The 57,671-nt window shown below is 65.9% G+C and carries 50 protein-coding genes and 4 pseudogenes (2 of these 54 running past the window's edge); 35 read left to right on the plus strand and 19 right to left on the minus strand.

Features of this window, described 5'->3' with window-relative positions:
* The 3 genes in view from BLU62_RS26860 to BLU62_RS26870 are tightly spaced (at most 25 nt apart) and all read right to left on the minus strand, a layout consistent with a single transcriptional unit that may run on beyond the window.
* Positions 1-550: the beginning of an NAD(P)/FAD-dependent oxidoreductase gene (locus BLU62_RS26860; RefSeq protein WP_005195132.1), read on the minus strand. The gene continues 650 nt to the left of window position 1, outside the view; only the first 550 of its 1,200 coding nucleotides appear in the window; it begins with the start codon at positions 548-550; its stop codon lies off the left edge, out of view.
* Positions 547-1,938: a cytochrome P450 gene (locus BLU62_RS26865; protein WP_005195133.1), complete on the minus strand. Its 1,392-nt coding sequence runs from the start codon at positions 1,936-1,938 to the stop codon at positions 547-549. Before BLU62_RS26865 ends, BLU62_RS26860 begins: the two co-directional genes overlap by 4 nt.
* 25 nt (positions 1,939-1,963) lie before the next feature.
* Positions 1,964-2,284 carry a 2Fe-2S iron-sulfur cluster-binding protein gene (locus BLU62_RS26870; protein ID WP_005195134.1) on the minus strand — a complete coding sequence of 107 codons (321 nt, stop codon included), beginning with the start codon at positions 2,282-2,284 and terminating at the stop codon, positions 1,964-1,966.
* Between the two features lie 100 nt (positions 2,285-2,384).
* Here BLU62_RS26870 and BLU62_RS26875 point away from each other — a divergent pair, with 100 nt between their 5' ends.
* A complete protein-coding gene (locus BLU62_RS26875) occupies positions 2,385-3,401 on the plus strand; it encodes a helix-turn-helix domain-containing protein (protein ID WP_005195135.1) in 1,017 nt (338 codons plus the stop codon).
* 543 nt (positions 3,402-3,944) lie between these two features.
* On the opposite strand, the gene BLU62_RS26880 is transcribed toward BLU62_RS26875, so the two are convergent.
* Positions 3,945-4,553: a TetR/AcrR family transcriptional regulator gene (locus BLU62_RS26880; protein WP_005201328.1), complete on the minus strand. Its 609-nt coding sequence runs from the start codon at positions 4,551-4,553 to the stop codon at positions 3,945-3,947.
* 249 nt (positions 4,554-4,802) lie between these two features.
* Between BLU62_RS26880 and BLU62_RS26885 the strand changes: the two are divergent.
* From BLU62_RS26885 to BLU62_RS26940, 12 genes and pseudogenes are all read left to right on the plus strand, one after another.
* Positions 4,803-6,574: pseudogene (locus BLU62_RS26885) on the plus strand (GMC oxidoreductase).
* Positions 6,571-7,386, plus strand: a complete 816-nt coding sequence (locus BLU62_RS26890; protein ID WP_005201333.1) for an MlaE family ABC transporter permease — start codon at positions 6,571-6,573, stop codon at positions 7,384-7,386. The pseudogene BLU62_RS26885 and the gene BLU62_RS26890 overlap by 4 nt, the downstream one beginning before the upstream one ends.
* A gap of 57 nt (positions 7,387-7,443) precedes the next feature.
* The gene (locus BLU62_RS26895; protein ID WP_039881281.1) at positions 7,444-8,295 is read left to right on the plus strand and encodes an MlaE family ABC transporter permease; all 852 of its coding nucleotides are present in this window, start codon (positions 7,444-7,446) and stop codon (positions 8,293-8,295) included.
* Positions 8,292-9,458, plus strand: a complete 1,167-nt coding sequence (locus BLU62_RS26900) for an MCE family protein (protein ID WP_005201337.1) — start codon at positions 8,292-8,294, stop codon at positions 9,456-9,458. The genes BLU62_RS26895 and BLU62_RS26900 overlap by 4 nt, the downstream gene beginning before the upstream one ends.
* The gene (locus BLU62_RS26905; RefSeq protein WP_005201339.1) at positions 9,455-10,495 is read left to right on the plus strand and encodes an MCE family protein; all 1,041 of its coding nucleotides are present in this window, start codon (positions 9,455-9,457) and stop codon (positions 10,493-10,495) included. Before BLU62_RS26900 ends, BLU62_RS26905 begins: the two co-directional genes overlap by 4 nt.
* Before the next feature lie 29 nt (positions 10,496-10,524).
* Positions 10,525-11,514, plus strand: coding sequence for an MCE family protein (locus BLU62_RS26910; protein ID WP_005201341.1), 990 nt, complete (start codon positions 10,525-10,527; stop codon positions 11,512-11,514).
* Entirely contained in the window at positions 11,511-12,629 is a 1,119-nt protein-coding gene (locus BLU62_RS26915) for an MCE family protein (protein ID WP_005201342.1), read from the plus strand. Before BLU62_RS26910 ends, BLU62_RS26915 begins: the two co-directional genes overlap by 4 nt.
* Positions 12,629-13,786 (plus strand): MCE family protein, encoded by a 1,158-nt coding sequence (locus BLU62_RS26920; protein ID WP_005201344.1) that lies wholly within the window; start codon positions 12,629-12,631, stop codon positions 13,784-13,786. Before BLU62_RS26915 ends, BLU62_RS26920 begins: the two co-directional genes overlap by 1 nt.
* Positions 13,783-14,931 carry an MCE family protein gene (locus BLU62_RS26925; RefSeq protein WP_244278412.1) on the plus strand — a complete coding sequence of 383 codons (1,149 nt, stop codon included), beginning with the start codon at positions 13,783-13,785 and terminating at the stop codon, positions 14,929-14,931. Before BLU62_RS26920 ends, BLU62_RS26925 begins: the two co-directional genes overlap by 4 nt.
* A 244-nt stretch (positions 14,932-15,175) precedes the next feature.
* Positions 15,176-15,754 (plus strand): hypothetical protein, encoded by a 579-nt coding sequence (locus BLU62_RS26930; protein WP_005201349.1) that lies wholly within the window; start codon positions 15,176-15,178, stop codon positions 15,752-15,754.
* A 64-nt stretch (positions 15,755-15,818) separates the two neighbouring features.
* Positions 15,819-16,478: a hypothetical protein gene (locus BLU62_RS26935; RefSeq protein WP_005201351.1), complete on the plus strand. Its 660-nt coding sequence runs from the start codon at positions 15,819-15,821 to the stop codon at positions 16,476-16,478.
* A 46-nt stretch (positions 16,479-16,524) separates the two neighbouring features.
* Positions 16,525-18,237, plus strand: a complete 1,713-nt coding sequence (locus BLU62_RS26940; protein ID WP_005201353.1) for an aldehyde dehydrogenase family protein — start codon at positions 16,525-16,527, stop codon at positions 18,235-18,237.
* A 58-nt stretch (positions 18,238-18,295) separates the two neighbouring features.
* Here BLU62_RS26940 and BLU62_RS26945 read toward each other — a convergent pair whose 3' ends face one another.
* Positions 18,296-18,556 carry a hypothetical protein gene (locus BLU62_RS26945; RefSeq protein WP_010844852.1) on the minus strand — a complete coding sequence of 87 codons (261 nt, stop codon included), beginning with the start codon at positions 18,554-18,556 and terminating at the stop codon, positions 18,296-18,298.
* A 450-nt stretch (positions 18,557-19,006) separates the two neighbouring features.
* On the opposite strand from BLU62_RS26945, the gene BLU62_RS26950 reads away from it, so the two are divergent.
* Genes BLU62_RS26950 through BLU62_RS26960 form a run of 3 tightly spaced genes read left to right on the plus strand, consistent with a single transcriptional unit; the run spans position 19,007 to position 20,801 of the window.
* On the plus strand, positions 19,007-19,552 hold the full coding sequence (locus BLU62_RS26950) for a cytochrome ubiquinol oxidase subunit I (protein WP_005201356.1): 546 nt from the start codon (positions 19,007-19,009) through the stop codon (positions 19,550-19,552).
* A gap of 23 nt (positions 19,553-19,575) precedes the next feature.
* Positions 19,576-19,866 (plus strand): transposase, encoded by a 291-nt coding sequence (locus tag BLU62_RS26955; RefSeq protein ID WP_005195137.1) that lies wholly within the window; start codon positions 19,576-19,578, stop codon positions 19,864-19,866.
* Positions 19,863-20,801, plus strand: coding sequence for an IS3 family transposase (locus BLU62_RS26960; RefSeq protein WP_020169777.1), 939 nt, complete (start codon positions 19,863-19,865; stop codon positions 20,799-20,801). The genes BLU62_RS26955 and BLU62_RS26960 overlap by 4 nt, the downstream gene beginning before the upstream one ends.
* Here BLU62_RS26960 and BLU62_RS26965 read toward each other — a convergent pair.
* Positions 20,779-22,026, minus strand: coding sequence for a hypothetical protein (locus tag BLU62_RS26965; protein WP_244278413.1), 1,248 nt, complete (start codon positions 22,024-22,026; stop codon positions 20,779-20,781). The genes BLU62_RS26960 and BLU62_RS26965 overlap by 23 nt on opposite strands.
* Positions 22,027-22,356: 330 nt before the next feature.
* Positions 22,357-23,082, minus strand: a complete 726-nt coding sequence (locus BLU62_RS26970; RefSeq protein WP_006369927.1) for a TnsA-like heteromeric transposase endonuclease subunit — start codon at positions 23,080-23,082, stop codon at positions 22,357-22,359.
* A 174-nt stretch (positions 23,083-23,256) separates the two neighbouring features.
* Between BLU62_RS26970 and lon the strand changes: the two genes are divergently transcribed.
* The gene (gene lon / locus BLU62_RS26975; RefSeq protein WP_074853418.1) at positions 23,257-25,584 is read left to right on the plus strand and encodes an endopeptidase La; all 2,328 of its coding nucleotides are present in this window, start codon (positions 23,257-23,259) and stop codon (positions 25,582-25,584) included.
* A gap of 57 nt (positions 25,585-25,641) precedes the next feature.
* On the opposite strand, the gene BLU62_RS26980 is transcribed toward lon, so the two are convergent.
* The 5 genes from BLU62_RS26980 to BLU62_RS34100 all read right to left on the minus strand — a co-directional run bounded on the left by BLU62_RS26980 (position 25,642) and on the right by BLU62_RS34100 (position 30,111).
* Positions 25,642-26,460, minus strand: a complete 819-nt coding sequence (locus BLU62_RS26980; RefSeq protein ID WP_074853420.1) for a DUF1353 domain-containing protein — start codon at positions 26,458-26,460, stop codon at positions 25,642-25,644.
* Positions 26,461-26,577: 117 nt separating this feature from the next.
* Positions 26,578-27,843: a sulfotransferase gene (locus BLU62_RS26985; protein ID WP_074853422.1), complete on the minus strand. Its 1,266-nt coding sequence runs from the start codon at positions 27,841-27,843 to the stop codon at positions 26,578-26,580.
* Positions 27,843-28,928: a DUF1214 domain-containing protein gene (locus BLU62_RS26990; RefSeq protein ID WP_074853424.1), complete on the minus strand. Its 1,086-nt coding sequence runs from the start codon at positions 28,926-28,928 to the stop codon at positions 27,843-27,845. The genes BLU62_RS26985 and BLU62_RS26990 overlap by 1 nt, the downstream gene beginning before the upstream one ends.
* Positions 28,925-29,695, minus strand: coding sequence for a hypothetical protein (locus BLU62_RS26995; protein WP_244278414.1), 771 nt, complete (start codon positions 29,693-29,695; stop codon positions 28,925-28,927). The genes BLU62_RS26990 and BLU62_RS26995 overlap by 4 nt, the downstream gene beginning before the upstream one ends.
* Positions 29,611-30,111: a hypothetical protein gene (locus BLU62_RS34100; protein WP_244278415.1), complete on the minus strand. Its 501-nt coding sequence runs from the start codon at positions 30,109-30,111 to the stop codon at positions 29,611-29,613. Before BLU62_RS34100 ends, BLU62_RS26995 begins: the two co-directional genes overlap by 85 nt.
* 380 nt (positions 30,112-30,491) lie before the next feature.
* Between BLU62_RS34100 and dnaK the strand changes: the two genes are divergently transcribed.
* The 7 genes from dnaK to BLU62_RS27030 all read left to right on the plus strand — a co-directional run bounded on the left by dnaK (position 30,492) and on the right by BLU62_RS27030 (position 37,628).
* Entirely contained in the window at positions 30,492-32,333 is a 1,842-nt protein-coding gene (gene dnaK / locus BLU62_RS27000; RefSeq protein WP_074853425.1) for a molecular chaperone DnaK, read from the plus strand.
* Entirely contained in the window at positions 32,330-32,953 is a 624-nt protein-coding gene (gene grpE / locus BLU62_RS27005) for a nucleotide exchange factor GrpE (protein ID WP_074853427.1), read from the plus strand. The genes dnaK and grpE overlap by 4 nt, the downstream gene beginning before the upstream one ends.
* A 182-nt stretch (positions 32,954-33,135) precedes the next feature.
* On the plus strand, positions 33,136-34,335 hold the full coding sequence (dnaJ, locus tag BLU62_RS27010) for a molecular chaperone DnaJ (protein ID WP_074853429.1): 1,200 nt from the start codon (positions 33,136-33,138) through the stop codon (positions 34,333-34,335).
* Between the two features lie 3 nt (positions 34,336-34,338).
* Positions 34,339-34,737, plus strand: coding sequence for a heat shock protein transcriptional repressor HspR (locus BLU62_RS27015; protein WP_074854272.1), 399 nt, complete (start codon positions 34,339-34,341; stop codon positions 34,735-34,737).
* Between the two features lie 54 nt (positions 34,738-34,791).
* Positions 34,792-35,259, plus strand: coding sequence for an SRPBCC family protein (locus BLU62_RS27020; protein WP_074853431.1), 468 nt, complete (start codon positions 34,792-34,794; stop codon positions 35,257-35,259).
* Between the two features lie 109 nt (positions 35,260-35,368).
* A complete protein-coding gene (locus tag BLU62_RS27025) occupies positions 35,369-36,463 on the plus strand; it encodes a hypothetical protein (RefSeq protein ID WP_074853433.1) in 1,095 nt (364 codons plus the stop codon).
* A gap of 82 nt (positions 36,464-36,545) precedes the next feature.
* Positions 36,546-37,628, plus strand: coding sequence for a hypothetical protein (locus tag BLU62_RS27030; RefSeq protein WP_074854273.1), 1,083 nt, complete (start codon positions 36,546-36,548; stop codon positions 37,626-37,628).
* A gap of 26 nt (positions 37,629-37,654) precedes the next feature.
* Here the strand turns inward: BLU62_RS27030 and BLU62_RS27035 are convergent, their stop codons facing one another.
* Positions 37,655-38,803, minus strand: a complete 1,149-nt coding sequence (locus BLU62_RS27035) for an FAD-binding oxidoreductase (protein WP_074853435.1) — start codon at positions 38,801-38,803, stop codon at positions 37,655-37,657.
* A 133-nt stretch (positions 38,804-38,936) separates the two neighbouring features.
* On the opposite strand from BLU62_RS27035, the pseudogene BLU62_RS27040 reads away from it, so the two are divergent.
* A pseudogene (locus BLU62_RS27040) lies at positions 38,937-40,063 on the plus strand (amidohydrolase family protein).
* A gap of 15 nt (positions 40,064-40,078) precedes the next feature.
* Here BLU62_RS27040 and BLU62_RS27045 read toward each other — a convergent pair.
* Positions 40,079-41,016, minus strand: a pseudogene (locus BLU62_RS27045) (serine/threonine-protein kinase).
* A gap of 75 nt (positions 41,017-41,091) precedes the next feature.
* The gene (locus tag BLU62_RS27050; RefSeq protein WP_074853436.1) at positions 41,092-41,517 is read right to left on the minus strand and encodes a nitroreductase/quinone reductase family protein; all 426 of its coding nucleotides are present in this window, start codon (positions 41,515-41,517) and stop codon (positions 41,092-41,094) included.
* An 87-nt stretch (positions 41,518-41,604) separates the two neighbouring features.
* Here BLU62_RS27050 and BLU62_RS27055 point away from each other — a divergent pair, with 87 nt between their 5' ends.
* Entirely contained in the window at positions 41,605-42,969 is a 1,365-nt protein-coding gene (locus tag BLU62_RS27055; RefSeq protein ID WP_074853437.1) for an FAD-binding oxidoreductase, read from the plus strand.
* 9 nt (positions 42,970-42,978) lie between these two features.
* On the opposite strand, the gene BLU62_RS34105 is transcribed toward BLU62_RS27055, so the two are convergent.
* Positions 42,979-43,347: a GGDEF domain-containing protein gene (locus BLU62_RS34105; protein ID WP_244278416.1), complete on the minus strand. Its 369-nt coding sequence runs from the start codon at positions 43,345-43,347 to the stop codon at positions 42,979-42,981.
* A gap of 1,038 nt (positions 43,348-44,385) precedes the next feature.
* Between BLU62_RS34105 and BLU62_RS27065 the strand changes: the two genes are divergently transcribed.
* Positions 44,386-45,297 carry a LysR family transcriptional regulator gene (locus BLU62_RS27065; RefSeq protein ID WP_074853439.1) on the plus strand — a complete coding sequence of 304 codons (912 nt, stop codon included), beginning with the start codon at positions 44,386-44,388 and terminating at the stop codon, positions 45,295-45,297.
* Between the two features lie 18 nt (positions 45,298-45,315).
* Here the strand turns inward: BLU62_RS27065 and BLU62_RS27070 are convergent, their stop codons facing one another.
* The 3 genes and pseudogenes from BLU62_RS27070 to BLU62_RS27080 all read right to left on the minus strand — a co-directional run bounded on the left by BLU62_RS27070 (position 45,316) and on the right by BLU62_RS27080 (position 49,533).
* Entirely contained in the window at positions 45,316-46,998 is a 1,683-nt protein-coding gene (locus tag BLU62_RS27070) for an acyl-CoA dehydrogenase family protein (protein WP_074853441.1), read from the minus strand.
* Entirely contained in the window at positions 46,998-47,639 is a 642-nt protein-coding gene (locus tag BLU62_RS27075; RefSeq protein ID WP_074853443.1) for a TetR/AcrR family transcriptional regulator C-terminal domain-containing protein, read from the minus strand. Before BLU62_RS27075 ends, BLU62_RS27070 begins: the two co-directional genes overlap by 1 nt.
* Before the next feature lie 641 nt (positions 47,640-48,280).
* A pseudogene (locus BLU62_RS27080) lies at positions 48,281-49,533 on the minus strand (IS256 family transposase).
* Positions 49,534-50,182: 649 nt separating this feature from the next.
* Between BLU62_RS27080 and BLU62_RS27085 the strand changes: the two are divergent.
* The 8 genes in view from BLU62_RS27085 to BLU62_RS27120 are tightly spaced (each overlapping or abutting the next) and all read left to right on the plus strand, a layout consistent with a single transcriptional unit that may run on beyond the window.
* A complete protein-coding gene (locus tag BLU62_RS27085; RefSeq protein WP_074853445.1) occupies positions 50,183-51,361 on the plus strand; it encodes a thiolase family protein in 1,179 nt (392 codons plus the stop codon).
* Positions 51,361-52,107 (plus strand): SDR family oxidoreductase, encoded by a 747-nt coding sequence (locus BLU62_RS27090; protein WP_074853448.1) that lies wholly within the window; start codon positions 51,361-51,363, stop codon positions 52,105-52,107. The genes BLU62_RS27085 and BLU62_RS27090 overlap by 1 nt, the downstream gene beginning before the upstream one ends.
* On the plus strand, positions 52,104-53,234 hold the full coding sequence (locus tag BLU62_RS27095; RefSeq protein WP_074853450.1) for a beta-ketoacyl-[acyl-carrier-protein] synthase family protein: 1,131 nt from the start codon (positions 52,104-52,106) through the stop codon (positions 53,232-53,234). The genes BLU62_RS27090 and BLU62_RS27095 overlap by 4 nt, the downstream gene beginning before the upstream one ends.
* Positions 53,234-54,412, plus strand: coding sequence for a thiolase family protein (locus BLU62_RS27100; RefSeq protein ID WP_074853452.1), 1,179 nt, complete (start codon positions 53,234-53,236; stop codon positions 54,410-54,412). The genes BLU62_RS27095 and BLU62_RS27100 overlap by 1 nt, the downstream gene beginning before the upstream one ends.
* A complete protein-coding gene (locus BLU62_RS27105; RefSeq protein ID WP_074853453.1) occupies positions 54,409-54,882 on the plus strand; it encodes a Zn-ribbon domain-containing OB-fold protein in 474 nt (157 codons plus the stop codon). The genes BLU62_RS27100 and BLU62_RS27105 overlap by 4 nt, the downstream gene beginning before the upstream one ends.
* A complete protein-coding gene (locus BLU62_RS27110) occupies positions 54,879-56,054 on the plus strand; it encodes an acyl-CoA dehydrogenase family protein (RefSeq protein ID WP_074853455.1) in 1,176 nt (391 codons plus the stop codon). Before BLU62_RS27105 ends, BLU62_RS27110 begins: the two co-directional genes overlap by 4 nt.
* Positions 56,051-57,169, plus strand: coding sequence for an acyl-CoA dehydrogenase family protein (locus tag BLU62_RS27115; RefSeq protein ID WP_074853457.1), 1,119 nt, complete (start codon positions 56,051-56,053; stop codon positions 57,167-57,169). Before BLU62_RS27110 ends, BLU62_RS27115 begins: the two co-directional genes overlap by 4 nt.
* Positions 57,169-57,671, plus strand: the 5' portion of a protein-coding gene (locus BLU62_RS27120; RefSeq protein WP_074853459.1) for an SDR family NAD(P)-dependent oxidoreductase. Its footprint extends 256 nt past the window's final position; the window shows 503 of its 759 coding nt (coding positions 1-503); it begins with the start codon at positions 57,169-57,171; its stop codon lies off the right edge, out of view. Before BLU62_RS27115 ends, BLU62_RS27120 begins: the two co-directional genes overlap by 1 nt.

Below are 57,671 nucleotides of genomic sequence, written 5' to 3' on the forward strand. Positions count from 1 at the left end.
TCACCCGCTCGAGCACGCGTTCCGCAGCCTCGAGAACAGTGACGTCCACACCCTGAGCTCGAAGTGAGGCGGCCGTCTCCAGGCCGATATAGCCGCCGCCGACGATGACGGCCCGGCAACCTGGCACCACCGCGGCACGGATGGCCTCGACGTCGGTGGCGGTGCGCAAGTAGTGGACGCCCGTCAACTCGGCGCCCGGAACGGTCAGCGCGCGGGCGCGCGCGCCGGTGCACAGTGCCAGCGTGGCGTAAGACACCACGTCTCCACTGTTGAGGGTGACGGTGTGCGCGGAACGGTTGATCGCCGTCGCCGTTCCGTCCACGAGCTCGATCCGCTGCTTGTCGTAGAACTGACGTCCGCGGATCGCGCAGTCATCAAGCTGTGATGCACCTGCCAGGTATGCCTTGGACAGCGGTGGACGCTGGTAGGGGAGCCTGCCCTCGTCGCCGATCAGCAAGACATCCCCGGCCCATTTCTCCTTTCGGAGAGCGCCCGCGAGTTGGACGCCGGCGTGGCTCGCGCCGAGGATGACGACCTGATCAGCCGTCACATTTCCCCCTTGGGGGTCAGGCGAACCATCATCTTGCTGATCCCACGGACAAAGTTCGATTGCACGTACTCCGGCTCACCCACCACCTCGATGTTGTCGAAGCGAGGGAGGAGCTCCTCCCACAGGATGCGTAGCTGGAGCTCGGCGAGCCGGTTGCCCATGCAGCGGTGTACACCGAAACCGAACGCGATGTGGTTGCGGGCGTTGGCCCGGTCGATGATGAGCTCGTCTGGACGCTCGAAGACGCGCTCGTCTCGGTTGCCCGAGGCGTACCACATCACCACCTTGTCACCCTTGCGGATGAACTGGCCGCCGAGCATGACGTCCTTCTTGGCGACCCTGCGCATGTAAGCAAGAGGGGTCTGCCAGCGGATGATCTCCGACACCGCGTTGGGGATGAGGTCGGGGTTGGCCTTGAGCTTCTCGAACTGCTCGGGGTATTCGTTGAGGGCCAGCACTCCGCCGCTCATGGAGTTGCGGGTCGTGTCATTGCCGCCGACGATCAGCAGCACGAGGTTACCGAGGAACTCCATGGGGCGATCGTCGAGGAGGTTCTTGGTGTCCTCGTTGCTTTGCAGCATGGTGATGAGGTCGAAGCCAGGCTCTTCGCCGGCCACGGTACGTGCCGCCTTGTCCCGCCACAGCGAACTCAGGCCTTGCGCCATCGCGACCATCTCACGGAAGACCCTGTCGTTGTCCGAGGGGCCGCCGTTGGCCTGCTCCATCGAGGTCGCGAGGTCGGACCATTCGACCAGCTTGTGCCGCTTGTCGTAAGGGAAGTCAAGTAGCGTCGCGAGCATGCGTGCAGTGAGTTCGATCGACACAGTCTGGACCCAGTCAAACGGCTCGTTGAGTGGGAGGCCGTCGAGGACTTCGCGGACGCGCGCGCGGATGAGCCCCTCCATCTCACGAAGGTTCTTCGGAGCCACCACGCCCTGCACTGCGGCGCGCTGCTTGTCGTGCCGGGGCGGATCCATCGCGATGAACATCGCGATGTCCATGAAACGCGGGGGCCTGCCGATGATGATGAACGGTTCGGCGGAGAACGCCTCGTGATTCTTGTCGACCGCGATGATGTCGGCGTGTCGCGTGACCGACCAGAACGGACCGAAGGGGCTCTCCGAACGGAAGTGCACCGGCGCCTCGTTGCGGACACGCTCGAAGTACGAGCGCCACATACCCTGGCGATACAGGAACGGGTTACTCAGGTCGATTTCGGCGAGATCGACCTCGTCCACCGGCGGGATCGGGGTCTCGGTGAAGATCTTCTGGCCGTCGGTCCTTGTGACGATTCGGCGGGTCTTGTCATAGACATGCGCCCCCCGGATCTGAAGGTCGATCGGGATCATTGATTGCGCCTTCTCGGCGACGGTGGCTGCGATGCTCATGATTGCATTCCTTCGTCGTTGCGGGTCAGAGTTGGAATTCCGGGAGGCGAACAGTCAGGCCGTCCCACTCCTCAGTCGCGATCATCTGGCAGGACAGCCGCGAGGTTCCTTCCCGTTCCGGATGCATGCTCAGCATCTCTTCCTCGCCCTCGCCGCTGCGCCCGACGGTCTTGATCCACGCCGGGTCGACAATGACGTGACACGTACCGCAGGCCGCTTCGCCACCACAATCACCGTCGATGCCGGGGACGGCTTCGTCGACGGCGGTCTGCATGAGCGACTTCCCCTCCACGAGATCGGCTTCGTAGTCGTCTCCATCGTGGGTGATGTATGTGATCGTGGCCATGGCCACCTCCTTGCACGTATGAGGTTCCCCTTGAGTGTGAATGTGCGGATCCCGACCGATCCATGTGTGAACGTCGCAATCTGTTGTTAATCTGGCTCACGTGACCCTCGGTGAATCCGGTGTGCCCCCGTTGGCGTTTGCACAGCTTCTCGACAGCGGTGCGCTGGGCACGGAGGCGACGAGCGCATTCGGTCGGATAATGGCCCAGGAGGGCACCGACCTCAGAACGTTGATCACGCAAGAAGCGCAGGTGCCGATGCAATGGTTTCATGACGTGTATCCGACGATGGGGCCGCACGACGGGTTTCGGCTGGGCCTCGCATTCGCTGAGCACGCTCAGCTGACCTCCTTCGGTCCACTGAGCCTGCCGCTGGTCAGTGCCGGGTCGGTCGTTGACATCGTCGAGTTGCTTCGTTTTCTGCCGTTGATCTCGACGGCGCTAAGTGCGGACTTTCATCATGGCGCCAGTGGTCTTACCATCGGTCTCGCAGGGCGCACCGACAGCGCGGGTACCGACTGCTTTGCCGTCACTTATGGGGGCCTGACCGTTCTGCGTCTGGTGAAAATACTCACAGGAGATGTGTCCTCAGCAGAGTTACACCTGACCTGCCCGGCGCCGACCGAGCCGCTGAACGTGGGAGAGATAGGGCATCGAGTCGTCTTCGATGCGCCAGCGTCATTTGTTCGCATACCAGCCGAGGCGCTTCATGAGGTGTGCCGCTTTTCCGATCCCGTCGCCTACCGGATCGGTACCGCCGAACTGCGACGGCTCTGCGATCAGCGGCGTCACAACTCGTACACGCAGCGCGTCCGAGCCCAGTTTGATGCAGACCCTGCTCGAGTCAACGCTAGTCGGATCGCAGCAGAGCTGTCGGTATCGGTAAGCACACTCAAACGGCACCTACACGCCGAGGGCACCACCCTGCGCCGCCTACGACAGCAATTCATGCAGGAGCACGCCATCCTCCGACTTCTCGATCCCGGCGTCGGAATCGGCCAGATTGCTACCGAACTGGGGTACTGCGACGTCGCAAGCTTTTCTCATGCGTTTGCTCGGTGGGTCGGCTGCTCCCCGTCGCAGTTTCGACTTCGACGTGCACGCCCGCCAGCCGCATGAATGCTCGACCAGCCCAATCGGGGCGTCAGCTGATTACACCACAACGAATTTCGCGACTGGTTCATAACGTTTCGATACGGTAACCCGGGCCCGCCCCGTCCGAAGCGCACGGTCGTTACAAGTCAGCCAGCATCGCCTACGCGGCAATTCTCAGCCACACCTCAACGTCTGCCGCCTCGCCGAGGACACCAGCCGGTTCGTTCTAGCCACCGTTATGGCCGCCATGGTGGGGTTCTCGAACAGTCTCGGCGAGGAAGTCGGTCGTTATGGCATCGGAGTCTCACTCGTCTGCCCTTCGGAGGTCAACACCGACTACTTCGAACGGAACGATGCAGACATGGGGTGGTACCCCCGGATGTCGCAGTGGTTTCCGGTTCTGGAGCCCGAAGACGTCGCTCGACGAACTGTCCGGGCGATACGCACCAACCGGCGTGAGGCCATCTTTCCCTGGGAATGGCGCTGGCCACCTGGCTGCACAAGCGATTCCCGAAGATGGGGATCAGTGTTCTCAAAGCGCTCGGCTTGGCTTGTTCCGTCCACGCGTCATCCCGCCGGGGGAGCTGGCGGGCTTGCGAACAAGGCGAGAATGACAGCGTGGATCTGCACGACGGATTCGGCACGCGAACCCCGGAGCTGGAGCAGGTGGCTCACGGTGAGTCGTACGAAGATCTCGGTGATCGACTCCAGCGCGAATTCGTCGAGATCGGGCTTCCGAGAACGGATCTGATCGGCTACCACCTGCGTCGCCCGCCCGAGGACGACCTCTGAGTCGACGGTGACCAGCGACAGGAGTTCGCCGCCCTGGAGTCTGCCCGAGATGATCGACATCAGAAGCTCGTTGTCCTCACCAAGGGTCAGTGTGCGCTCCGCGGCGGCTGTGAGTCCGTCAACGATGTCCTGTTCGTCCGCGATGCCCTCGACGACCCCGTGGAGGAAGCGGTCTGCCTCGCGTGCGATCAGCGATGCCGCAAGCTGATCCCTGGTCCCGACCTCGTTGTAGAGGGTCGTACGGCTGATTCCGACCTCGCGCGCCACCCGGGACATGTTCACCGCGGACCATCCCCGTTCCACCACGAGATCGCGAGCGGAGTCGAGTATGCGATCGCGCAGCAGGTCGCGTACTTCGTCGTGGAAGCTCGGGGGCGTAGCCATGTGTCCATCATGCCCGAATTGGCATGCAGGCCTAAGGCGCCCGCCTGAGTGTTTGACACATTAGGCAATTATGTGTAGAAACAATACAGTTCATCTCACAGTGTCAACACACTGTGTCCGGCCGCACCGCCCCGCTTGGCCAGGACGGACAGAAGCGGCGACCGGCACACGGTCATCACAGGGACGTGTTCCTGTAGAGGCTCAATCAGCCACGTAATACCCACGCCCACAGACGATTGCGAGCATCCAATGAACGCTGAGGCGAGCGAGAAAGACACCGACTACGACGTCCTGGTGATCGGCTCCGGGTTCGGCGGCAGCGTCACCGCCCTTCGCCTGGCAGAGAAGGGCTACCGGGTCGGCGTTCTCGAAGCCGGCCGCAGATTCGACGATGCGGACTTCGCCAAGACCAGCTGGGACGTTCGACGATTCCTGTGGGCGCCGAAGCTGGGTGCGTACGGGATTCAGCGCATCCACCTACTTCGCGACTGTGTCATCTTGGCCGGGGCGGGAGTCGGGGGGGCTCTCTCAACTACGCCAACACCCTTTACCAGCCGGGATCAGCATTCTTCGGCGATCCGCAGTGGGCGCACATCACAGACTGGGAAGACGAGCTGACGCCCTACTACGACCAGGCGCGTCGCATGCTGGGCGTGGTCACCAACCCGCACATGACGCCTGCCGACGAGATCATCCGGTCGGTGGCCGACGACATGAGTGTCGGCGACACGTTTGTCCAGACTCCGGTCGGGGTGTACTTCGGCGAGCCCGGTCGTACCGTGTCGGATCCCTACTTCGGTGGGGTCGGACCGGATCGCACCGGCTGCATCGAGTGCGGCGAGTGCATGACAGGTTGCCGTCACGGTGCCAAGAACACGCTGCTCAAGAACTACCTCGGGCTCGCCGAACGCGCTGGAGTGGTGGTGAATCCGCTGACCACCGTCACCGACGTGCGTCAGCGACCCGATGGCTCCTGGACAGTCGACACAGTCAAGACCGGTGCCTGGATTCGTAAGCGCGAGAAGGCGTTCACCGCTCACAATGTCGTCTTCGCGGCGGGTACCTGGGGTACCCAGCAGTTGCTGCACAAGCTCAAGGACTCCGGCCGCCTTCCTGAGCTCTCGACGCGACTGGGCGAGTTGACCAGGACCAACTCCGAGTCGATCCTCGGGGCCACCCGTTACCGCGTCGACGAATCCCTCGACCTCACCAAGGGCGTGGCGATCACGTCGTCGTTCTACCCCACGCCGGACACCCACGTCGAACCCGTCCGATACGGCAAGGGCTCCAACGCGATGGGGTTGTTGCAGGCGCCGATGACCGACGGCGACGGACGGTTGCCGCGATGGCTGCGATTCATCGGCGTCGCGCTCCGGGATCCACTCGCCACAGCACGTGTCCTGGCGGTGAAGGGCTGGAGCGAGCGGACCGTGATCGCACTGGTGATGCAAAACCTCGACAACTCGATCACCACTTTCACAAAGCGCGGTCTGTTCGGTCGCCGGCTCACCAGCAAGCAGGGGCACGGCGAGCCCAATCCCACCTGGATCCCCGCGGGCAACGAAGCCACGCGGCGCATCGCCGAGAAGATCGGCGGCACCTCCGCCGGAACGTGGGGCGAGGTGTTCAACGTGCCGATGACCGCACACTTCCTCGGCGGATGCGTGATCGGGGACGATGAGGACAACGGTGTGATCGACCCATATCACCGCGTGTACGGCTATCCGTCGCTGAGTGTGGTCGACGGTTCGGCCGTGTCCGCGAATCTGGGCGTCAACCCGTCGCTGACCATAGCTGCTCAGGCCGAGCGGGCCGCCGCGTTGTGGCCGAACAAGGGGGAGAAGGACCTTCGCCCGATCCAGGGTTCGGGTTATCGGCGCATCGAGCCCACCGAACCCCGGTCGCCGATCGTGCCGGTCTCGGCGCCTGGAGCGCTGCGACTGCCCATCATTCCTGTCCGTCGAGTGGCAGACGAGAAGATCTCGCGGGCCGCAACGCGTGAGAGCTCCGACGCCCGATGAGCGCACTCGCCCCCGAAACAGCGCTCCCGGAACGACGCCAATCGTCAACGCTCGCACCGGTTCTCAAGAAGGCGCGCCACGGTACCGAAATGGTCGGCGACTTCTTCCTCACCTTCTGGGGCATCGTCAAGATGCTCCCACGGCGTCCCTTCCAGTGGCGTGAGCTGGTGGCGCAGGCGTGGTTCATCGCGAGCGTATCGATTGTCCCGACCATGCTGATGTCGATCCCGTTCTGCGTCATGGTGGTGTTCCAGATCAACGTTCTGCTGAACGAGATCGGTGCGATCGACCTGTCCGGTGCGGGCGCGGGTGTGGCCGTCATCCGAGAGATCGGACCCATCGTCACGGTTCTCGTCGTCGCGGGCGCAGGTGCCACCGCGATCTGCGCCGATCTCGGTTCGCGCACCATCCGCGAAGAGATCGACGCCATGAAGGTGCTCGGTATCGACCCGATCCAGCGACTCGCAGTTCCGCGCGTGATCGCCTCCTGCGGCGTCGCGGTGTTCCTGAACGGCCTGGTGACCGCCATCGGCCTGGCCGGGGGATACGTGTACGGCGTCTTCCTCCAAGGTGCCACGCCGGGTCAATACATCACCGCGATCCCGATCCTCACCGGAATTCCCGACCTACTCATCAGCGAGCTCAAGGCCGGCATCTTCGGTCTGCTGGCCGCACTGGTGGCCTGCCATCTCGGCTTCAACGCGGGAGGCGGACCGAAGGGTGTCGGCGACGCCGTGAACCAGACCGTTGTCTTCAGCTTTGTGCTGCTGTTCCTCGCGAACGCGGTCATCACCACGCTCGCACTGCACTGAAGGCCTCGACATGACTGCGCGAACACAAGAGCAGGGACCACGTTGACATCGACTCAGATGCCCACCGAACCGTCGCGGCGACTGACCGACCGGTTGGACGCCGGGAAGGCGCTGAAGCCCGCCGAATCCTTCGGAGAGAAACTGGCGTTCTACGGGGTGGCGCTGCGGGCGGTACCCAAGGCGATGACCCACTATCGTCGCGAGACCTTGCGCCTGCTAGCTGAGGTGTCGCTCGGCGCAGGTGCACTCGCCATCATCGGCGGGACCGTCGTGATCATCGGATTCCTCACGGCTGCAGCCGGATACGAGGTCGGTCAACAGGGATCGAGTTCACTGGGGCGCGTCGGTGTGGAAGCGATGTCGGGCTTCATTTCCGCCTTCTTCAACACCCGCGAAGCGATCCCGGTCATTGCTGGCGTCGCACTCACGGCGACGGTGGGCTCCGGTTTCACTGCGCAACTCGGTGCCATGCGCGTGAGCGAGGAGATCGACGCGCTCGAGGTGATGTCGGTTCAGTCGCTGCCCTATCTGGTGTCGACGCGGATCGCGGCGGGACTCGCCGCTGTGGTGCCGCTGTACGCGATCGCCCTCTTCACCGGGTACGCCGCCACCAAGTTCGTGAGCGTGTTCCTGTCGGACCAGTCGCCGGGCACCTACGACCACTACTTCCAGCTGTTCTTGCAGCCCGGTGACATCGCGATCTCACTGTTGAAGGTGATCGTCATGGCGGTCGCCGTGATGGCGGTGCACTGCTACTACGGCTACAACGCCAGCGGTGGACCGGCCGGGGTCGGCGTCGCTGTCGGCCACGCCGTCCGCACGTCACTGATCATCATCATGATGGTCGACTTCATCGTCGGTATCGCCTTGTACGGCGGCGTCCACGCGACTGTGCGGGTGTCGGGATGATCGAACACTCACGCAGACAACACCTGCTGTACGCGTTCGTCGCCTTCGCCGTGGTGGTGGGCGTCGTCGTGGCTGCGCTGATGTCGTACAACGGCAGGTTCCAGGCCACCGGGTCCATCTACCTGAACGCCCCGCGCACGGGGCTGCTGCTGGTGCCTGGATCGGACGTCAAGCTGTACGGCGTAGTGATCGGTCGTGTCGCATCTGTCGACGTGTACGGCGATCACGCTCGCATCGAGCTGGCGGTGGAGGAAGACCAGCTCGGCGATCTGCCGACGAACGTCCGGGCGGAGATGGAGCCGACCACGCTCTTCGGCCGCAAGTACGTCGCGCTGACGATGCCGGAGCAGCCGGCGGCATCGACGTTGAGCGCCGGTGCCACCATCGACACCTCGCAAACGCCGGTCGAGGTCTACGACACTTTCGAGTTGCTTGTCGGAATTCTCGACCGTGTGGACCCGGCGCGGGTGAATGCAACCCTGACCGCTGTGCAGACCGGCACCGTCGATCGGGGCGAGAAGCTCGGCGAGCTGGTCGACTCGGTGAACACCTACCTCGCGACCTTCAACAAGTCACTGCCAACTCTGCAACGGGATCTCGAGCTCGGTGCGGACAATCTCGACACATTCGCCGGACTGTCACCGGACCTGATGGCCACCGTCCGTCACCTCACCACCACCTCGAAGACGATTGTGGAGAACCAGTCGCAGCTGACTGCGTTCCTGTTGAGCTTCACCGAGTTCGGGAACACCGGCAACCGGTTCATGACTAACGCGGGCACGCCACTGGTGAAGGCCGCCGACGCCCTGGCGCCGCCGGCGCAGGTGCTCGGAGACTACGGACCGATCTACCCGTGCTTCCTGGACGGACTGAACACGAGCCGCAAATATCTCGAGCGGGCGTTCGGCGGAGCGAGACCGGGCCTCGACATCGTCGGCACCCTGCTCATCGGCGACCCGCCATACCGACCGGGCATCGACGCGCCCGAACACACGGCAGGAACGGCGGGACCGAGCTGCTACGGCTACCCGCGCGCACCCGGCGAAAAGGGGCCGGGGCACGTCGACTTCGACGACGGCAGTCACGCGTACCGCGATGTGAAGTCGATCGAAGACGTCATCGGAAACCCGTTCGCCTCGATGATCTACGGAATGACGAAATGACAATCACCGGACCGGCCATCAAGCTGGGGATCTTTCTCGCTGTCAGCTCGCTGATCACCTCGGCTCTGTTCGTGATCGTCGGCGACCTGCGTTTCGGTCCGACAACGGTTTTCCGCGCTCAGTTCATGTCCGCATCCGGCCTGCGGACCGGCGACGACGTCAAGGTGGCCGGTGTGGTGGTCGGGAAGGTCACCGATGTGGACATCGTGGACTCCGGTGCGGCTGCGCAGACGGGTCTGGGAGCAGAGGTCCGTATGGACGTCGACTCCCACATCCCGGTGACGACCACCACCAACGCCTACATCAGGTACAAGAACCTGATCGGTGATCGGTACCTCGAGCTGAAGACCGACCCCGGAGACGTGGGTAGGAGGCGGTCAGCCGACAGCGTGATCCCGGTATCGCAGACCAAGCCGGCTCTCGACATGGATGCACTCGTCAACGGGTTCAAACCCCTACTGACCGGGGTGAATCCAGAGCAGACCAACAAGCTGTCCGCTGCGCTGGTCTCGGTACTCAACGGCCGCACAGCCGATATCAGCGATCTGATCACCCAAATGGGTGAACTCGGCGAAACCATCGCCGATCGCGACGCGACGATCGGATCGGTGGTCACCGATCTGAACACCGTGCTCGTAACGGTAGCGGATCGCCGGGAGGCCTTCGGCAGCGTCGTCGTCCAGTTGCAGGAGCTGGTCTCCGAGCTTGCCGGTGATCGCCGGCTGATCGCCGACGGCCTCACGAACATCGCGGGCGCGACCACCGAGCTCGACGAGCTGCTGTCCCGAGCCCGCCCCGATCTCACCTCCGACATCGAGCATCTGCGCGGTCTGGCCCAGAACCTGAACAGCAACACTTCAACGATCAACATGCTGCTCGCGAAGATGCCGGAGGCCTATCGGCTTCTGGGCAGGTCGTCGGGCTACGGCAGTTTTGTGAACTTCTTCGTGTGCGGCCTCGCGATCCGCTATCCGACGCTCGACGGCGGACATGCGGACACACCGATGGTCCAAGTCCCAGCTCGGCGCTGTAAGTGAGGGAGACAACCAGATGAGGTCAAAACATCATGAGATCTGACGACTCCCGCCGTCGAATCCGGGCCGGTCTCATCGGAATCGGCGCGATACTCGCGGTTCTCGCGCTCGCGTTCAACTACCGCTCGATTCCGTTCCTGCCCGGCGTGACCGTCGTGGTCGCCGAGTTCTCCGACGCCAGTGGCCTGAATCCCGACGACGAAGTGCACATCGCCGGCGTGGCCGCGGGGAGTGTGCAGTCGATCGAGCTCGCCGAGGACCACGTCGACGTGACGATGCGGCTCACCGACGGCTGGGAGAAGCTCGGTTCCGAGACCACGGCCTCGATCAAGGTCGAGACCGCGCTCGGGCGTCGCTTCGTCCAACTCACGACCGCCGGCCCCGGCGAGCTCGGCGACCGAATCCCGGTGTCGCGGACAAGTTCCGGCTTCGACCTCACCGAGTCACTCGACCAGCTCACCGAGACCGTCGGAGACACCGACAAGAAGAGCGTCGTCGACGCGGTCGAGAGCCTCGACAAGGTCATGAACGATCTCCCGTCCGACATCGGCGGCTCCCTGGAGAACGTCGCCGCTGCGGCACGGACGGTGTCGTCGCGCGATGCCGGAATCCGGACGCTTCTGCAGAAGGCCGATTCGGTTTCCGACGTGCTGGCCGAGCGAAAGGGCAACATCACCAGGCTCATCGACGACGGGTCGGTGCTGTTCGAGACCCTCGTCGATCGGGCCGAGGTGATCCGCAGGCTGCTCACCAGCCTGCGCGCAGTATCCACCGAGATAGAGACGTTCGTCCATGACACCGGATCGTCCACCCCACAGATGCTCGAGGAGGTCCGTCAGGTGACGGCCACGCTCAACGCCAACTACGCCAACCTCGAAAAGTCGATCAAGGGGATGCGCACATTCGTCATGCAATTCGCCGACGTCCTGGGCAGCGGACCGTTCTTCTCAGTACTGCTCCAGAACATCACGCCGGCCAATCTCCGCGGCCAGCAGCCGGGCAGTCCGGGAGGCGGGCGATGAGCACGTCATCAGCCGTCAACCGACTCGGCGGGCCCGCGGTCATCGCCCTCGTCATCGTCGCCATGGTGGCCGTGACCGCGGCGAAGGTATGGGAGAGCACGCACACCTCACGGGCCACAATCTGGTTCACGGACGGCACCGGGCTGTTCGTCGGCGATCCGGTCAAGATGCGCGGCGTCACCATCGGCACTGTCGAAGCAGTGGAGGCCACACCGGCGAAGGTTCGCGTCGAGGTCTCGTACGACGACTCGGCGTACGTGGACTCCGAGGCACGGGCGGCGATCGTGGCGCCGACCCTCGTCTCCGGTCGGTATGTTCAGTTCGTCAACCCGGTCAAGCGATCGCCGGCTGGTGCGCTGGAAGACGATGCCGTGGTGGAGGTCGGCCGGACCGCGGTCCCGGTCGGGTACGACGAGATCAAGAAGCAGGTGACCGACCTCGCGCACCAACTCGGACCTTCCACCGGCGATGAGAAGGGGGCGCTCAGCCGACTCATCGACACCTCGGCCGGTGCGCTCGACACCAGCGGCGGCTCACTCCGGAAGTCGGTCGATGCGCTCTCCGACGCGATGAGGACGCTCTCCGCGGCCGGCCCCGACCTGTTCAGCACAGTCCGCAATCTCCAGCAGGTCGTCACCGCGCTGCGCACCGCCGACCAGCAGATCGTCGGTTTCGCCTCGCAACTCGACGACGCGTCGGCCGTGCTCGACGACAATCGGACGCAACTCGATGCCGCGATCCGTGCCCTCAACTCGATGGCCCCACGCCTGCGCGACTACTTGAAGCAGAACCAGGGTGCGCTAAGCCGTGACGTCAAGGACCTCACCAGGGTGTCCCGACTGCTCGTCGACAGGCAGGACGATCTGGCTCAGATCCTGCACACGGCGCCGACCGCGCTGTCGAACCTCTACAACATCTACGACCCGGACTCGAACTCACTGACGGCCGGTCTCGCGGTGGCCGACTTCCCGGATCCGGTGTCGCTCATCTGTGCACTGCTGACAACCGTGGACGCTCCCAAGTCGGAATGCCAGAAGGCCGAGACCACCCTGACCCGGGTCATCACGTCCGAGATGGCACGCTCGACCGGTCGCCCCGAGGAGGGAGGACGCTGATGGGACACAAGCGCTTTCACGTCGGCGCGGGACTGATCGCGGCGGCCGTCGCGATGTCGACGGTGGCGGGCTGTCGGTTCGACGGCGCCAACTCGTTGTCACTGCCAGGCGACGCCGTCTCCGGTGACAGCTACAGCATCACCGTCCAGTTAGCCGACGTGCAGAACCTGGTGTCGAACTCCCTGGTCAAGCTCGACAACGCGAATGTCGGGCAGATCCGGTCCATCACAGTGCGCGAGTCGTTCGCCGAAGTGGACGTGGAGCTCTCCGAGGGAGTGGAGATCCCGAACGGTTCGACCGTGAAGCTGGCACAGACCTCGGTGCTGGGCGCGCAGTACCTGGAGTTCATTCCTCCCGCGGAGCAGACGCCGGGCAAGCTGTTGCCCGGCGACACACTCGATGTCAACAGCTCCGCAGCCTATCCGTCGACCGAGTCGGTGCTGGCGGCCTTGTCGCTGATCCTCAACGGCAGTGGCCTCGAACAGCTCCGGTCGATCATGACCGAGCTCAACGACGCCACCGATGGCCGCACAGCCGCTGCCAACCGAGCGATATCTCAACTCAAGACCTTCGTCTCCGGACTACACAAGCAACGTGATGACATCGGCCGCGCCATCGATTCGCTCGGCAAGCTCAGCGCCACGCTGGCCGATCAGAGTTCGACCGTGGCGGAGGGCATCGACAACCTGGAACCCGCCCTGACCGTGCTGGCGGACCAACGCGAGGAGCTGGTCACGATGCTCGATCGCGTAGGAGTGTTCGGCGCAAAGGTGGGCAGCGTGATCGCACGCAGCAACGCCGATCTGAACTCCATTGCCGCGGAACTCCGTCCCGCACTGAAGGGGCTCGAGGAGTCCGGCGACGACCTGGTCGGCTCGCTCATCGTCGGGCTCACCGTTCCGTTCCCGGTGACCGTCATCGACAAGGGAATGAAGGGTGACTACCAGAACCTCTTCCTGACCCTCGACCTGTCGGTGGGCGCCATACGCGACAAGGTGCTCGGCAGTATTCCCAAGGTGGCCCTGGCCAGGATGGCGGCCTCGCGGCAAGCCGCGGACCCACTCCGCGCTCCATTCGGACTGCGCACCCCCACAACGGATCACAGCCCATCGAAAAAGACCTCACCGCAGCCCGCCGGGATGGGGGGCCCCCGATGAAACTCACCAGACTGGTGCGATGGCAGCTCGTCGTATTCGCTGTCCTCACCGTGGTCAGCGTAGTCTACGGGACTGTCACCTACGTCGGCATCGGTCGGGTCACCGGCATCGGATCGTATCGCGTGGTCGCCGAGTTCGACACCGCCGGCGGCATTTACGAGACCGGACTGGTGACCTATCGAGGTGTAACCGTGGGACGGGTGGATTCGGTAGACGTCGATCTGGCCGACTTGTCGGCGCCGGTTCGCATCACCCTGCGCATCGATTCGGACAACACGATCCCGCGAAACAGTGCGGCGCACATCAGGAGTCAGTCTGCGGTCGGGGAACAATACGTGGATCTGATTCCCCGCGACAACGGCGGGCCCGCGCTGACGGACGGAGACGTGTTGTCGGCCAAGGGCAATGAGGCGCCCACGCCCACCAAAGACGTCCTGGAGAGGACCATGAACCTCGTTGCGACGATCTCGCCCCAGAATCTGGAGACGACCGTCGACGAGGTGTCCGACGGGCTAGGACAGACCGGTGATCGCCTGGCTCGGTTGATCGACGCATCACAGCGGCTGCTCGAGTTGGCGCAGATCGATATCGGCCCCACCACCCGGCTGATCGACGACGCCGAACCGCTGTTGACCACTGGCAACCGGGTGGCCGCCGACCTGACCTCTGCGGTGGCGAACCTCGCGTCGTTCACCGATCAGCTCGCGCTGAGCGATGAACACTTGCGGACTCTGCTGACCCAGACCCCGTCGGCAGCCGACCAGGTGTCGGCCACCCTGACCGAGCTGACGCCTACGCTGCCGACGCTGCTCGCCGACCTCCAGTCCGTGGGACAGGTGCTGCGCGTCAACGTCCCCAACCTCCGGCACATCCTGACCGTCTATCCGGCGTTCACGTCGGGAACCCTGAACTCGGTCGACGGCTACGCGCTCGGCCAGAGTCCGCAGGCTCCACTCGACATCAAGCTCGGAAACACGCTGAACCCGCCCCGTGCACCGAGGGATATGGCGGCAGCCGACGTCGTGACGCATCGGACATGCGGACTGTGCCGGTGGTTCCGGACCAGTACTGCGACGCGCGCCCCGACAACCCGAAGGTGGCGCGTGGCGCCCGGAACGTCCCGTGCGCGACCGACCCCCGCGTGAGGACTCCCTTAGTGGCCGATTGCCCCGGGGGACTTCCGTCCACGTGGCCGGAGATGTTGTCGCGTCCGCACTCTATGGGCGACGCCGGCGGTGACCCAGGGGCGAAGAGGGTGCCGAAGCGCTTACGTACAGCGTCGAAGCCGGTGCCGTATTCGGAGACCACCGGAAGGTTCCGAGGGCCCGACGGGGTGACGTACTTCGTGGGAACACCCACCAACTCAGCTTCGGCGAAAGGAAAGGCGACATGGCAGTCGTTACTGATCAAGTAGAGGCCACCGGTCCGGAAGTCGACGACGACGCGGTCGGCCCGGAGAGCGCCGGCGAAGGGGCGGGCACTGCTCCACTCCGGTCCGTGGTCACCGTGTGGGCGCTGGTGGCGGCCCTCGTGGCGGTGCTCGCGCTGCTCGGCGTGAAGGGCACCGATCTCTATCAGGCCAAGCAGGACGAGAAGCGGAACTCTGAGGTACTCGACGTCACCCGCGAGGTGGTCGCCGGACTCGTCAGCCTCGACTACCGCCGGTCGAAGGCCGACCTGGATCGGATCAAGTCCGTCGCCACCGGATCCTTTCAGCAGCAGTTTGAACAGCTGGCGACGTCGTTCGAGCAGGTCCTTTCCTCCGGCGAGGTCCTCTCGACTGGATCGGTCAAGGAGGCGGGGATCATCACCGCCGACGACGACGCCGCGCAGGTCCTGGCCGCGGTCAGCTCGATCGTCAAGAACACCGAGGCACCCGACGGGCAGCAACGCGTCTATCGGATGAAGGTGGATCTGACGGCCGCCGACCATGCGTGGAAGGTCAGCAACGTGGAGTTCGTGTCATGAACGCGGGGAGCGCGGACCAAGAGGCGTCGACCGACGCGAAGGCGGCAGAACCGAGGAGGAAGCCATGAACAAGGTTGTGGAGCAAGATATCTCATCCGAGTTCGCCGAGGCGGAGGTGGATCGCGACGTCGACACCGACGCGGCGCCTACCGACGGCGCCGAGAAGCAGGACAAGGTGCGCGGCGGTCATGTCAAACGACTCGGCCCCGTCGTTGTGAGCTGGCCCGCCAGACTTTCGACAAAGGCGCGTAACGGGTTGGTCAGGGTGCTGGCGGCACTCGTGATCGCCGGCGCCGGTGGACTCGGCTACGTGTGGTTCGCGACGAGCGCGGCGACGACGGAGGCATCGGCGGGGCAGTCCGCGCTTGCATCGGCACGTACCGACATCCCCAAACTGCTCAGTTATGACTACCGAACAGTCGACACCGCGCTGCCCGAAGCTGCCGAGACCATGCTGACCGGCAGGTTCCTCGACGAATACACCCAACTGGGCGAATCAGTTATTCAACCTGCTGCCAAGAAGGAGCAGATCGTCACGAACGCCGAGGTGGTCGACGCCGCACTCGTCGCGTCGGACGCCGATCACGCAACCGTCCTGCTCTTCGTCAACCAGACGACGTCCAAGAAGGACGCTGAGGGGCCGCGACTCGACGGCAGCCGCATTCGCGTCCAGATGGCCAAGGACGGCGATCGCTGGAAGATCTCCGAATTCACACCGGTGTAGCCGCGGAAACCCTGAGCCATCCACACCACACCATGGAGAACAACTCATGACTCTCACCACCGATTTCACCACAGTCGCGGAGCTCGACAGTGCGCTGCTACGACTCAGCGCAGGCGAGCGCCGGTGGGCAGACCTCCCGCTGACCCGGCGCGCCGACCTTCTGCAACAGGTGGCGCACCAGGCGGCCGAGCAGGCATCGGATTGGGTTGAGGCCGCGTGCCGTGCGAAGCGGATCTCGCCCTCATCGCCGCTCGCAGGCGAAGAATGGCTGTCGGGGCCGTACCCGGTCATCACGAACGCTGCCACGCTGGCCCGTTCTCTGCGCGACCTGAGCAGCGGCGACAGTCCCATCGCCCACGTACCGACTTCCGTCGCTCCCGGCGGTCGTGTTGCGCTCGACGTCTTTCCCCATCAGATCTGGGATCGGCTACTGCTGTCGGGCGTCTCGGCCAAGGTCTGGCTGAAGCCGGGGGTGAGTGTCACCCAGGCGCGGTCGGCGGCGGGATTGGCGCAACTCGACCCCGCGACGACGCACGGCATGTCAGTCGTCCTCGGCGCCGGCAACATCACCTCGATCGCCGTGCTGGACACCCTGTACGAGCTGATCGCGCACAATCGCGTCGTGATCCTCAAACTGAACCCCGTCTTGGGCGAGATGTTCGACGCGATCAACGCCGTCCTGCGACCCCTGTCCGAGCGCGGCTTCGTGGAGGTCGTCAGGGGCGGTGTCGAGGTCGGCTCGTATCTCGTCGATCACCCGAATGTGGCGCATGTCCACATCACCGGAAGCTCGGCAAGTCACGACGCCATCGTCTTCGGCACCGGCCCGGAAGGCGAGGCCCGTCGCCGGGCCGGCGTACCGAAGCTCGGCAAGACCATCACCAGTGAACTCGGCGGCGTATCACCCACCGTCGTCGTCCCCACCGGGTGGTCGGCCAAGGACATCCGTTTCCAGGCGGAGCACCTGGCCACCCAGCGTCTGCACAACGGCGGCTACAACTGCATCGCCGCCCAGGTTGCCGTGATCCCGTCCGAGTGGTCCAAGAAAGGGGAGTTCCTCCGGGAACTCCGCGACCAGATCGACAAGGCTCCCGCGCGGCCAGCCTATTACCCCGGAAGCGACCAACGGGTCGCCGCGGCAGCCCACCGGCACGCCACGGCCAACGCACGCGAGAACGGCCGGCTGCTGATCGAGGGGCTCTCACCGGACCAGGTGGCCGAGGCCTTCACCGTGGAGTACTTCTCGCCCGTGCTGGCCGTCGTGGAGATCCCCGGAGACGGGATTGCCTACCTCCGGGCAGCGAGCCGCTTCGTCAATGAGCGGCTCGAGGGCACTCTCGGCGCCAACGTCTTGGTGCACCCGAGATACCGCCGCAAGCTCGGTCGAGAGTTCGAGTGGTTCGTGGAATCGCTCCGCTACGGCACGATAGCGATCAACGCGTGGACGGGGGTCGGTTATCTCACCGCAGCAGCACCATGGGGCGGCTTTCCCGGTGCGACCCTCGTCGATGTCGAGAGCGGAATCGGATTGGTACACAACGCATCACTGGTGGACGACACAGAGCGCACGGTCGTGACCGGCCCGTTCCGCCCGCTGAGCCGATCTCTGATCACCGGCCAGCTGTCGATCACGCCGAAGCCGGCGTGGTTCGTCAGGAACACGCATGCGCACCATGTAGGCCGAAAGATGGTTGCATTCGCGGCAGATCCGAAGGCCACCCGGCTGCCGTCGCTCTTTGCGTCCGCCTTACGCGGCTGACGCACCGCGCGCAGCGAGGTGCCCCGTCACGAAGCGTACGGGGTGTGGTGCGTCCACCTCAGGCCGGCTCGAGCGCCCGCTTGGCCTTCTCCAACGCGGCGAGCGTGCGCAACACGGAGTCGCGCTTCGCGGTCAGGTCGGACACCTTGGCCTTGCCACTCAAGCCGCCATCCTTCTGCGCGACCTGCAGACGTTCCTCGATCTCGGTGAGCTGCGCCAGGAGGCTCTGCGCCCGGCTCATGAGCTCGGCGCGGTCGGGTCGTGAGACGTTCGCCGGCCCGGCGACGCCGGACCTGACATTCTGCGGCTTGGTGGCCACCGCCTTCCCGCCTGCCTTCGTGGGCAGTCGTCGTCGCGGTTCGACGCTTCGCCGCCGGGAAGCAGCAGGGGGAGTCTGCGTGCGCGTCTGGTTGAGCACCGTCCGCGCCTCTCGCCGCGGAACTCCGCGACTTCGTCGGTGGACGAGCACCACACGCAAACACTCGAAGTGGTTTCGGTCACGAACGCATCGGCAGCAGCGGGATTCACGGGGAAAAGAGTACGAAACAAAGTTTCTCACCCGGAAATCGGGTTTCCGGTACACCGTATCCCGCCGCTGACTTGACCCGCCGGACCGTCCCCGACGCGCTGTTCATCGTCGTCGAGCAACTCGGACCCACCCTCGTCGTTGCGGACACGAGCTCGAGCCGGCGGCGGGGCAGTGGCGTTTACCGGCCACCCCCGGCGGGAACCTCATCTGCGTGCGATTACCTTCGGTACAGATGACGACGTGTCGGGCTGGAACAACCGGCCCTGCTCGACGGTGACGACCGTGTACCTGGCCGAGGCATTGCTGGTTGTGGCGGAGGGTCAGCAACCTCCGGGTCTGATGCCGGCCCGGCAGCAGATGGCGGTGTCCCTGGGCTGGCACATCGTCCTTGCGTGTTTCGGGGTGGCGTTCCCGACGATGATCTTCGTGATGCGCCGTCGCGGCATCGTGCGCGACGGCCCTGTCGCAATGGGACTGGCCCGACGGTGGGCCAAGGTGTCGGCAGTGCTGTTCGCGATCGGCGCGGTCTCGGGCACGATCCTCAGCTTCGAGATGGGTCTGCTGTGGCCCGGTTTGATGGGCCGGTTCGGTGACGTGCTGGGATTGCCATTCGCGTTCGAAGGGCTGTCGTTCTTCGTCGAGGCGATCTTCCTCGGGATCTACCTCTACGGCTGGGACCGCATGCCGCCTCGACGCCATCTGCTGATGCTGATTCCGATGGGCATCGCCGGGGTCGTCGGGACGTTCTGCGTGGTCTCGGTCAATGAGGTTCCCCCCGAACCGTAGAGGCATCGATAGTGAGGAGCACGATGCCAGAGAAGCGGAAGAAGTACGACCGGGAGTTTCGTGATGGGGCGGTCCGGATCGTCGAGGAGACAGGTAAGCCGATCGCCCAGGTCGCTCGAGACCTGGGGGTCAACGAGGGCACCTTGGGTAACTGGGTCAACCGGGCGCGCGCCGAGCGGGAGGGCCGCGGCGAGCTGACCGTTGATGACGCTGCTGAGCTCAAACGGTTGCGTGACGAGGTCGCCGAGCTGCGCATGGAGCGTGATGTCCTCAAGCGATCAGTGGTCCTGTGGGTGAAGGAGGCGACGAAGTGAGCGTGGCACGCTTTATCGCCGACCAGAGGACCAACTATCGGGTGCCACACGCGGTGTCCTGCCGGCTGCTCGGGGTCAGCGAGGCGTGGTTCTACAAATGGCATAAGCGGACCCAATCGCCGGGTGCGGCAACGGGTTTGCACACCACCCGCGACTATCGCCGGGACACCATCGACCGGGCCGTGGCGGTGGCGTTCGACAAGGCCCGCGGCCTGCACGGGTCACCGCGCCTGCATGCGGATCTGCGTGCTGACGGGTGGACGGTGACCGAGAAGACTGTCGCTGATTCGATGTGTCGTCAGGGCCTGGTCGCGCGGCGGATCCGCCGGCGCAACGGGCTGACCCGTCAGGACAAGACCGCCCCGAAGTTCCCCGATTTGTTGGGTCGCGATTTCACCGCACAGTGCCCCGATCAGCGGTGGGTCGGCGACATCACCGAGATCCCGACCGCGGCGGGCAAGCTGTATCTGGCCACGGTCATCGACCTCTACAGTCGCCGCCTGCTGGGGGCGGCCACCAGTCGTCACCCGGATGCAGCGTTGGCGTGTGCGGCGATCGAGATGGCGGTCGCCACGCGGGGCGGTATGCAGGCGATATGGCGTGATGACGATGCGCAGAAGCTGATTTTCCACACCGATCGTGGGTCGACGTACACCGCGAAACGGTTCACCAGGCTGTGCCAGAAGATGGGTATCCGGCAGTCGATGGGCCGGGTCGGATCGTGTTTCGACAACGCCGCAGCGGAGGCATTCTTCTCTTCTTTGGAGTGGGAAGTGTTGTCACGCAACGAGTTCCATACTATCATGGAGGCGCAGGCGGTCGTGTTGGAGTGGTGCTACGGCTTCTACAATCACCAGCGTCGCCACAGCGCGATCGGGATGATGAGTCCGGTCGACTACGAGAACACCGCAGTCACCGAGCCCGAAGCCGCATAGAGGAGTCCTCCACGATTCCGGGGGAACCACAGTTGGACTTGCTATTCCGGTAAGGGTTGAGCGCCGCGCCATCGTATCGGCGCCCATCCACTTCTATGCCATAGTGCTGGATCGTGCGCCACTCCACATTGAGAAACTCGTACGCAAGGTCCGGTGAGGACGGGATGGTGAGTCCACCGGCGCGAGCCAGGCCGATCTCGTACATTTCGAGCGGTGATAGCTCGAGGCCGGGCGTCTCAGGGAGACACAAGCCTTCGTGTTTCGACCGGTGGTACACCCGAGCTGTCCACTCGCGAATTATCGACTCAAGCTCGGCGACGTAGTAGAACGCTTGACTCTCAATGTCTTCACCGCGGTGATAGACGTCGGGTCCCTTGTAGCCCGGCAGTTGCTGAAGCAGGCCGAGCCGAATGGTCTTGAAGAAGCGTTCGACAGTTGGCTTGTCTGACGCCTTCTTTACGATCGCAGGCTGAATCGAGATTCCGAGTCGCGCACAGGCGGATCTGACATGGTGCGAGAGGTAGATCTTGCCATGGTCAACAACGATTGACTCGGGTAGGCAGCCTGGGATGCTCGGAGTGGCATCGTCTGCGGTCGGGTCGTCGCGTTCGATTGCGATCGAACTAGGCACGCCGTGAAACGGCCACGCTCCGTCGTCGACCGGTTCTTGGGGCGTGACCGACTGGTGTAACACATTGGCCACGTCGATTGCCTTGGTTGAAATCGGGGTCAGGCGCAGACCGACAATGCAGCGTGTATAGAGGTCTTGCGCCACAGTGAGTTCGACCGGCACCCAACGCAGCGTGATCGGCTCCATCGCGAACACGTCGAGGCGCGTTGTGTCGAGTACGAAGTACTCTCCGGGGCGCGTGGCGCGCAAACGGCCATACGGGGCCTCCGGCCGGTCGGCGGCGATTCGCCGTGCCTTTCCGCTGCCAAATGAATAGCGACCCTTGGAGAGCTCGTCCAGCCAGCGGTAGGCGGTCGCATTGGATGGGGTGGGCGCCAGATCGGCGCCACACCGCTCGGTCAGCAGATTGTTGGCCTGGTCGATTACTATGTTTCTGCTGGGTGTGGATTCGCGTGTGTACCGATTGAGTACGTCGAGGCACGCCTCCCGCCAGAGTGGGTCGATCGGCGAGCGCTGTTTCCTTGCTTCGACGAGGCCGGCTGGTCCTGACTCTTGATACGCCTTCACCCAGCGTTTGACGGTGCGGTCAGACATGTTGTGTGCGAGAGCGACCGTTTCGGAGCTGCGACCGATAGAGTCGCGTGCTGTTGTGATGCATCTCCAGTACTGCTTCGACGACGGCGAGCCGTGCGTTGTAAGTCTCTTGCTGTTTCTTCGTAAGATTCGAAAGCAGTTGTCCGGACGTCTCGCAGGGCCTGCGAGGTGCGTCGAGCGGCTGAGAAGACCTCACGAGGTGTGGAGTGCTCACCGCTCGTGTGCCGCGATCCGATTCGACTATCGACCGACTGTCGCTGATCTCGACTATGCGGACCACGGATCCGTCGATCCACACCCGATCGCCAACAGCAAGTCGATAAGTGTTGCTCATACGGCCTCGGCTCGATGGATCAAGGTGTTGTCGCCGAATGGCCGGGTGAGATCGGCCGTGAAGGTGCCCGTCCACAGAAGCTCGAGGACGATGTGTCGAGGCCGTGCAATCCGCTCGGCTGCGAGTGTGGCTTCAGCGTGCGCGATTGAGAGCTCCTCTGGAAATCGTTCGAGCACCGTCTGGAACAGGGCCGCGCGCGACTCGCGGCGAGCCTGAGAAGCGAATCTGATGTTGTTGATCAACGCCGAGTCCTCGCCGGTCCAAACCTCATAATCGGCGGAGAGGCGCTTGGACACCACCTTGGTCCACGTGAACACGGCCTTGACCTCGTCTTTCTGCGCGATTCGTGGATTCTTGACGTCCACGACCAAATATGACCCATCAGCCCGCGTCAGTAGGAGATCGGGACAGTGGCGTCGGCCGGTACCTCTGTCGTCGCCGGTGATCCAGAAAGGTTGCGCCGTGATCCAAACGACTTCGGGATCGAAGTCGGCAAGCAAGATGCGGTCGCGTTCGAGAAGGCTTTCGTAAACCACGTGGTCGGCTGTTGTACGGGTCCAAAAAAGACCTGGATAGTGGCGTTGGCCGGCGTGGGACGGTGGCAGGCGCACTGGCTGGGCTCGGGCCATCGAGCTGATCGAGTGATCCCTGACCTGACTGATGGTCTCGTCACCGGCTTCGGTAACGAAGCGAATCTCGGTCGCACCGATCTGATCAGGCATTTTGCTATCGTGCCGCATGACAGCCCGATGAGAACGATGACACGCCTATGACAAGCCGATGAGAAAATGACACGTTCGGTGAGAAGCTACACTGTTCACCCCTGGCATAAAACACGCGGGAACAAACTTCCAGCCACCCCGGTTGAGTCGATCAGACTTAACTCTGGAGGTTTCATGTCGCAGACATATTCACTGCCGGTCCTCTTCGTCCCGGACGTCGTCGTCCTGCCCGGCATGGTCGTGCCGATCCCGCTCGACGATGCAGCTCAGGCAACCGTCGACGCCGCTCGGGCGAGCGAGACCGGAAAACTGCTGGTCGCCCCACGTCTGGACGACCGGTACCCCACGTACGGGGTCATCTCTTCGATCGTTCAGGTCGGGCGTATCCCCGGCGGCGGACTGGCCGCCGTCGTCAAGGGTGAGCAGCGAGCGCAGATCGGGGCCGGAACACCCGGCCACGGCGCCGCGCTGTGGGTCGAGGCCACCGAGGTCGAGGACTCCGAGGTCACCGATGAGGTCCGGGACCTGGCCGGCGAGTACAAGAAGCTCGTGCTGGCCATGCTGCAGCGCCGCGAGGCGTGGCAGCTCATCGACGCCGTCAACAAGATGGCCGACCCGTCGGATCTCGCCGACACGTCGGGCTACGCCGCGTGGCTCACCGACGAGCAGAAGCGCGAGCTCCTCGAGACACCCGACACCGCCGCGCGGCTGCGGCTGCTGATCGAGTGGACCGGTGACTATCTCGCCGAGTCCGAGGTCAGCGAGAAGATCGCCGAGGACGTTCGCGCGGGGATGGACAAGCAGCAGAAGGAGTTCCTGCTCCGTCAGCAGCTCGCCGCCATCCGCAAGGAGCTCGGCGAGGACGAACCCGAGGGAGCCGACGACTACCGGTCGCGCATCGACGAGGCCGACCTGCCCGAGAAGGTGCGCGAAGCCGCACTGCGCGAGGTGGGCAAGCTCGAGCGCGCCAGCGACCAGTCGCCCGAGACCGGGTGGATTCGCACCTGGCTCGACACCGTCCTCGACCTGCCGTGGAACACGCGCACCGAGGACTCCACGGACATCAAGGGTGCCCGCGAGATCCTCGACGCCGACCACCACGGCCTCGACGACGTGAAGGACCGGATCGTCGAATACCTGGCGGTGCGTGCTCGACGCGCCGAACGCGGCCTGCAGGTCGTCGGCGGACGCGGATCGGGTGCCGTCATGGTGCTCGCCGGACCGCCCGGCGTCGGCAAGACGTCGCTCGGTGAGAGCGTCGCCCGGGCGTTGGGTCGCAAGTTCGTGCGCGTCGCCCTCGGGGGTGTGCGCGACGAGTCGGAGATCCGCGGTCACCGACGTACCTACGTCGGCGCACTGCCCGGCCGCATCGTGCGTGCCATCGGCGAGGCGGGATCGATGAATCCCGTTGTGCTGCTGGACGAGATCGACAAGGTGGGCTCGGACTACCGGGGCGACCCGGCCGCGGCGCTGCTCGAGGTACTCGATCCCGCGCAGAACCACACCTTCCGCGACCACTACCTGGATCTCGACCTCGACCTGTCCGACGTCCTGTTCCTCGCGACCGCCAATGTCATCGAGAACATCCCGTCGGCCCTGCTCGACCGCATGGAGCTCGTCACCCTCGACGGCTACACCGAGGACGACAAGGTGGCCATCGCCCGTGACTACCTGCTGCCCAGGCAGGCCGAGCGTGCGGCACTCACCACCGACGAGGTGACCGTGACCGACGCGGCGCTCCGCGAGATCGCGGCGAACTACACCCGGGAACCCGGTGTGCGACAGTTCGAACGGTTACTCGCCAAGGCGTTGCGCAAGGCAGCCACCAACCTCGCTCAGGAGAGTGTCACGGCACCGATCACCATCGACGAGCCCGACCTGCGCGACTACCTCGGCCGGCCCCGGTTCACCCCGGAATCGGCCGAGCGGACCGCAGTGCCCGGTGTCGCAACGGGTCTCGCCGTCACGGGAATGGGTGGCGACGTCCTCTTCATCGAGGTCAACGCCACCGACGGCGAGCCCGGACTCAAGTTGACCGGCCAGCTCGGCGACGTGATGAAGGAGTCGGCGCAGATCGCGCTGTCTTACGTGCGGGCGCATGCCGAACAGCTCGGCGTCGACCCCGAGTCGCTCAACAAGACCGTCCACGTGCACGTTCCGGCCGGAGCGGTGCCCAAGGACGGTCCGAGTGCGGGCGTCACCATGGTCACCGCGCTGGTGTCGATGGCGACGGGCCGACGGGTGCGCGCCGAGGTCGGCATGACCGGAGAGGTCACGCTGAACGGTCGCGTCCTGCCGATCGGCGGGGTCAAGCAGAAACTGCTTGCCGCACAGCGCAACGGGCTGAAGACCGTCTTCATCCCGCAGCGCAATGAGCCCGACCTCGACGACGTGCCGGCCGAGGTCCTCGACGCCCTCGACGTGCGTCCGATGACCGACGTCGCCGAGATCGTCGCGCAGGCTCTGGAACCCGCAGCAGGAGAACAGGTCAACGCGGCCTGAGGCAGATACAGGAGCGGGGCATCGTCCGGAACAAGCCGGACGGTGCCTCGCTTCTCGTCATCGAAGCCCCACCGTGCGGGCGGTCCACTCCAGCACGCGGTACACCACCCAGGCGAGACTCGTCACGGCAGCGGCAGGCACCAGCCATAACGCGCCGACGGCCGCGATCAGACTGGCGGCCCACTGGCGTCCCCACAGTGGCGCGGCGACGAGGATCATCAACAGCGCCACCACGAGCGACCAGCCCGGCGACGACACCGGCCACGGCCAGTCGAACAGAAGCGCGCCCGCAGAGCCGACGGTCGCGGCGATCCCCACCACGCTCAACAACAACCACAACACGATGCTCCAGCGACGGTAACCACCTGCAACCCAACGGGTCCGGAGTGCCACGGCCGACCACATGATCCAGCGCTTCAACCACGGGACCCCAGAGGTTCGCATCATCTCCCGGAAGAACCGGTCGGACAGGGTGTCGCTGCCGAGCGCGCCCGAATTGACGGTGTCGGTGATGAGTTCGTCGTGGATCAACGCAGCGAGGGAGTGCCTTCCGTACGAGTCCTCGAACCAGCGCATGAAACGCGGCACCGATGCCATGTCTGTCGGATTGTCCTCGCGCGGAACGAACGTCCGGGCTTTGTCGATCGCCGCACGGGCCTCCGGTTCCTCCATGCCACCGCGAACCAGCTTGGTGAGCAGGTCGTTCTCGACGACCTCGTCCGAATATCGAAAGGTGTTGAGGACGACGAATTGTCGCTCGTTGATCTGGACGACACCGACGCTGCCTCTACCGGTCGGGTCGTCGACCTCGAATCCCGAGGCCGGTGCCACGCGCCAGGGCGCCCACCGTGTGACACTCGATGTGGTCTCGCCCATCTCGACCTCCCGACATCGGAATATCCGACGGTAGCGCCGCATGAGACAGCTCTACCGGGAACCCGACGGACGGAGACCCAAGTGCAACCCGACGTTGCGGGATCCGCGACCCGGCGATCACCGTGGGGTGGGGCTCGACGTCCATTCGGCGACGGCATCGGTGTAGAACGCCATCCGTTCCCTGAGCGCGTCGGGCTCGATCCCGAACTCCTCGGGGCTGTACCGATGTCTGCCCTTCCCGTGACGCGGTTGTTCCGCGTTGTGCTCGGCGAGAATCGTCGCCACGTCTGGAGCATCGAGATCGGCTGCTGCATAAACCCGTTCGATGGTCTCTGCGGGCCGGGACACCAGGTCCTGGTAGTCGATGTCGACGACTGTCGCCGATCCGGCCGCGCGGGAGTCGCGGAACTCGAGCGCACGCCGGAACCACAACTTCGACTGCTCGATCTGGAATCGACCGACGTCATGGCCGTCGACCTCGTCGCTGTAGGTCGAGCGGTAGGTCGCGAACAGGCTCGCGCCCGACGCCACGGTCTCCACGACGTCGCGATGCAGATGGACGATGCAGACGCCGGGATATGTCTGGGCAAGGTCGACCAGCTCGGGCGTGTGGGCCGGTGCCTTCAGCAGCCAGCGTCGTCGAGAGCCGTCGTCGAGGATCTGCAGCATCGTCCGATGCGCTGCGTACTCACCGGCGAAGTCCTGGTCTGCCAGCCACCGGGAGTAGCTGTCGAGGCGCATCGTCGAGCTGAATGCCCAGTTGCGCATGGTCGTTCCCATGCCGAGTACGCATTCCTCGGGGAGCGCCGGTCCGGAGTCGTGGACCGCGGCCATCGCCGGATTCAGCAGGTGTAGCGGGTTGGGCTCGGCGGCCTGGGTCTCGATCAACCGTTCGCGTTCTTCCGGGGACAGCTTCGCGACCCGCCACGGGGCGTACAACTCCACGGGCCGCGGTGCGCGGAGCCGGGGGTCGCGGGACATCAGCCGGTACAGGAACGTCGTCCCGGTGCGCCAGCCGCCGATGATCACGATCGGCGGGAGCACCGCGCGCTCGGCCACCTCCGGGCTCTCGTTCAGGGTCTTGTCGAAGATGGAGCGCGCCCGTAGCTTCCCGATCACCGCGTCCTGCGCATTGCGTACGCCGACTGCGTTCAGACGCCCGTCCTCGGCTGCCGAAGCCAGGTACCGCTCCAAGCCAGGCCGCCACAGCGCCGGGTCGCCCAACCCCTCGACACCGTGCTCGGCAGTGGCCCGTTCGACGATCGCGTCGGTTGCCTCGACCCCCAGCCGGTACCGCTCGGGGCGGGCAAGCCGATCGGCTTCCGCGGCCGCGTAGATGTCCTCGGCGACCTCACTCCGCTGCGGCGGCGTCCACTTCACCATCACTCACCTCGCAGTTCGACGAGCGGGACAACCCGAGCGGACGGCAGGGGAGGGGGCGCGGCCGGCTGCAGGAAACGCATCACGATGATCCCGAAGTCGCGCCCCTCGGAATCGATCCAGTCGCCCGAACCGCCCGGATTCTCCGCAGCGACCACGAACCGATACCGACCGTCGACGACCGTTGCGGTCGCGCCCGTGTACGAAACCGGCCGATACCGGAAGTCCAGGGAGTTCAGAAAGCGGCTGTAGGCCAGGATGTTCCAATACCGGCAGTCGACGACCTCCCCTTCGATGACCAGCGCCTCGCCGGGTCCGAGCTGCCAACCGCCGCGGACGTAATGGATTCCGGGTTCCGTGAAGACGGCACCACCGGCCATCTCCGACCAGTGCCGCAGGGCATTCGGTGGATCGAGATCGTCCTTGGTCGAGATCTCGAAGATCGTCGGCAGCATCGAGGTCGTGGCCGCGAGGGTGCCCAACGAGGTCGCGAACCTCCCCGGATCGATCGACGGTGGTACGGGTGTCTCGGCCACCGGTTCGATTCTGCACCAGCCCAATTCGTCCCGGTCGACGTCGTCGTGGAAGAACCGTACCCAGATGACACCGGACTTCTCCGGCAACTCCAGCCAGTCGCCTGCGCCCGGTGCGGTACCGCCGAGGACGATCTCGAAGCCGCCGTCGTCGTCGAATCCGATGGCATCGCTGTCGATTCGAGCCGTTGCCTCCGAACCGATGCCGCCCGTCCGCCGGTAGACGGTCACCGACACGTACGACGCATCGCCGCGGTTGCCGCGGATGCGGTACGCGCGGTCACCGCGCACCTCGGTGACCCAGTACCGGAAATCGGGGTTGTCCATCAGGAACTTGTGACGCCACCCGTTGAACGGCACCAGTTCGGGCCGTTCACGATCGACCTCGAAGCGCGACAACTGATTCGACAACCCGCGCACCAGGGCGCGGAACCCGTCGGCCTGCTCGGCCGGATCGAGGTCCGCGGTGTCGGCGGCGAGCTTGTCGCCGGCGGACCGGAGTGCGTCGATGAGGCCGTTCCATGCGACGACCTCGGGTCGGGCGTCCCCGGTCACGGGAGCCGGACCCGATCGTCGTGCCGGTAGTGAGGGCCGACGTCGTCGACGAGGATGCCCGGTTCGGCGTCGACCACCGCCGGGATGGCGTCGAGCACGGCACGCACCGATGCGGTCGTGATCGGGTTGGTGTGACCGGATCCGTTGCCGAACTCGATCTGGGTGCGCATCTCGGCCGGTTCGCCGCTGATGACCAGCGTGTACGCGATCGGGCTGGTGAACCCGCCGAACGGCAGGTCATCGCCGCGGTACACGACTTCGGCGCCGGGAGCGGAGCGAGCGGGCCGAGTGGGTACCGAAGCGAGATACCAGCATTCCTCGTTGGTGAAGAAGTGATGGTCGCCGAGATAGCCGCGATGCGTCAGGTGCAGGGCGGCCGCAGTGCCCTTCGTGATGGTCGTCGAACCGACCTGCGCGTTCCGTTCGGCCGGGATGCCGCGCAGCGATGTCTCGACCCGCACCTCGGAACTGTCCGCGCCGTACAGCGCGTGGGCGACGTTGCCGGTGAGATCGCCGTAGTAGATGTCGCCGCCGCGTGCGACCGGTGACTCGGCGCCGAGGGAGTCGAGTTCGGCGCCGAAGCCGAGTGCTCCCAACCCACCCCACATCGATCCGGCGCGGGAGAAGTCGACGGCCTCCACCGATCGCACATGACTCACCGACGACATCGCCTTGGCCATCGTCATCGCGACCCGCTCGACGATGAAGGTCGGATGTACGCCGGTCCCGTGCAGGGTGGCGCCGCCGGTATGGCAGGCCTCGAGCATGCGCTGGGGGACTTGCGGAACGGACTGAGCCAGTTGGGCATCGACACGTTGTGATACGCGGCGGTCGCCACGACGTTCTTCCCCGATTCGAGCAGATCGATGACGTCGTCGTCGAGACCTTTGATCACCGCGGCCGGAGCGGGAGTGAGGACGACACAGTCGACGTCGAGTTCTTTGAACGCCTCGCGGTCGCGCGTGGCGGCGATCCCGAGCGGATCGGTCCGCACCAGCTCGCCGATGTCTCTGCCCTCTTTCTCGCGGTTGTGGACGAGGGCGCCGACGACCTCGAAGGCGGGGTCGGCGACGGCGGCGCGGATGACGGCGCCACCGACCTCCCCGGGGCCCCACACGGCGATCCGATAGGGGCGTGCGGCCGAGGCGTCTGGTTCCTCGGTCGTCGGTCGGGGCAGCGTCATCGGCCGTCCTTCACAGTCGGCGAGGGCGAGGCGGATCGCCCATTCGCGGTAAGTGGAATCGGATGCTTCCTGTTGGGGAAATCTGCCCCGTGCGGCCAGATGTGTCAAGGACCACACCCGCCGAAGGCTCCTTGAGTGAAATTCGCTCAACTTTTTCTCGCGATACGGGAACAAACCCGAAAGGGGGTCCGTTACACACTTCGAGAAACCTGAGTGACAGGGACTCAAGTAGGTTTGACTCGACGCTCCATTTTCAGTAGGACATGAGTCGGACGCACTGAAGTCCGCCTCGCGCAGGGTTTCGGACATCATCCCCGCGTCATCGAACCGCGGGGCCAAAGGACTTGGGTGCACACCCACAAACTAGGAGGAAGCCAAACATGTCTCGTGCTGTTGGAATCGACCTCGGCACCACCAACTCCGTGGTGTCGGTGCTCGAAGGTGGCGAAGCTTCGGTCATCGCCAACGCCGAGGGCTCGCGGACCACGCCGTCCGTGGTGGCCTTTGCGCGTAACGGCGAGGTACTCGTCGGTCAGCCGGCCAAGAATCAGGCGGTCACCAACGTCGACCGCACCATCCGCTCGGTCAAGCGCCACATGGGTGAGGGCAACTGGACGATCGAGATCGACGACAAGAAGTACACCCCACAGGAGATCAGCGCGCGCACGCTCATGAAGCTCAAGCGCGACGCCGAGGCCTACCTCGGTGAGGACGTCACCGACGCCGTGATCACCGTCCCCGCGTACTTCAACGACGCCCAGCGTCAGGCCACCAAGGAAGCCGGCCAGATCGCGGGCCTCAACGTGCTCCGCATCGTCAACGAGCCCACCGCGGCCGCCCTGGCCTACGGACTCGACAAGGGCGAGAAGGAACAGACCATCCTGGTCTTCGACCTCGGTGGCGGCACCTTCGACGTCTCGCTGCTCGAGATCGGCGACGGTGTGGTCGAGGTCCGCGCGACCTCCGGCGACAACCACCTCGGTGGTGACGACTGGGATCAGCGCGTCGTCGACTGGCTCGTCGAGAAGTTCAAGAGCCAGCACGGCGTCGACCTGACCAAGGACAAGATGGCTCTGCAGCGTCTGCGTGAGGCTGCCGAGAAGGCCAAGATCGAACTGTCCAGCTCGCAGAGCACCTCGATCAACCTGCCCTACATCACCGTCGACGCCGACAAGAACCCGCTGTTCCTCGATGAGCAGCTGTCGCGCAGCGAGTTCCAGCGGATCACCTCTGATCTGCTCGAGCGCACCCGCGCACCGTTCCAGGCCGTCATCAAGGATGCGGGCATCTCCGTCGGCGACATCGACCATGTCGTGCTCGTCGGTGGTTCGACCCGTATGCCGGCCGTCACCGACCTGGTGAAGGAACTGACCGGTGGCCGCGAGCCCAACAAGGGCGTCAACCCGGACGAGGTCGTCGCCGTCGGCGCCGCCCTGCAGGCCGGCGTTCTCCGCGGCGAGGTCAAGGACGTGCTGCTGCTCGACGTCACCCCGCTGTCCCTCGGCATCGAGACCAAGGGCGGCGTGATGCACAAGCTGATCGAGCGCAACACCACCATCCCGACCAAGCGCTCGGAGACCTACACCACGGCCGAGGACAACCAGCCGTCGGTGCAGATCCAGGTGTACCAGGGTGAGCGTGAGATCGCCTCGCACAACAAGCTGCTCGGCAGCTTCGAGCTGGGTGGCATCGCGCCCGCACCGCAGGGTGTCCCGCAGATCGAGGTGACCTTCGACATCGACGCCAACGGCATCGTGCACGTCACCGCGAAGGACAAGGGCACCGGCAAGGAGAACTCGATCCGCATCCAGGACGGTTCCGGCCTGAGCAAGGACGAGATCGACCGCATGATCAAGGACGCGGAAGCCCACGCCGACGAGGACCGCAAGCGTCGCGAAGAGGCCGAGACCCGCAACCAGGCGGAGTCGCTGGTCCACCAGACCGAGAAGTTCCTCAAGGACAACGAGGACAAGGTCCCGGGCGACGTTAAGGACAAGGTCGAGGCTGCGGTCGCCGAGGCGAAGGAAGCGCTCAAGGGCACCGACTCCGCCGCGATCAAGTCCGCGATCGAGAAGCTGTCGGAGGAGTCGCAGGCTCTCGGCCAGGCGATCTACGCCAACGCCGCTGCGGAATCCGCCGACGGTGAGGCCGCTGCCGACAGTGATCCCGATGTCGTCGACGCCGAGGTCGTGGACGACGCCGACACCAAGGAGAACAAGTGACCGCAGGATCCCATTCGACGAATGGGTCCGGCGACGAGCCGGTGACGGTGACCGACCGTCGTCGCATCGACCCGGAAACGGGTGAGGTGCGCGACGAGCCGGCCGCCGGTCCCGGCCCGGCCGCCGCCGAACCCGCCGTGAACGAGTCCGAGAACGGGCAGCCCGCCGACGAGACGTCGGCGGATGCCCGGGTCGCCGAGCTGACGGCGGATCTGCAGCGCGAACGCGCGCAGTTCGCCAACTTCCGGCGGCGTGCGGCCGAGGAGAAGCAGGGATCGGTTGCCTACGGCAAGCAGATCCTGATCGACAAGCTCCTCCCGGTTCTCGACGACCTCGACCGTGCCCGTGAGCACGGCGATCTCGAGAGCGGCCCGCTGCGGGCCGTCGCCGACAAGCTGACCGGTGCGCTGAACGCCGAGGGTCTCGAGGCCTTCGGTGCCGCGGGTGACGAGTTCAACCCCGAACTCCACGAAGCGGTCCAGCACGACGGCACCGGCGACCACCCGGTCATCGGCGCGGTGTACCGCTGTGGTTACCGCCTGGGCGAGAAGGTGATCCGTACCGCCATGGTCACGGTCACCGATCCGCAGCCCGCCGGTGACCAGGGCGGTGCACAATAAGGCAACCGTCGCCCGTGCATGAGCGGCGATCCGACCACCGATCCCTGAGGTGCGAGGAGCGCAAGCGACGAGCCACGAAGGGCGAAGAACCCTTCGTGGCTCGCTCCGCTCGCACCTCAGGGAGCGGGTGGCAACTGAAACACCAATCCAGACAACAGAAGACCTGAAGGAGGTGACGTCTGGTGGCTCCACAACGTGAGTGGTTGGAACACGACTTCTACAAGGACCTGGGCGTTGCTTCTGACGCTTCGGCTGAAGAGATCAAGAAGGCCTATCGCAAGCTCGCCCGCGAGCTGCACCCGGACGCCAATCCCGGCGATTCCGCGGCCGAAGAGCGCTTCAAGCGGGTGTCCGAAGCCCACAGTGTGCTGAGCGATCCCGAGAAGCGCAAAGAGTACGACGAGACCCGTGCCATGTTCGCCGGCGGACGATTCCGCGGCGGCGGCAACGGATTCCCGGGCGGATTCCCCGGCGGCGGTACGACGTACACGACCGGTGGCAACGACTTCGATCTGGGCGACCTGTTCGGCGGGGCTCAGACCGGCGGCGGTGGCGGCGGATTCGGCGACATCTTCGACGGCCTCTTCAACCGCGGCGGAGGAACACAACGCACGTCGACGGCCAGCCGTCCGCGCCGCGGCAAGGACCTCGAGACCGAGACCACGCTGTCCTTCAAGGACGCGGCCCTCGGCACGACGGTCCCGCTGCGCGTGACCAGCCCGTCCCCGTGTACGACCTGTCACGGCTCGGGTGCCAAGCCGGGCACCAGCCCGCGAGTGTGCCCCAACTGCAACGGCTCCGGCTTCGTCAGCCGCAACCAGGGCGCCTTCGGGTTCAGCGAACCCTGCCAGGACTGCCAGGGCACCGGTTCGCGGATCGACGACCCGTGCGCCGACTGCTCCGGCAGCGGCGTGAAGAACCGGACCCGCACCATCAACGTGCGTATCCCTGCCGGAGTCGAAGACGGCCAACGCATTCGGCTCGCCGGACAGGGCGAGGCCGGGCGCCGCGGCGCGCCGTCGGGCGACCTGTACGTCGTCGTACATGTCACCCCGCACAAGCAGTTCACGCGCAGCGGCAACGACCTTCGCGTGCAGTTGCCGGTGCGGATCTCCGAACTCGTTCTCGGCGCGACGGTCTCGGTACCGACGCTCGAGGGTTCGGTCGGGGTCAAGATCCCGCCGAACACCACCGACGGCCGGACGCTCCGCGTGCGCGGCCGCGGCGTCCCCAAACGGTCCGGCGGCGCGGGCGATCTGCTCGTCACCGTCAAGGTAGCGGTGCCGGACAAGCTCGACGACGCTGCCATCGAGGCGATGCGCGCCTACGACCAGGCCGAAAGGGCAAGCGGTTTCGATCCACGGGCGAACTGGGGGCGATGAGTGATGGCCGGTCAGAAGAACTTCGACGCCGACGGCGCGACCTTCATGATCTCGGTGGCCGCCGAGCTCGCCGGCATGCATGCTCAGACCCTGCGGACCTATGACCGCCTCGGTCTGGTCACCCCGCAGCGGACGAGTGGCGGCGGTCGCCGCTACTCCTCCCGCGATGTCGACCTCCTGCGTGAGATCCAGCGTCTCTCGCAGGAGGAGGGTGTCAACCTCGCAGGTATCAAACGGATCATCGATCTGAGCAATCAGGTCGAGGCGCTGCAGCAGCGCGTCCGTGAGCTCACCGACGAGGTCGCCGCGTCGCGGAACCGCCGCGGCGGCGAGCTCGTCCCGGTGCCCCGGACCAACGCCCTCGTCGTGTGGCAGCCGCGGCGGAAGCGCTCCGGCGACTGAACGGTCCGGTTCGTTCCGTCAGGGCGACCGGTAGGTCCCGCGTACCTTGGAGGTATGGCTTCCGACACCGTCACCACCGTTGACACGGGCCCGCACCGCGTTTCTCGGCGCATCGTCGTCGACGCACCGGCCGCCGAGGTCTTCGCCCTCATCGCCAATCCGCATCGTCATCCCGAACTGGACGGTTCGGGGACGGTGCGGGACACGCCGGTCAAGGGTCCGGAAAAGCTCACCCCCGGCGCGCGATTCAGCGTCGGGATGAAGCAGTTCGGCGTGCCGTACACCATCACTTCCACCGCGACCGACGTCGACACCGACCGGGTCGTCGAGTGGAAGCACCCCATGGGCCATCGCTGGCGTTGGGAGCTGGAGGCCACCTCACCGACGACCACTCAGGTCACCGAGACCTTCGACTACTCGACGCTCAAGTTTCCGAAGATCATGGAACTGATCGGCTACGACAAGAAGAACGGTCAGGGTATCGAGGGCACGTTGCGGGCGCTCGCGAATCGATTCGGCTGAACCTCGCCGGGTATGCCGACCCGGTCGACCGTCGAACGGCACACCCCGATCGAGACCGTCACCACCTGATCAGGCCGTCCCCGGGCGGTCGCGAAAGGAAGCTCACCCCATGGAGTTCGAGGACGAGGCGTCCCCACCCGACGAGGAAGCCGTCGTCGTTCTCGGAATCCTGGCCGCCCCCGGGCAACCGATCGGGCTCGCACGCAAAATCGTCGACGAGGATCTGGTCGAACACGTGCACACGACCTACCCCGGTGCCCGATGGCAGATCGAGGTCGTGGAGGCGTCCATCGTGCAGCCACCGGCAACCGACGCGCAGATCGTCGACGCCGCGAGAGACGTTCTCCTCGAACATGAATGGGACCTGGTGGTCTGCCTGACCGACCTGCCCCTGCATGTGGGGAAACGCCCGGTTGTCGCACACGCGAACGCGGTGCACGGTGTTGCGGTCCTCTCGGTACCGGCCCTCGGCCCGACCGGTCTGCGCCAGCGGGCGCGAAACACCGTCACCGGGCTCGTCGGACAACTTCTCGGTGCCGACGCCGAGTATCTCAGGGAGCACCGGAAGTCACCGTCGAAGTCGCCGTTGCAGCACCGTGTCCGCCAGCTCGGCACCGACGTCGACGACGAGGGCACCGCGTTCACCGCCCGGGTGCTGACGGGCAATCTCCGGCTCCTCTCCGGAATGGTGCGTGCCAACCGGCCCTGGAGCCTGGCGCTGGGACTGTCCCGCGCGCTCACCGGTGCGATCGCGGCCGGGGTCTTTGCGCTGGTGACCGCCGACATCTGGCTGCTCGCGGACACCTTCGGGTGGATTCGGCTGACCGGAGTGGCCATCGGCTCGATCATCGCCATCACCGCCACGCTGATCATCGGCGCGAACCTGTGGGAGCGGGGAACGTCGCGGCAGTCGCGCCAGCAGATCGTCCTGTTCAACACCGTCACCGTCATCACCGTCGTGCTGGGGGTCGCGGCGTTCTACGCGGCGCTCTTCGTCCTCGCGACCGTCGGCGCCCTGTGTCTGGTGGTCCCGCAGGTCTTCGGCGACGCACTCGGTCACGATCCCGGGATCACCGACTATCTGGAGGTGGCGTGGCTGACGTGTTCGCTCGCCACGGTCGGTGGAGCGCTCGGTGCGGGACTGGAGACCGACGAGGCGGTGCGCGACGCCGCGTACACGCAGCATCCGGCCGAGTCGGTCTGACGGGCCACCCCGACGATCCCGCTGCCACGGATTCGACGCCAGCCGCTAGGCTTCATGGGCAAACGTCGATGTGGAGGTGACGATGACCCAGGAACCGGCGGGCGGGGGACTGCCCGGATCCGTGGTTCTCGGGATATCTGTCGTGGACGACCAGATCGCATCCGTCGTCCGTGACGCCGACGGCCACATCCTGGCCAGCAATCTCGTCGACCTGCCGGACCCCTCTGCCCCCGCGGTCGAGACCGCGATCGTCGAACTCGTCGAGTCGGTCCCGGTCGTCGTCGATCAGATCGGTGTCTCCGTCTCCCGCGAGGACGTCCGCAAGCATCTGGCCCAGGTCTTCGCCTCGGAGACCGCGGCCGAGTCCTGGTACGACCGCGTCGTCGTCACCGGATATGCCTCGGCGCTCGCCGAGATCGCGTGCACTCACGCGACCCGCGGCGGCGTCGTCGCCGTCGTCGACCTCGACCGCGATGCCGCTCCGGCGGCCGGTACGGCACTGGCCACGATCGACACGACGTCGGGCGCGGTCCTCGGGACGGCCGACTTCACCACCAACCGGCTCGCGCCGGTCACCGATCCGGACGGGGCGTCCGAGCTCTCGACGGCCGTCACCAAGCTGCCGCGCGGTCGCGACATCACCTCGATCATCGTCGTCGGGCCGGGGGCGGAGCTGCCGGGTATCGCCCCGGCCGTCGAGTACGCCGCGCAGCGGCCTGTGACGGTTGCCGGCAACCCGTCGCTGGCCTCGGCGATCGGCGCGGCCGACGCCGCCCTGGTGGCGCTGTCTGCGCCCGCGGCGGCCCCGCGGGTGTCGACCGGACGACGCTGGTGGTTCGTCGGTGCCGCGATCGGAGCCGCGGTGTTCCTCGGTGCCGTCGGACTGGCCCTGCTCCTGGCCGGTGAGGGCGAGACCCCCGAACCCGTGTCGGTCACCCTCACCGAGACACCCGCGGCCGTGACCGTCACCGCCGACGCGACGACGGTCACCCGGACCGAAACCGAGACGCAGGCCCGCACGACGACGGTCACCACCGCGCCGCGTCCGGTCACCCGGACGACCACGGTGACCGAAGAGATACCCGGCCCCTTCACGGTGACCGAGACGGAGACCACCACCATCGAGGTGCCCGCTCCGGGAGAACCGGGACAGTCGGCGCCCTGACGAGGTGAGCCGGGGAACCGGACCGACTAGACCGGATCGTGCTGGATACGGCTCGCCCGGACCCCGGCGATGATCAGCTTGCGCCGGGTCGCCTCGATCATCTGCGACGACCCCGCGATCAGTACCTGATGGTTCTCCCAGTTCCCGGCGTCGACGACGACGTCGGCGAGGGTGCCGATCCGGTGGTCGATCCCGAGTTCGGCAGGCGCCGCCACCGCGGTGATCCACCACGGATCCTGCTCCTCCTCCGACACCGCGGTGACCTGCAACCACGGATTGGTCGACGCGATACGCCGGAGCACACTCAGGTCGTAGAGCTCGCCGGGATACCGCATGCCGTAGAAGATGTGCGTCGGCGGCGAGTCCGCGCGCTTGGACATCTCGATGAGCAGCGCACGCAGCGGCGCGAGCCCGGTACCGCCGGCGACCATCAGCACGGGCCGGTCCCGGTCGACGTGCAGTGTGCCGTGACTCTGGGACAGCGTCCAGACGTCTCCGACGCTGGTCTCGCTGACGATGGCCGAACTGACCGTCCCACCCTTGATCGCCCGTACGTGGAACTCCAGTTCACCGGCCGGGTTCGGGGGGATCGACGGCGAGAAGTTGCGCCACTGCTTGGGCCACTGCGGCGTGTGGACCTCGAGGTACTGGCCGGCGTTGAACGTCAGCGGTGCATGCGCGATGAGTCGCACGACGGCGAGGTCGCGGCTGATGCGGTACTTCTCGACGACCTCGGCGGTCCACCGGGCGGGATGGGTGGCCGTCTCGGCGGCCCCACGCATCACGCCGGTGACGAGCATCATCGCCTGCGAGACCGTTTGTTGGGCCTCGGGGTCCCAGTAGCCCTCCATCAGGCTGGCGAACTCGCCCATGAGGGCCGAGTACATGACGTGGTAGTGCTCGGGTTCGACGCCGAACTTGCGATGGTCGCGACCCAGCTGGGCGAGGAACTCGACGAGGTCGGCGTGGCCGGACTCCGCGGGGATGGCTTCGAGTACATGGTCGATCACGCGATGGAAGGCGATCTGCTGTGCGGCCATCGAGACGCCGAACAGGTCCCGGAGGTCGGGATCGATCGCGAACATCCGGGTGTAGACGTTGGTCACGAACCGGTCGGGCTGCCGGTTCACCGCTGTTCGCAGCTGATGCAACGTGTGGCGTGAGTGGCTCGCCATGCTGTCTGGACAACCTCCGTCAGCGTTCGTCCCCCGCCTGTTCCAAGAGACCCACACTAGCCGTTCTTCGCCCCGGAATTCAGGATCCGTCATCGTATGTCGGATGGGTGATCGGGTGTGGCAAGGTACGAGGATGACGTCCCTCGACGGTGTCCTCCCGGCCATCGTCGACGCGCATGTGCAGCACTGGAATCCGCGGCACACCCCCTGGGCGGCAACCCGTTCGTCGCGCCTCTACGGGTTCGTCCCCCGATTGGGGGACCGTGCGTTCCCGCTCATCGCCTCGCGCGCCGACCGTGAGTTCGTGCTGACCCCGCGAACGGTCGCGCGACCCTACGAACCGCGGCAGTACGCCACCGACGCGGCACTCGTGTCGACGGTCGTGGGCGTGCCCATCGACACCGTCGTCCACGTCGAGTCGCACTGGCGCAAAGCGTTGCCGGCCGGGGAGCAGGCCTCGGCCCACAGCACCGCCGTGGAGGAGACGCGCTACCTGGAGCATCTCCCGTTCGGTCGGGCCGGTGCTCCGCGTCTGGGGCGATCGTCGCGCACGGTGATCCTCGGGACCACGACTTCGCGGAGACGCTCGACCAGCAGTTCTCGGTCTCCTCTCGGGTCCGTGGCGTCCGGCTGGTGGCGACGCGACACCCCGACCCGCGTGTCCGCGCCGGCGGCGACGCCGACAACATCCTGTCGTCGGCCTCCTTCCTCGAGGGCTTCGCCGAGTTGGCCGCACGCAAACTCGTCTTCGAGGCGGCGGTCTACTCCCATCAGCTCTACGACGTGATCGACCTGGCGCGCGAGTATCCGGACACGACGATCGTGCTCGATCACTTCGGGATGCCGGCGGGGGTGTTCGGCCCGATCGGGACGCGTACCGGCGCGACGGCCGCGGCGCGTGCGGACATCTGGCGACTGTGGCGGGAACGAATGACCACGCTGGCGTCGTATCGCAATGTGGTGGTGAAGCTTTCCGGCCTGGCCATGCCGATCCTGGGCTACGGCCACGACCGGTGGGGCAACATCGGGGGACAGGCGACCCTGCGCGAGATGATCGGTCCGTTCGTCGAACACGTCGTCACCCACTTCGGGTCCGATCGCATCATGTTCGGGTCCAACTATCCGATCGACCGTCCGAACGCCGCGATCGACGTTCTCGTCGGCGCGCTGGTCGACTGCGTGTCCCAGTGGGGCGACGAGTCGTTACGACGCATCTTCCGCGACACCGCGGTCCGCGTCTACGGACTCGACGAGACCTGATCCGCCGGTCGGCCGTCACGGACGATGCGGGCGTCCCCACCATCGCGAACGAGTCGGCTCGGGAACGGGTACGTCGCGCATGAGCCGGGCGAGGATGTCGACGAGATCCGTGCACGTCGGATAACGGTCCTGCGGCGACTTGGCGAGTGCCTTGGCGAAGATGGAATCCATGGCCGACGGAAGCCACGGCCGACGCCGGGTGAGGCGCGGCGGCTCGTCGTTGATGTGTGCGTAGGTGATCGCGAACGACGTGTGGCGCGGGTACGGAGGTGTGCCGGTGAACAGTTCGACGAGGCTGCACGCGAAGGAGTAGTTGTCGCTGGCCGGCGAGAGTCGCTGTGCCTGAAGTAATTCGGGCGAGGCGTAGCCGATGGAACCCTGCACTCGACCGTTGCGTGCGAGTGGTCTTGTGTCGTCGAGGAATTGGGCGATCCCGAAGTCCGAGAGGTACGCGTCGACGGGTGTGTCGTCGTCGGCGTCGAGGGGCCGGGAGAGCAGGATGTTCGCGGGTTTGACGTCGCGGTGGAGGATTTCCCGGCCGTGGGCGTAGTCGAGAGCGCCGGCGATCTGCCCGGCCACCCGCAGGATCGTCTCCACGTCGGGTTCGTCGGCGTCACCGGGGACCAATGCGGTGGCCGCCGGACCGGGGGCGTACTGCATGGCCAACCACATCGACGGCAGGTGCCGGGGCCGAGAGAACCGGGCGCCAAGGCGATCTCGCCGTGCGCGCGCATCCGGACGATGTGCGGGTGGTCGAGGAGCGAGGCGATCCCGAACTCCCGCTCGAACCGTTCCCGGACCCGGGCGTGGTCGGCGGCGTTCGGGTGCAGCACTTTGAGCGCGATCGGCCCGTTGCCGTCGTCGCGATGGGCACGGAAGACGTCCGCGCTCGCACCCCCGCCGAGGAACTCGTCGATGGTGAAGCCGGCCGCGCATTCGCCAACCTCGAACACCCTGCCCAGAGTAGAGCGACGACGACCGGGCGGTGCGGTGCCGCGATCCGGGTGTCGCCGATCAGGCTCGCGCGGTCAGGCTCTGGGGGTCAGGCGGAAGATCGGGAACTTCCGGCCCTGCGCGGTCTCGGTGTACTTCACGAACTGGTCGGTGAAAGCCGTGAACTTCGCCCAGGCGGCGTCCCATTCGTCGTCGGTGAACTCGGTGACCTGCGTGTCGTACCGCTCGATGCCGTCGGCGGCGGGGGCCTCGACCGCGACCGAATCGGGGTGGGCGCGAAGGTTGTGTACCCATGCCGGTGTCGTCGGGGAACCGGCGAAGGACCCGACGACGAGCCAGGAGCCGTCGTCGGCAAGGCCGAACAGCGGGTGTATCCGTGGCTCCCCGGATTTGGCGCCGAGCGTGTGCAGCAGGACGAGGTTCTTCCCGAACCCCGCGGTGTCGACATGTCCGTTGTTGGTGCGGAACTCATTGATGATGGTCGTGTTGAAGTCGCTCACGACATCATTGATACGCCTCCGGCGCTCTGACCGGCAGGTGTGTCAAAGTGAAACCGCGGCCGGCGCGGCGAAGAATACGCTGAACGCATGAGTGCCGACACGAGTTCGCTGGCCGCCGCCCTTCCCGACGGAATGGTGATCACCGATCCCGACATCCTCGCCGGCTATCGCCAGGACCGGGCTTTCGACCCCGCGGCCGGCACCCCGCTCGCGCTCGTCCGCCCTACCTCGACCGACGAAGTCCAGGCGACGGTCCGCTGGTGTGCCGAGAACCGGGTGCCGATCATCACCAGGGGTGCCGGCACCAGCCTGTCTGGTGGCTCGACGGCGGTGGACGGCGCCATCATGCTCTCCACCGAGAAGATGCGTGAGATCGCCGTGGACCCCGCGACGCGGACCGCCGTCGTACAGCCCGGGCTGTTCAATTCCGAGGTCAAGGCTGCTGCGGCGGCGGAGGGACTCTGGTATCCGCCGGACCCGTCGTCGTTCGAGATCTGCTCGATCGGCGGCAACGTCGCCACGAACGCCGGCGGGTTGTGCTGCGTGAAGTACGGGGTCACCACCGACTACGTCCTCGGCCTGCAGGTGGTGCTGGCCGACGGACGTGCGGTCCGGGTGGGTGGCAGGCAACTCAAGGACTCGGCCGGCCTTCCGCTGACCAAGCTCTTCGTCGGCAGTGAGGGGCTCCTCGGCATCATCACCGAGGTGACGCTGCGGCTGCTGCCGTCCCAGGGGCCGGCGAGCACGGTCGTCGGGATCTTCGACTCGGTGCATGACGCGAGCCGCGCCGTTCTCGGCGTCACCGGCGAGATCCGGCCGGCGATGCTCGAATTCATGGACTCGGTGGCGATCAACGCGGTCGAGGACATGCTGCGTATGGGGCTCGACCGTGATGCGGGGGCACTGCTCGTCGCGCAGTCGGACGCACCCGGGGCGGCCGGCGCCCAGGAGGTCGAGCTCATCCGCAAGGCCTTCGAGACGTGCGGTGCGGGCGAGGTCTTCACCACCGACGATCCCGCCGAGGGGGAGGCGTTCACCGCCGCCCGGCGCGCGGCCATCCCCGCGGTGGAGAAGCTGGGATCGTTGCTCCTCGAGGACGTCGGGGTGCCATTGCCCGCGCTGCCGGATCTCATCGACGGCGTCGCCAAGATCGCCGCGGACAACCAGGTGATGATCTCGGTGATCGCGCACGCCGGTGACGGCAACACGCACCCGCTGATCGTCTTCGATCCGAACGACGCCGCCGAGGCCGCCCGCGCGCAGACCGCGTTCGGCCAGATCATGGACCTCGCCATCGAACTCGGCGGCACCATCACCGGTGAGCACGGCGTGGGTCGACTCAAGAAGGGCTGGCTGCCCGACCAGGTGGGGCCGGACGTGATGGAGCTGACCGCGCTCATCAAGAACGCCCTCGACCCGGAGGGGCTCCTCAACCCCGGGGTGATCCTGTAGATCGTCTGGTCAGCCGCCGGTGCGAGCCCCGGCGTCGGTGCGTACGACGGCATAGGTGCCGCGCCGGCTCCCCTTTGCCTCGAACAGCGCGTCGTCGGCGAGGGCGAAGTCGCGTCGAATCCGTTCGGTCGCATCTCGGTCGGACATGTGCCCGCCGTGGAACGGCCCCACCGCGATACCGAGGCTGACGGTCGCCCACTCGCCGTCACCGGTGTCGACCGGTTGCGCCCCGATGTCGTCGGCGACGGCACGCGCCGCCGCTTCGTCGAGCGGCATCGCGATCGCGAACTCGTCCCCTCCGAGCCGGGCGACGACCGCCGGCTCATCCACCGCGTCCTCGAGGATCTCGGCGACCTGCTGCAGCACCAGGTCGCCCACGGCATGCCCGTGGTCGTCGTTGATCCGTTTGAAGCGGTCGACGTCGGCGGATCGGTGTTGGCCATCCGCAGTTGGTGTTTCAGGGTGCGCTGGAGATCTGAGGTGTAACCCTGATGCAGGGTGACGGTCCCGTTCACGGCCACGAGCAGCGCGAGCGTGGCGGAGAACGCGGTCACGGGCGGAACGCCGTCCATCCAGGCTAGAACACCGAGGGCGCAGATCACCGCACTCGAAAACGCCATGTGGAGATACACCACGCGGGCCCGCACGAAATGCGCGCTGTACGAGCCCACCACGGCGAACAACGCCGAGAAATACAGCGCGAGGCGTGGGTCGGCGGTGGCGAAGAGACATACCGCCAGACCGACGTCCGCGTAGGCGACGAATACGTTGTTGAATCCTCGGACATGTGACTTCTTGGTCCACCACATCACCCCCAGAGGCACTCGGCTCACGGCAATCGCGGTGGGAATGGTGGTCGCGGCAGCAATGGCGAGGACCAGGGACCGCCACATCGACCCCTGCGCGCCGCCGGGGGTGAAGAGCGCGAGTGTTCCCACGATTCCGAAGATGAGAACAAGGCCGGCGATGGTGTATCGGATGTGACGTTCCCGCACCCGCAGTTGCCGGAGGACGTGATGCGTCTCGTCGTAGAGCCGGCCGTGACGCGCGATCTCCGCGGTGATCGGGTCATCACCGAGCCCGCTGAACAGCGTAGATCTCGGCGAACGGCCGACCGCTTCTTCCACCTGATCGAGCTCCGGAATGGGGGTGTGACTGATACTGCGAAGTTTAGACGAGCATTAAGGATGCTTCATCGGAGCAGGGAATGCGCGACGAGTCCCGGTCGCGAGAGTGAAACAGGGAAAAATGAGAAAGAAGCTCCTGCCGGGGTCCTCCCGTCCCCTCCGCGGGGGACCCCAGCAGTGGCCCAAAACGCGATTGGCATCTGAATACGACGCCATGCAGAAATGAGCATATTGGGTCGAAGGTCAACCTACAATCACATCAATCGGGATAACTGACAGGAGATGGTTGATGAATGGTTCTGGTGACACCGGACTCCGCGATATCGACCTGCGCCGACTCCGGATGTTTGTCGTCGTCATAGAGGCTCCGAGCCTCCGCGTCGCGGCCGACAACCTGTTCATCAGCCAGCAGGCGCTGTCGTCGGCGATCCGGGAACTCGAGCGGCAACTGGGGGTCGAGTTGTTCTCCCGGTCGCGCCGCAGCCTGACGCCGACTGCTGCCGGTGAGGCACTCTACCGTGGCGCGGTGCCGCTCCTGGCCGGCGGAGAACAGCTCGCCACACAGGTCAGACGTGTCAATGCCGGATCGCCGGCCCCGTTCGTCATCGGCCACGCGCCCGACCTCGCGTCGTCGGAGGTCTTCCGCATCATCGAACCCGTGGTGCTCGCCGACCCCTCGGTTCCGATCACGGTGCGCCCGGTGTTCGCCGATTTCATGCGCGACGAACTGCTGACGGGGGCGATCGATCTGGCGTTGGGTCGCGGTGTGGCGGCTCCCCCGGACATGGCGACGACGATCGCGACCGAGCACGAACTCCGGTTGGCGGTGCGCAGTGACCACCCGCTCGCGGCGCACGCGCGCGTCGACATGGCCGCCCTCGCCGACTACGAGATCGTCGTGTGGGGACCCGAGCACGATTACGAGTACACCGACATCCTCGTAGGGCTTTGCAGGCGTGCGGGATTCGAGCCCCGGATCATCCTGTCGACCCTCCTGGGCACGCCACCGCACACGGCGGTCATCGCCCATCCGAAGGCCTGTGCCTTCGTCACCAACGAACCCGGCTGGATCTATGCGAACTCCATCCGCATCGTCGAGTTCACCGACCCGCCGTTCGCTCCCGTCCGGGCCATGTGGCTGCCCAACACGGCGTCGACGCTGCGCCGGCAGATCCTGGCGGCCGCGGAAGGTGTTGTGTGAGCCGGCGAGCGCTGCGCGTCAGTGCCGCTCGACGATCGCGGCGAGGTCGGCGCCGTCCGGGAGCGCGCCGTACTCGAAGCTACGGTCGGGGCCCAGTCGGCTCGCGATGAACGCGTCTGCGACGGCGGATGGACTGTGGCGCACCAGCAGAGACGCCTCGAGCGCCAGGGCCATCGCCTCGACGGTCGACCGTGCACGACGCTGGGCGTCGGCCGGGCCGAGCCGAGACAGTTCACCGAGCTGGTCGCGAAGACGGTCCAGGTGCTCGTCGAGGGTGCGGTCGGCGCCGCGAGCGAGCGAGACCTCGGCATCGAATGCGGCCACCGATTCGGGCTCGCGGGTCATCGCGCGCAGGACGTCGAGGGCGATGACGTTGCCGGAGCCCTCCCACACGGCCATCACCGGCTGTTCGCGGTAGCGCATGGCGAGTGGGAAGTCCTCGGTGTATCCGTTGCCGCCCAGGCATTCCAGCGCCTCGTAGGCGTGGTGGGGTCCGCGCTTGCAGATCCAGTACTTGGCAACCGCGGTGGCGAGCCGGCGGAAGGCTCGTTCCTGGGGTCCGGCATCTTCGTCGTGGGCGCGCGCGAGCCGGATGGCGGTGGTGGTCGCGGCCTCGGATTCCAGTGCGAGGTCGGCCAATACGGCGGTCATGGCCGGCTGGTCGGCCAGCGTCGCACCGAAGGCGGCGCGGTGCCGGGCGTGCCAGGTGGCCTCGGCGACGGCCTGCCGCATGCCGGCAGCCGAACCCAGGACGCAGTCGAGCCGGGTCTGCGCGACCATCTCGATGATCGTGCGCACGCCGCGTCCCGGTTCGCCGACCATGACGGCGACGGTGCCGTCGAGTTCGATCTCGCTCGACGCGTTGGACTTGTTGCCGAGCTTGTCCTTGAGACGCTGGATGCGGAAGACGTTGCGGGTGCCGTCGGGGAGGATACGCGGGAGCAGGAAGCACGAAAGTCCTTCGCCGCCTGCGCCTTGTGCCTGGGCGAGGACCAGGAACGCATCGGACATTGGCGCGGAGCAGAACCACTTGTGCCCGGTTAGGAGGTACTCGGCGCCCGGCCCGCCGGTCCCGGCGGGAACCGCAACCGTGGTGTTGGCGCGCACGTCGGAGCCGCCCTGCTTCTCGGTCATCGACATTCCGAAGATCGCCGACTCCTTGGTGGCGCTCAGCTCCGGGGAGTAGCTGCGGGACAACGCCTTCGGAACCCAGTTCGCGGCGACGTCGGGTTGCAGTTCGAGCGAGGGGATGACCGCGTGCGTCATCGACACCGGACAGGCGTGGCCCGGTTCGATCTGCCCGAACAGCATGAAGGCCGCGGCCCGGACCACATGTGATCCCGGCTGCGGGTCGGCCCAGCAGCGTGTGTGGGCGCCGTGGGCGATGGATTCGGAGATGATCCGGTGATAAGCGGGGTGGTACTCGACCTCGTCGATGCGGTGACCCCAGCGGTCGAACGTTCGCAGCACCGGCGTGACGGTGTTGGCGAGATGGGCGTCGTGCTTGAAGGATTCGCTGCCGACGAGTGCCCCGATCTCGCGGAGCTCGGCGTCGCCCCAGGTGCCGTCGTGCCGGGCGACCGCTTCGGTGAGGACGGTGTCGAGTTCGTACTCGTTGACGTCCACCCGCGGTGCCGACTGGTTGAACACCTCGTGGGTGAGATGCGGCTGCGGATGGATGTGCGTCGCGGACTGGGTCATCATGCCTCCTGGGACGTGGGTACGAGTGGCCGGTCCAGAACCCGGTCCGGGATCTGCAGATTCGTGAAGATCACCGCGACCGCGTCCTCGAGCCGGTAGCCGAAATCGGCTCCGGTGGCGGCCTTCTGGACCGCGAGGCCGAAGATCGCCGACCAGAATGCCTTGGCCTCGACGTCGATCCTCGCGCGGAGCGTCCAGCCGGTCCGCACGAGCGTCGACATCAGCGCCTGCTCGCCGCGTTCGTGCAGTGTGCGCAGGGTGTCGGTGATGTGTTCGCGGAGATCGGAGCGGCGCGACGTCAGCAGCATGGCTGTGGTGAACAGTTCGATGTCCCGTGCGCAGGGGCCGAGCAGGGTCCCGACGAGGGTGTTCGTGTAGTCGCGGACGGTCGTGGTCTCGGCGGCGGCTTCCTCGGCTCGGCGGCCGGCGCGCAGCACGCCGGCACAGGCGACCTCGACGAAGAGTTGTTCCTTCGAACCGAAGTAGTAGGTGACCTGATTGGGGTAGGCGTCGGCGCGTTGACAGATCTGCGCCACGGATGCGGACTCGCCGTTCTCCGCGAACACTTCGGCGGCCGCGCGCAGCAAGGACTTGCGCGTGGCCTTACCGGCCTCCCGCGTGGCACGTCCGGTCGTGGGCAACGGCGTCCTTGTCAATCGACAGTGTTTGTACGACAAACAATAAACTGCCGGTGACGGCGGGGCAAGGCTCACGTGGCGCTCGCCCGCGAGTTGTGACGTCCGTTCGAAGATGTCCGAATTGCATCGCTACTTGTCCATACTTGTCAGTATCTGGTGGTAAATGTCCAAGCCTCGGCAGGGCATCACTCATTTTGCAGCGGTACCGCGCCGTGCAAGGCATTAGCAGCCCGCGCCTGCGGCGAAGTAGTCGACGGACACCGGTAGGTACCGAGACGACCGAGGCCGCCACCTGCCGTATCGGACGAATGCTGGGCGAACCAGATCCGGCAGATCGAGGCCCGGGCTCGACGGCAGGCAGCGCCCCAAAAGGGTACGAGCACCGTTCCACGGTCGGCAGGGATAATTCCGCCGGGTATGTAGAAGCGCACACGTCTAATTCGCCACCGCGCGACGCGAGATCGACGAGTTTTCCGTTGGGCCTGGGTGTTGTTGGCGGGTTCATTCGAGTGCGGCACCCAGCTGGCGTGTTTGCAGCCGAGGCATACCTGGCATGGGCAAAACCCCGCGTGCTTACGGCACGTTTTCAATTTGGCGGTCAAGCCCCGAGTAGTGGTGTAACTCGTTTCTGATCCTTCGGGGGGTCAGGCGGGTAGTTGCATCAGTGGATCGGTGGTCGCCTCCGTCGGTGTTGGGGTGTCGGTGGTCAGGGTAAGTCGGCAGCGGCTGAGGACTTCGCGTCCGAGGTAGCGGCGGCCTTCGGCCCATTCGTCGGTCTGTTCGGCCAGGACGGCGCCGATGAGGCGGATGATGGCGTCGCGGTTGGGGAAGATGCCCACAACGTCGGTGCGGCGGCGGATCTCGCGGTTGAGCCGTTCGGTGGGGTTGTTAGACCAGATCTGGCGCCACACGTCGTCGGGGAACCCGGTGAAGGCGAGCAGGTCCTCGCGGGCGTCGCCGAGGTGGTCGGCGACCTCGGGCAACCGGCCGTCGGTGTATTCGAGGAGCCGGTGAACTGCTCGTGCACCGCGGTGGCGGTCGGCTGGTCATACACGCTGTGCAGCATCGCCTTTACCGCCGGCCACATGGACTTGGGGCACACTGCCATGAGGTTGGCGGCGTAGTGGGTGCGGCAGCGCTGCCATACCGCGCCGGGCAGGTTCGCTGCGATCGCCTCGATGAGCCCGGCATGAGCATCGGAGGTCACCAAGCGCACCCCGCCCAGGCCGCGGGCCACCAGGTCGGCGAAGAAGGTGTTCCACGATGCCTTGGTCTCACTGGTGGCCACCTGCATGCCCAACACCTCGCGGTGGCCGTCGCCATTGACGCCGGTCGCCAGCAGCACGACGGCCTTGACGACCTGCTTGTTCTCACGAACTTTGATCGTCAACGCATCGGCGGTGACGAAGGTGAACGGTCCGGCTTCGTCGAGGCGGCGGTGCCGGAATGCGGCGACCTGCTCGTCGAGGTCTTCGGCCATGCGTGAGACCTGCGACTTCGACAGTGAGGCGATGCCGAGTGTCTTGACCAGTTTGTCCATCCGGCGGGTCGATACACCGGCCAGGTAGCAGTCGGCCACGACGGTGATCAGCGCTGACTCGGCCCGCTTGCGACGTTCGAGGAGCCACTCGGGAAAGTAGCTGCCCGAGCGTAGCTTCGGAATGGCGACGTCGACGGTGCCGACCCGGGTGTCGAGGGGGCGGTGACGGTAGCCGTTGCGGCGGTTGGTGCGTTCGGCAGATCGTGCGTTCCATTCGGCACCGCACACGGCGTCGGCATCCGCCGAGAGCAGGGCGTTGATCATAGTCTGTAGCAGTTCGCGCATCAGATCCGGTGACGCGTCTGCGAGGGCTTGGCCGAGTAGGCCGGCAGGGTCGACAATATGGGGTGCGGTCATCGCGATGACTCCTCGAGGATTCTGTGGAAGGTTGACTCGAAGGATCACGCGGTGGCCGCTTTGCATCGGTCAACAACACAGCGTCAGACACGATCTCGGCCACCGAGTTACACCACTCTATGGGGCACTACTAATTTGACTGCCGACAAACTGACCAAGATGACAGTCAGGGAGCATTATTCGGGGTTAACTGCGCCGCTCGTCGCTATGCGCCAACGACAGAAACTCCGGCTCCGACTGTGCCAGCAGCGTCGACCAAGAACGAGAGCAAGATTTCTCCCGCTTCCCATCCCGGCACCTTCGATGTGTCCAGACCCGGCTGGACTATCTGGATGGCGAACTCGGTATTCGGAGTGTTGGCCGCCAGATGGTTGAGAATGGCAGTCGTTTCAGCGACGTCACCTGCGAGAGTCTTCGTTCGGCTGCCCAAGCGTATGGCTAGCGTGTTCCAGAAGGCTTGAGGGTTAGCTAGCTGCGAGTACCCAGGTCTCAATGCGCCTTCTGCGATCAGGCACGGTTTCGCGCGCGGTGACCTGGAACACAGAGCTGTTGCGCATTGCGACACCCAGGACCTGCCGACTGTTCATAGCGTGATTCGCATAGTGAGGCAGAAGCTTCAGGGTCCGATCGTGAATGGAGATGTGGCCACATGGGGTCAGCAGTGATCGTCGATATTGTCAGAACAGGGTCGGGTAAGGGCAAGCCCGGCGGCGCGTTGTCGGGCGTTCATCCCGTGAATCTGCTGGCTGAAACGCTGCGCGCACTTCTCGGGCGCAATGACATCGATCCGGCGACGATCGACGATGTTATCGCCGGGTGTGTGTCGCAGGCGGGCGAGCAGACTCTCAACATCGCGCGGAACGCGATCCTCGCAGCGGGTATCCCCGAGTCGGTCCCCGGCACCACCGTCGACCGGCAGTGTGGATCGAGCCAGCAGGCCGTCCACTTCGCCGCCCAGGGCGTCATCGCGGGTGCCTACGACATCGTCGTAGCCTGTGGCGTCGAGTCGATGAGTCGCGTACCGATGGGATACAGCTCGGTCGACCAGGATCCCAATCGCGGTCCGCTGTCGGCGCGGTACCCGGAGGGGTTGATCGGACAGGGCGTTTCCGCCGAGTTGATCGCAGCCCGATGGAAACTCGACCGCGAGACGCTCGACCAGTACGCCGCCCGGTCGCATCAGCGCGCAGCCCAGGTGGCCGAGGTCGGTGGTTTCAAACGGGAGATCGTGCCGATCACCGTCGACGGTCAGGTGCATGACACCGACCAGACGTTGCGTGCATCCACGACCGTCGAGGGACTCGGTGGGCTGAAGCCCTCCTTCGCTGATGAGGCTCTGCAGCAGCGGTTCCCGGAGATCAACTGGAGTATCACCCCGGGCAATTCCTCGCCGCTGACCGACGCTGCCTCGGCTGTGCTGATCATGAGTGAGAAGAAGGCTTCCGAGCTGGGACTCACCCCGCGTGCCCGGTTCGCCGACTTCGCGGTCACCGGCAGCGACCCGCTGTTGATGCTGACCGGTGTCATCCCCGCGACGGAGAAGGTGCTCGCTCGCTCGGGCTTGAGCATCGACGACATCGACGCCTACGAGGTCAACGAGGCATTCGCGCCGGTACCGCTGGCGTGGCAGCAGGATTTGAAGGCCGATCCCGAGAAGCTCAACCCGCGCGGCGGGGCCATCGCACTCGGACACGCACTGGGGGCGTCGGGCGTGCGCCTTCTGGCGACTCTGGTCAATCACCTCGAGGACACCGGCGGCCGGTATGGGCTGCAGACGATGTGCGAGGGCGGCGGAATGGCCAACGCGACGATCATCGAGAGAATCTGATGAGCATCGGAACCATCACACCGGATTTCAGTGGTTCCACGGTCCTGGTCACCGGAGGGGCGCAGGGGATCGGCTACGAGATCGCTTCCTACTTCTTGTTCGCCGGGGCGCGGGTCGCGGTGTTCGACCACGACAAGACCCGGCTCGACGAGGCCTGGGGTGGCGTCGAGCACGTACACCTGTCCGCAGTCGACGTCAGCGACGGGAATGCGGTCCGAACGGCCGTCGACGAGGTCGTCGCGTGGGCCGGCGGAATCGACACCGCGGTGAACAACGCCGGGATCGCTCGCGACGCGGTTGTCTGGAAACTCACTGACGAGCAATGGGATTCGGTGCTTGCGGTGCACGCCACCGGAACATTCACGGTCACCCGTTCGGTGGTGCCGCACATGCGTGCCGCCGGCGCGGGGCGGATCATCAACGTCACGTCCTACACCGGTATGCACGGCAATGTCGGCCAGTCGAATTATGCAGCAGCCAAGGGCGGAATCATCGCCTTCACCAAGTCGGTGGCCAAAGAGGTGGCCAGGTTCGGGATCACCTGCAATGCGATCTCGCCCAATGCCTCCACCGCCATGGTCGCCGCGGTGCCGCCGGACAAGCTCGCCGAGATGACGGCTTCGGTGCCGGCCGGCCGATTCGCCGAGGCTTCCGAGATGGCGCCCGCAGTCGGGTTCCTGGCCTCGCAGCAGGCGGCGTATGTCACCGGAATCGTTCTCCCGGTCGATGGCGGGGTGTCGATGTGAGCAGGCTGAATCCGTCGGCCGCTGCCGCAGACCCGATCCCCATCCTCGGGATCGCGGCGACGCCGCTGGTCGTCGAGTCCGACGCGGTGCTCGACGAGCTGGTCTTCGAGGCGGTATCGAAAGCGTTGCGCGAGGCGGGCATCCGCAAACAAGAAGTCGACTTGTCGATCACCGCATCCCTCGACATCTACGATGGGCGCAGCATCTCCAGCGGCCTGACCAACGCCGCCTCCGGCGGCTATCTCGGCCAGTCCTATCGACTGGAGGGCGATGCCGGCCAGGCGATCGTCGCCGCAGCGCAGACGATCGCGGCCAACGATGCCGACGTCGTGGTCGCCGTCGGGGTCTACAACCCAGAGGTGTCCGCGCCGGACCGGCGAGCATTCGTCCAGCAGATCTCGAACTACGGGTTCGAGCCGCACTTCGACCGTCCGGTCGCTCTGTCCGCGGAAACCGTGTGGGGATTGCACGCCAGTTACGTCCTGGAGGCGGGGCTGGTCGATCGGGACCATCTCGCCGCGCTCGCCGCGGACGAGATCTCGCGGGGTGCGACATCATCTCGCACGACCAGGACTCAGGCCGTCTCCGCGTCGGAGGTCCTGGGTTCGGACTTGGTCAACGGGCCGCTGACCGAACTGATGCTTCCCGCCGATGCCACGGGCGCCATCGCCGTCGTGCTCGGGTCTCTCCCACGTGCGCGGCGCGCCCGCACGACACGAGCGGTACTGACCGGTTGGGGCCAGGGCTGCGCCGATACCACCCCGTCGGGAACATGGCTGACCGATCCGGCCGCGCCCACTCGTCGTGCTGCCGCCGAGGCGTATACCCGTGCCGGCGTGACAACTCCGAGCGATCACATCGAGGTGGTCGAGCTGACCGCTCCGACACCGGCGTTGCACGCTCCCGTGCTCGATGCGCTCGGTCTTGACGGTCCCGGAGCCGTGGTGAATCCCTCCGGCGGTGTTCGCAGTTCGTACCCGGGCGTGGCCAACGGTGCGCTGAGGTTGCTCGAGGTCGTACATGCGCTGGAGCACAGCGGCGCCGGTCATGGTGTAGCGCAGTCGAGTGATCCGCTGACCGGAACGATCGCCGACACCGCAACGGTGTTGGTGGTGGAGGGAGTCTGATGTCCACACGAGCATTCATCGGCGGTGTCGGTATCACCGAGGCGACCTCACCCCGCAAGCAGACCTCGTCGGCAGTGGAATTGATCCAGCAGGCCGTGTGGGCGGCCATCGAGCACGCCGGGATCACCCCGGCGGCACTCGATGGCCTCGTCATCGGCGACATCGATGGCTTCGAGGGAACCGTCCTCGGCGCCAAGCACATCGTCCGGCAACTCGGCTTGGGCGCGGACCTCCCGGTCTCGGTTGTCAACACCGGTGGAACGACCGGCGGCAACCTGATGCAGGTCGCCGCGCGACAGGTCCGATCCGGTGACCGGCAGCGGGTGTTGTGCATCGGCGGGCCGACGTTCTACGGCGCGGTGGACTTGCAGTCGGCGATCAACACCAACTCGCCGATGATCGTCGAGCAGCCCCTGGGAATGGGTGCGTACCACATGGGCGCGTTCTATCCGAGCGCCTATCAGCGCAGATTCGGTGCGACGGTGGAGGACTTCGCGGCCAGCGCGGTGCAGGACCACGACCACGCATCACGCAATCCGTATGCGCACCTGCGGAACACGCTGACCGTCGAGGACGTGGTCAACTCCCGTCCGCTGTCGAGTCCCATGACCATGGCCATGGTGTGTCCGGTGTCCACGTCGGCCAACGCACTGCTCATCTGTTCGGAAGCCGCGGCGGCCGAGGTCCGCCCGACCCCGGTCCTCATCGGCGCGATGGCCACCAGTAGCGACCCCTACCTCGGTGGCGGTAAGAGTGATTTCGCCGCGATGGAGAATCTCTCGATCCTGGCACGCAAGGTGTACCGTCTGGCCGATGTCTACGACCCGGTCTCGGAATTCGATGTGGTCGAGGTCTTCTCGCCATACGCGCCGATGCAACCGATGCAACTCGAGGCACTCGGATTCGCCCCGCCGGGCGGCGGTATCGACCTGATCCGCTCGGGGGCCACCCGCATCGACGGGAAGATCCCGGTCAACCTGTCCGGCGGCCCGCTGTGCACCAACGCCGGTGTGGCCGGCGAACTCGCACCCTATGTCTACGTCGCACTCCAACTCATGGGCGACGCCCCGTCCGACATACAGGTACCCGGCGCCCGTCGGGGCCTGGCGCACGGAACCGGGGGCACCTTCTTCCAATTCGAGAACCTGGCAGTCCTGGAAAGGCACGAGCGCTCATGACCACCGACATCTCCTCCGACATCACAACTCAGCGGGTCCACTGGGATCTCGACTACGACGTGCACCTCGGTCGGACCTGGGGCCGCTTCATGCAGGGGCTGACCGAGAAGAAGATCCTCGCCAACACCTGCCCGGAGTGCGACCGGGTCTTCGTCCCCCCGCAGGCCTATTGCGAAGCATGCTTCGTGGCCACCGACGAATGGCGGGAGCTCCCGCTCGAGGGTGAGGTCGAGGTCTTCACGGTGGCGTGGCAGAGCTTCCGGGGCGGACCCACACCGCCGTATGCCATTGCCGGAATCCGCCTCGACGGCGCCAGCACGCTGCTCATGCACTATGTGAGCGGGCTCGACCTCACCGATCCCGCCGGCGTGAGCGAACAGCTCACACCTGGCACCCGGGTGCGGGCGGTCTGGGCCGACGAGCGGACCGGACAGATCCTCGACATCGCGCACTTCGAGCAGATCCCATGAGCACGAACATCGCCGACGCGGTCGCCGACTTCCTCGAGACACACGACCCGGCCACCACTGACCGGCTCGACTTCCTGCGAGCCCAATTCGATGCCGGCCTGGCATGGGTGCATTATCCGGAGGGCCTCGGCGGCCGCGGATTGGACCGAGAACTCCAGGTGACGGTCGATCGCCTGCTGGCACAAGCCGGAGCGCCGACCAACGAACCTCACCGCAACATCATCGGTCTCGGAATGGCGGCACCCACGATCCTCCGATTCGGAACCGACGCGCAGAAAGAACGCTGGTTACGGCCACTGTGGACCGGCGAGGAAATCTGGTGCCAGCTGTTCTCCGAGCCCGGTGCCGGCTCGGACCTCGCCAACGTCGGCACCAGCGCCGCCCGTAAAGACGACCGTTGGGTCATCAACGGCCAGAAGGTGTGGACCTCGCTGGCCCACGACGCCAGCTGGGCCATTCTGGTCACCCGAACCGACACCTCGGTACCCAAACACAAGGGTCTGACCTTCTTCGTCTGCGACATGAGCGCAGCAGGCGTCGACGTTCGTCCGTTGCGCCAGATCACCGGCGAGAGCGAATTCAACGAAGTCTTCCTCGACGGGGTCGAGATCCCCGACGAGCATCGACTCGGCGATGTCGGCCAGGGCTGGGCGGTCACCCAGAACACCTTGATGAACGAACGCGTCGCCATCGCCGCGGGCACCGTGCCGCGGGAGAGTGGAGCCATCGGGGAACTGGTCAAGGTCTGGCGCACGCGGGCTGACCTGCGCACTACTGCACTGCATGACGAGGTCTTGCGATTCTGGGTCCAGGCGGAGGTCGCTCGCCTGACTGCTGAACGGCTCGGCCAAAAGCAGGCCGCCGGTCAACCGGGTCCCGAGGCGTCGGGGTCCAAGATCACCTACGCGCGCCTCAATCAGCAGATCACGTCACTCGAGCTGGAGCTTCTCGGTGCCGAGGCGCTTCGGTACGGCGACTACTCGGCGCGCCGACCGGTCATCGTCGAACACTCCGAGAGTCCGGCCGGATGGCGCTACCTGCGGGCCAAGGGCAACTCGATCGAAGGCGGCACGTCGGAGATCATGCGCAACATCATCGCCGAACGCGTGCTGCAGCTCCCACCCGAAACACGCGCCGACAAAGACACTCCCTGGAAGGACCTTCCCCGATGACGGTCACGACCCCGGACACCGGCAACCTCCTCTATACCGAGATCGAAGACGATCTGCGCCAGAGCGTGCGATCGCTTCTGGACAAGCGGTGCGGATGGACCGAGGTTCTCGCGCGCACCGAATCTGCCGAGCTCGTCGACACCCGGCTGTGGTCCACCCTCGCCGGTGAACTGGGATGCGCAGCGATGCCGATCCCCGAAGAACAGGGCGGCGCCGGCGGGAGTTGGCGTGAAGCCGCGGTGGTCGCCGAGGAACTCGGCCGGGCGGTCGCCCCGGTACCGTTCCTCGGCTCGGCCGGCATCGCCACCGCACTGCTGCTCGAGCTCGGCCTCACCGACGTTCTCGAACAGATCGCCTCGGGCGAGTCGACGGCGGTCGTGACCCTGCCGTTCGCGACATCGCCGTTCGACGCCATCCAGACGTCGGTCGAGGTGACCGATGATCGGTTGCGTGGCGGGGTTCCCGGCGTCGTCGATGCCGGCTCGGCCGACATTCTGCTCGTCCCGACAACCGCCGGCCTCTACCTCGTGTCCGCGGACGCCGCGACGGTCACCGAGTCGGTGTCGCTGGACATGACCCGTCCCGTGTCGGACATCTGGTTCGACGGCTCCCAGGGACGACGCCTCGCCGACGCGGGCGCGGATCTCGACGCGGCCGTGTCCACGGCACTGCAGGTCGGGGCGATGCTGCTGGCCTCAGAGCAGCTCGGCCTTGCGGAGAGGTGTCTGGATCTCACCGTCGAGTACCTGGCGACCCGTCGCCAGTTCGCCCGTCTCCTCGGGTCCTACCAGGCACTCAAGCACCGGCTGGCCGACCTGTGGGTGCTCATCACCCAGGCGCGGGCAATCGCGCGATACGCCGCCGAATGTGCCGCGACCGGGTCCGAGGATCTGCCGATCGCCGTCGCACTGGCGCAGGACACCTGCTCTGAAGTCGCGCAGCAGGCCGCTGAGGAGTGCATCCAGCTGCACGGTGGCATCGGCTTCACCTGGGAACATCCCGCTCACCTCTACCTCAAGCGCGCCAAGGCCGATGCCTTCGGGCTTGGCACAGCGTCCGCACACCGCGCGGCTCTGGCCACGCTCATCGACATCCCGGCGCCGGAGGTGCACTGATGGGCACCGACCTCAGCGGGACCACCGCCGTCGTCACCGGCGGCAACAACGGCATCGGGCGCGCGCTCGCGGTCGGAATGGCCAAAGCCGGCGCGAACGTGGCCATCTGGGCACGCAATCCCGAGCGCAACGCGCAGACGGTCGCAGAGGTCGAGGCCCTCGGCGTCAAGGGATTCGCCGTCAGCTGCGACGTGACCGACGAAAACGCCGTCATCGCCGCCATGGATGAAACAGTGTCCACGCTCGGACCGTTGGGCTGCTTCGTGGCCAACTCCGGCATATCGGTGGAGACACCGATCGCTGAGATGTCCTTCGACACATGGCGGCACGTCCTTTCCACCAATCTCGACGGGGCGTTCCTGTGTACCCGGGAGGCGGCGCGGCGGTTCATCGCGCAAGGCGGCGGTGGCTCCATGATCGTTGTCTCCTCGACCATCAGCCGCTACGGCGGGGCCGGCATGGCCGCCTACGGTGCGAGCAAGACCGGCGTGCTCGGCCTCGG

It is taken from the genome of Gordonia westfalica (genome assembly GCF_900105725.1).
Classification (GTDB): Bacteria; Actinomycetota; Actinomycetes; order Mycobacteriales; family Mycobacteriaceae; genus Gordonia; species Gordonia westfalica.

Excerpts from the sequence above, each read along its gene's own strand:
- BLU62_RS26985 (WP_074853422.1), bottom strand. The coding sequence starts at position 27,843 with ATGGTGAAGTGGACGCCGCCGCAGCGGAGTGAGGTCGCCGAGGACATC.
- BLU62_RS27055 (WP_074853437.1), top strand. The coding sequence starts at position 41,605 with ATGAGTGCCGACACGAGTTCGCTGGCCGCCGCCCTTCCCGACGGAATG.
- BLU62_RS27015 (WP_074854272.1), top strand. The coding sequence starts at position 34,339 with ATGGCCGGTCAGAAGAACTTCGACGCCGACGGCGCGACCTTCATGATC.
- BLU62_RS27090 (WP_074853448.1), top strand. The coding sequence starts at position 51,361 with ATGAGCATCGGAACCATCACACCGGATTTCAGTGGTTCCACGGTCCTG.
- BLU62_RS27105 (WP_074853453.1), top strand. The coding sequence starts at position 54,409 with ATGACCACCGACATCTCCTCCGACATCACAACTCAGCGGGTCCACTGG.
- BLU62_RS26925 (WP_244278412.1), top strand. The coding sequence starts at position 13,783 with ATGAAACTCACCAGACTGGTGCGATGGCAGCTCGTCGTATTCGCTGTC.
- BLU62_RS26965 (WP_244278413.1), bottom strand. The coding sequence starts at position 22,026 with ATGTCTGACCGCACCGTCAAACGCTGGGTGAAGGCGTATCAAGAGTCA.
- BLU62_RS26865 (WP_005195133.1), bottom strand. The coding sequence starts at position 1,938 with ATGAGCATCGCAGCCACCGTCGCCGAGAAGGCGCAATCAATGATCCCG.
- BLU62_RS26905 (WP_005201339.1), top strand. The coding sequence starts at position 9,455 with ATGACAATCACCGGACCGGCCATCAAGCTGGGGATCTTTCTCGCTGTC.
- BLU62_RS26890 (WP_005201333.1), top strand. The coding sequence starts at position 6,571 with ATGAGCGCACTCGCCCCCGAAACAGCGCTCCCGGAACGACGCCAATCG.
- BLU62_RS26935 (WP_005201351.1), top strand. The coding sequence starts at position 15,819 with ATGAACAAGGTTGTGGAGCAAGATATCTCATCCGAGTTCGCCGAGGCG.
- BLU62_RS27020 (WP_074853431.1), top strand. The coding sequence starts at position 34,792 with ATGGCTTCCGACACCGTCACCACCGTTGACACGGGCCCGCACCGCGTT.
- BLU62_RS26940 (WP_005201353.1), top strand. The coding sequence starts at position 16,525 with ATGACTCTCACCACCGATTTCACCACAGTCGCGGAGCTCGACAGTGCG.
- BLU62_RS27070 (WP_074853441.1), bottom strand. The coding sequence starts at position 46,998 with ATGACCCAGTCCGCGACGCACATCCATCCGCAGCCGCATCTCACCCAC.
- dnaK (WP_074853425.1), top strand. The coding sequence starts at position 30,492 with ATGTCTCGTGCTGTTGGAATCGACCTCGGCACCACCAACTCCGTGGTG.
- BLU62_RS26900 (WP_005201337.1), top strand. The coding sequence starts at position 8,292 with ATGATCGAACACTCACGCAGACAACACCTGCTGTACGCGTTCGTCGCC.
- BLU62_RS27030 (WP_074854273.1), top strand. The coding sequence starts at position 36,546 with ATGACCCAGGAACCGGCGGGCGGGGGACTGCCCGGATCCGTGGTTCTC.
- lon (WP_074853418.1), top strand. The coding sequence starts at position 23,257 with ATGTCGCAGACATATTCACTGCCGGTCCTCTTCGTCCCGGACGTCGTC.
- BLU62_RS26920 (WP_005201344.1), top strand. The coding sequence starts at position 12,629 with ATGGGACACAAGCGCTTTCACGTCGGCGCGGGACTGATCGCGGCGGCC.
- BLU62_RS27085 (WP_074853445.1), top strand. The coding sequence starts at position 50,183 with ATGGGGTCAGCAGTGATCGTCGATATTGTCAGAACAGGGTCGGGTAAG.
- BLU62_RS34100 (WP_244278415.1), bottom strand. The coding sequence starts at position 30,111 with ATGACGCTGCCCCGACCGACGACCGAGGAACCAGACGCCTCGGCCGCA.
- BLU62_RS26995 (WP_244278414.1), bottom strand. The coding sequence starts at position 29,695 with ATGCTCGAGGCCTGCCATACCGGCGGCGCCACCCTGCACGGGACCGGC.
- BLU62_RS26895 (WP_039881281.1), top strand. The coding sequence starts at position 7,444 with ATGCCCACCGAACCGTCGCGGCGACTGACCGACCGGTTGGACGCCGGG.
- BLU62_RS26980 (WP_074853420.1), bottom strand. The coding sequence starts at position 26,460 with ATGGGCGAGACCACATCGAGTGTCACACGGTGGGCGCCCTGGCGCGTG.
- BLU62_RS27100 (WP_074853452.1), top strand. The coding sequence starts at position 53,234 with ATGTCCACACGAGCATTCATCGGCGGTGTCGGTATCACCGAGGCGACC.
- BLU62_RS26880 (WP_005201328.1), bottom strand. The coding sequence starts at position 4,553 with ATGGCTACGCCCCCGAGCTTCCACGACGAAGTACGCGACCTGCTGCGC.
- BLU62_RS26970 (WP_006369927.1), bottom strand. The coding sequence starts at position 23,082 with ATGCCTGATCAGATCGGTGCGACCGAGATTCGCTTCGTTACCGAAGCC.
- BLU62_RS27110 (WP_074853455.1), top strand. The coding sequence starts at position 54,879 with ATGAGCACGAACATCGCCGACGCGGTCGCCGACTTCCTCGAGACACAC.
- BLU62_RS26910 (WP_005201341.1), top strand. The coding sequence starts at position 10,525 with ATGAGATCTGACGACTCCCGCCGTCGAATCCGGGCCGGTCTCATCGGA.
- BLU62_RS27065 (WP_074853439.1), top strand. The coding sequence starts at position 44,386 with ATGAATGGTTCTGGTGACACCGGACTCCGCGATATCGACCTGCGCCGA.
- BLU62_RS26955 (WP_005195137.1), top strand. The coding sequence starts at position 19,576 with ATGCCAGAGAAGCGGAAGAAGTACGACCGGGAGTTTCGTGATGGGGCG.
- BLU62_RS27035 (WP_074853435.1), bottom strand. The coding sequence starts at position 38,803 with ATGGCGAGCCACTCACGCCACACGTTGCATCAGCTGCGAACAGCGGTG.
- BLU62_RS27025 (WP_074853433.1), top strand. The coding sequence starts at position 35,369 with ATGGAGTTCGAGGACGAGGCGTCCCCACCCGACGAGGAAGCCGTCGTC.
- BLU62_RS27115 (WP_074853457.1), top strand. The coding sequence starts at position 56,051 with ATGACGGTCACGACCCCGGACACCGGCAACCTCCTCTATACCGAGATC.
- BLU62_RS26915 (WP_005201342.1), top strand. The coding sequence starts at position 11,511 with ATGAGCACGTCATCAGCCGTCAACCGACTCGGCGGGCCCGCGGTCATC.
- BLU62_RS26930 (WP_005201349.1), top strand. The coding sequence starts at position 15,176 with ATGGCAGTCGTTACTGATCAAGTAGAGGCCACCGGTCCGGAAGTCGAC.
- BLU62_RS26870 (WP_005195134.1), bottom strand. The coding sequence starts at position 2,284 with ATGGCCACGATCACATACATCACCCACGATGGAGACGACTACGAAGCC.